At 61.1% G+C, this 57671-nt stretch carries 53 protein-coding genes (2 of these 53 running past the window's edge); 18 read left to right on the forward strand and 35 right to left on the reverse strand.

The window, feature by feature from the left end:
• From dprA to DBR44_RS16825, 4 genes are all read left to right on the forward strand, one after another.
• Nucleotides 1-243: the final stretch of a DNA-processing protein DprA gene (gene dprA / locus DBR44_RS16810; protein WP_124645160.1), read on the forward strand. 840 nt of this gene lie to the left of the window's left edge; 243 of the gene's 1083 nt are visible here — the last part of the coding sequence; its start codon lies off the left edge, out of view; the stop codon is at nucleotides 241-243.
• Between the two features lie 41 nt (nucleotides 244-284).
• Nucleotides 285-743, forward strand: a complete 459-nt coding sequence (locus DBR44_RS16815; protein WP_059287381.1) for a DUF494 family protein — start codon at nucleotides 285-287, stop codon at nucleotides 741-743.
• A gap of 148 nt (nucleotides 744-891) precedes the next feature.
• Nucleotides 892-3189, forward strand: coding sequence for a type I DNA topoisomerase (topA, locus tag DBR44_RS16820; RefSeq protein WP_124645161.1), 2298 nt, complete (start codon nucleotides 892-894; stop codon nucleotides 3187-3189).
• Between the two features lie 312 nt (nucleotides 3190-3501).
• Nucleotides 3502-3885: a hypothetical protein gene (locus DBR44_RS16825; protein ID WP_124645162.1), complete on the forward strand. Its 384-nt coding sequence runs from the start codon at nucleotides 3502-3504 to the stop codon at nucleotides 3883-3885.
• 38 nt (nucleotides 3886-3923) lie between these two features.
• Here DBR44_RS16825 and DBR44_RS16830 read toward each other — a convergent pair whose 3' ends face one another.
• Entirely contained in the window at nucleotides 3924-4295 is a 372-nt protein-coding gene (locus DBR44_RS16830; RefSeq protein ID WP_199731087.1) for a DUF1622 domain-containing protein, read from the reverse strand.
• Nucleotides 4296-4424: 129 nt separating this feature from the next.
• Between DBR44_RS16830 and DBR44_RS16835 the strand changes: the two genes are divergently transcribed.
• Nucleotides 4425-5174, forward strand: a complete 750-nt coding sequence (locus tag DBR44_RS16835; protein ID WP_124645164.1) for a hypothetical protein — start codon at nucleotides 4425-4427, stop codon at nucleotides 5172-5174.
• Here the strand turns inward: DBR44_RS16835 and DBR44_RS16840 are convergent.
• From DBR44_RS16840 to gshA, 4 genes are all read right to left on the reverse strand, one after another.
• Nucleotides 5171-5557 (reverse strand): diacylglycerol kinase, encoded by a 387-nt coding sequence (locus tag DBR44_RS16840; protein WP_124645165.1) that lies wholly within the window; start codon nucleotides 5555-5557, stop codon nucleotides 5171-5173. The genes DBR44_RS16835 and DBR44_RS16840 overlap by 4 nt on opposite strands.
• A 147-nt stretch (nucleotides 5558-5704) precedes the next feature.
• Nucleotides 5705-6661, reverse strand: coding sequence for a glutathione synthase (gshB, locus tag DBR44_RS16845; RefSeq protein WP_124645166.1), 957 nt, complete (start codon nucleotides 6659-6661; stop codon nucleotides 5705-5707).
• Between the two features lie 57 nt (nucleotides 6662-6718).
• Entirely contained in the window at nucleotides 6719-7651 is a 933-nt protein-coding gene (locus tag DBR44_RS16850; protein WP_124645167.1) for a lysozyme inhibitor LprI family protein, read from the reverse strand.
• Nucleotides 7652-7655: 4 nt separating this feature from the next.
• Nucleotides 7656-8939 carry a glutamate--cysteine ligase gene (gshA, locus tag DBR44_RS16855; protein WP_124645168.1) on the reverse strand — a complete coding sequence of 428 codons (1284 nt, stop codon included), beginning with the start codon at nucleotides 8937-8939 and terminating at the stop codon, nucleotides 7656-7658.
• 333 nt (nucleotides 8940-9272) lie between these two features.
• On the opposite strand from gshA, the gene DBR44_RS16860 reads away from it, so the two are divergent.
• The gene (locus tag DBR44_RS16860) at nucleotides 9273-9761 is read left to right on the forward strand and encodes a TlpA disulfide reductase family protein (protein WP_124645169.1); all 489 of its coding nucleotides are present in this window, start codon (nucleotides 9273-9275) and stop codon (nucleotides 9759-9761) included.
• 79 nt (nucleotides 9762-9840) lie between these two features.
• Here the strand turns inward: DBR44_RS16860 and DBR44_RS16865 are convergent, their stop codons facing one another.
• On the reverse strand, nucleotides 9841-11862 hold the full coding sequence (locus DBR44_RS16865) for an NADPH-dependent 2,4-dienoyl-CoA reductase (protein ID WP_124645170.1): 2022 nt from the start codon (nucleotides 11860-11862) through the stop codon (nucleotides 9841-9843).
• 314 nt (nucleotides 11863-12176) lie between these two features.
• Between DBR44_RS16865 and DBR44_RS16870 the strand changes: the two genes are divergently transcribed.
• Both DBR44_RS16870 and DBR44_RS16875 read left to right on the forward strand, forming a co-directional pair.
• Nucleotides 12177-13688 carry an amidase gene (locus tag DBR44_RS16870; protein WP_199731088.1) on the forward strand — a complete coding sequence of 504 codons (1512 nt, stop codon included), beginning with the start codon at nucleotides 12177-12179 and terminating at the stop codon, nucleotides 13686-13688.
• A 121-nt stretch (nucleotides 13689-13809) separates the two neighbouring features.
• Entirely contained in the window at nucleotides 13810-14178 is a 369-nt protein-coding gene (locus tag DBR44_RS16875; protein WP_124645171.1) for a DUF1294 domain-containing protein, read from the forward strand.
• 11 nt (nucleotides 14179-14189) lie between these two features.
• Here DBR44_RS16875 and DBR44_RS16880 read toward each other — a convergent pair whose 3' ends face one another.
• From DBR44_RS16880 to DBR44_RS16960, 17 genes are all read right to left on the reverse strand, one after another.
• Nucleotides 14190-15197 (reverse strand): alpha/beta hydrolase, encoded by a 1008-nt coding sequence (locus tag DBR44_RS16880; RefSeq protein ID WP_233578631.1) that lies wholly within the window; start codon nucleotides 15195-15197, stop codon nucleotides 14190-14192.
• Nucleotides 15198-15272: 75 nt separating this feature from the next.
• The gene (locus tag DBR44_RS16885; protein WP_124645172.1) at nucleotides 15273-15854 is read right to left on the reverse strand and encodes a GNAT family N-acetyltransferase; all 582 of its coding nucleotides are present in this window, start codon (nucleotides 15852-15854) and stop codon (nucleotides 15273-15275) included.
• Nucleotides 15855-16098: 244 nt separating this feature from the next.
• Nucleotides 16099-16980, reverse strand: a complete 882-nt coding sequence (locus tag DBR44_RS16890; RefSeq protein WP_124645173.1) for a phosphoribosylaminoimidazolesuccinocarboxamide synthase — start codon at nucleotides 16978-16980, stop codon at nucleotides 16099-16101.
• A gap of 108 nt (nucleotides 16981-17088) precedes the next feature.
• Nucleotides 17089-18219, reverse strand: coding sequence for a 5-(carboxyamino)imidazole ribonucleotide synthase (locus DBR44_RS16895; protein ID WP_124645174.1), 1131 nt, complete (start codon nucleotides 18217-18219; stop codon nucleotides 17089-17091).
• Entirely contained in the window at nucleotides 18220-18708 is a 489-nt protein-coding gene (gene purE / locus DBR44_RS16900; protein WP_103523042.1) for a 5-(carboxyamino)imidazole ribonucleotide mutase, read from the reverse strand.
• 121 nt (nucleotides 18709-18829) lie between these two features.
• Complete coding sequence (locus tag DBR44_RS16905) at nucleotides 18830-19651, reverse strand: CPBP family intramembrane glutamic endopeptidase (protein WP_124645175.1); 822 nt, start codon at nucleotides 19649-19651, stop codon at nucleotides 18830-18832.
• Between the two features lie 50 nt (nucleotides 19652-19701).
• Nucleotides 19702-20454: a tol-pal system protein YbgF gene (gene ybgF / locus DBR44_RS16910; RefSeq protein WP_124645176.1), complete on the reverse strand. Its 753-nt coding sequence runs from the start codon at nucleotides 20452-20454 to the stop codon at nucleotides 19702-19704.
• Nucleotides 20455-20588: 134 nt separating this feature from the next.
• Entirely contained in the window at nucleotides 20589-21122 is a 534-nt protein-coding gene (gene pal / locus DBR44_RS16915; protein WP_124645177.1) for a peptidoglycan-associated lipoprotein Pal, read from the reverse strand.
• A 31-nt stretch (nucleotides 21123-21153) separates the two neighbouring features.
• Nucleotides 21154-22419, reverse strand: a complete 1266-nt coding sequence (gene tolB / locus DBR44_RS16920) for a Tol-Pal system beta propeller repeat protein TolB (RefSeq protein WP_233578634.1) — start codon at nucleotides 22417-22419, stop codon at nucleotides 21154-21156.
• A gap of 101 nt (nucleotides 22420-22520) precedes the next feature.
• The gene (locus DBR44_RS16925) at nucleotides 22521-23468 is read right to left on the reverse strand and encodes a TonB C-terminal domain-containing protein (protein ID WP_124645179.1); all 948 of its coding nucleotides are present in this window, start codon (nucleotides 23466-23468) and stop codon (nucleotides 22521-22523) included.
• Between the two features lie 3 nt (nucleotides 23469-23471).
• Nucleotides 23472-23891 carry a biopolymer transporter ExbD gene (locus DBR44_RS16930; protein ID WP_124645180.1) on the reverse strand — a complete coding sequence of 140 codons (420 nt, stop codon included), beginning with the start codon at nucleotides 23889-23891 and terminating at the stop codon, nucleotides 23472-23474.
• A 140-nt stretch (nucleotides 23892-24031) separates the two neighbouring features.
• Nucleotides 24032-24697 (reverse strand): class I SAM-dependent methyltransferase, encoded by a 666-nt coding sequence (locus DBR44_RS16935; protein WP_124645181.1) that lies wholly within the window; start codon nucleotides 24695-24697, stop codon nucleotides 24032-24034.
• A 123-nt stretch (nucleotides 24698-24820) separates the two neighbouring features.
• Nucleotides 24821-25000: a DUF3460 family protein gene (locus tag DBR44_RS16940; RefSeq protein WP_124645182.1), complete on the reverse strand. Its 180-nt coding sequence runs from the start codon at nucleotides 24998-25000 to the stop codon at nucleotides 24821-24823.
• A 106-nt stretch (nucleotides 25001-25106) separates the two neighbouring features.
• Entirely contained in the window at nucleotides 25107-26612 is a 1506-nt protein-coding gene (locus DBR44_RS16945; protein WP_124645183.1) for a sensor domain-containing diguanylate cyclase, read from the reverse strand.
• Between the two features lie 145 nt (nucleotides 26613-26757).
• Nucleotides 26758-27492, reverse strand: coding sequence for a LytTR family DNA-binding domain-containing protein (locus DBR44_RS16950; protein WP_124645184.1), 735 nt, complete (start codon nucleotides 27490-27492; stop codon nucleotides 26758-26760).
• Nucleotides 27480-29192 carry a tetratricopeptide repeat-containing response regulator gene (locus tag DBR44_RS16955; protein WP_124645185.1) on the reverse strand — a complete coding sequence of 571 codons (1713 nt, stop codon included), beginning with the start codon at nucleotides 29190-29192 and terminating at the stop codon, nucleotides 27480-27482. The genes DBR44_RS16950 and DBR44_RS16955 overlap by 13 nt, the downstream gene beginning before the upstream one ends.
• 34 nt (nucleotides 29193-29226) lie before the next feature.
• Entirely contained in the window at nucleotides 29227-31380 is a 2154-nt protein-coding gene (locus DBR44_RS16960) for a UvrD-helicase domain-containing protein (RefSeq protein ID WP_124645186.1), read from the reverse strand.
• Between the two features lie 185 nt (nucleotides 31381-31565).
• On the opposite strand from DBR44_RS16960, the gene DBR44_RS16965 reads away from it, so the two are divergent.
• Nucleotides 31566-32342: an ABC transporter substrate-binding protein gene (locus DBR44_RS16965; protein ID WP_124645187.1), complete on the forward strand. Its 777-nt coding sequence runs from the start codon at nucleotides 31566-31568 to the stop codon at nucleotides 32340-32342.
• Nucleotides 32343-32375: 33 nt separating this feature from the next.
• Here DBR44_RS16965 and DBR44_RS16970 read toward each other — a convergent pair whose 3' ends face one another.
• The gene (locus DBR44_RS16970) at nucleotides 32376-32603 is read right to left on the reverse strand and encodes a hypothetical protein (RefSeq protein WP_124645188.1); all 228 of its coding nucleotides are present in this window, start codon (nucleotides 32601-32603) and stop codon (nucleotides 32376-32378) included.
• Nucleotides 32604-32805: 202 nt separating this feature from the next.
• On the opposite strand from DBR44_RS16970, the gene DBR44_RS16975 reads away from it, so the two are divergent.
• Nucleotides 32806-33486: a flagellar basal body L-ring protein FlgH gene (locus tag DBR44_RS16975; RefSeq protein ID WP_124645189.1), complete on the forward strand. Its 681-nt coding sequence runs from the start codon at nucleotides 32806-32808 to the stop codon at nucleotides 33484-33486.
• Here the strand turns inward: DBR44_RS16975 and DBR44_RS16980 are convergent.
• From DBR44_RS16980 to secA, 7 genes are all read right to left on the reverse strand, one after another.
• Nucleotides 33473-34093 (reverse strand): cell division protein FtsI, encoded by a 621-nt coding sequence (locus DBR44_RS16980; RefSeq protein ID WP_124645190.1) that lies wholly within the window; start codon nucleotides 34091-34093, stop codon nucleotides 33473-33475. The two genes, DBR44_RS16975 and DBR44_RS16980, sit on opposite strands and share 14 nt — an antisense overlap.
• A 117-nt stretch (nucleotides 34094-34210) precedes the next feature.
• Complete coding sequence (locus tag DBR44_RS16985) at nucleotides 34211-35053, reverse strand: isopenicillin N synthase family oxygenase (protein WP_124645191.1); 843 nt, start codon at nucleotides 35051-35053, stop codon at nucleotides 34211-34213.
• Between the two features lie 104 nt (nucleotides 35054-35157).
• Complete coding sequence (locus tag DBR44_RS16990; protein ID WP_124645192.1) at nucleotides 35158-35943, reverse strand: DUF3658 domain-containing protein; 786 nt, start codon at nucleotides 35941-35943, stop codon at nucleotides 35158-35160.
• Entirely contained in the window at nucleotides 35940-36722 is a 783-nt protein-coding gene (cysE, locus tag DBR44_RS16995; protein ID WP_124645193.1) for a serine O-acetyltransferase, read from the reverse strand. The genes DBR44_RS16990 and cysE overlap by 4 nt, the downstream gene beginning before the upstream one ends.
• Nucleotides 36723-36769: 47 nt before the next feature.
• On the reverse strand, nucleotides 36770-38266 hold the full coding sequence (gene rng, locus DBR44_RS17000; protein ID WP_124645194.1) for a ribonuclease G: 1497 nt from the start codon (nucleotides 38264-38266) through the stop codon (nucleotides 36770-36772).
• Nucleotides 38267-38277: 11 nt separating this feature from the next.
• The gene (locus DBR44_RS17005) at nucleotides 38278-38874 is read right to left on the reverse strand and encodes a nucleoside triphosphate pyrophosphatase (RefSeq protein WP_124645195.1); all 597 of its coding nucleotides are present in this window, start codon (nucleotides 38872-38874) and stop codon (nucleotides 38278-38280) included.
• 176 nt (nucleotides 38875-39050) lie between these two features.
• Complete coding sequence (gene secA, locus DBR44_RS17010) at nucleotides 39051-41768, reverse strand: preprotein translocase subunit SecA (protein WP_124645196.1); 2718 nt, start codon at nucleotides 41766-41768, stop codon at nucleotides 39051-39053.
• 475 nt (nucleotides 41769-42243) lie between these two features.
• Here secA and DBR44_RS17015 point away from each other — a divergent pair, with 475 nt between their 5' ends.
• From DBR44_RS17015 to DBR44_RS17040, 6 genes are all read left to right on the forward strand, one after another.
• A complete protein-coding gene (locus DBR44_RS17015) occupies nucleotides 42244-43983 on the forward strand; it encodes an ABC transporter permease subunit (protein WP_124645197.1) in 1740 nt (579 codons plus the stop codon).
• 13 nt (nucleotides 43984-43996) lie between these two features.
• Nucleotides 43997-45313, forward strand: a complete 1317-nt coding sequence (locus DBR44_RS17020) for an AAA-associated domain-containing protein (RefSeq protein ID WP_124645198.1) — start codon at nucleotides 43997-43999, stop codon at nucleotides 45311-45313.
• A gap of 202 nt (nucleotides 45314-45515) precedes the next feature.
• A complete protein-coding gene (locus DBR44_RS17025) occupies nucleotides 45516-46592 on the forward strand; it encodes a fimbrial protein (protein ID WP_124645199.1) in 1077 nt (358 codons plus the stop codon).
• Nucleotides 46593-46947: 355 nt separating this feature from the next.
• Nucleotides 46948-47823, forward strand: a complete 876-nt coding sequence (locus tag DBR44_RS17030) for a fimbrial protein (RefSeq protein ID WP_158613648.1) — start codon at nucleotides 46948-46950, stop codon at nucleotides 47821-47823.
• Between the two features lie 69 nt (nucleotides 47824-47892).
• Nucleotides 47893-48324, forward strand: a complete 432-nt coding sequence (locus DBR44_RS17035; RefSeq protein WP_124645201.1) for a DciA family protein — start codon at nucleotides 47893-47895, stop codon at nucleotides 48322-48324.
• 158 nt (nucleotides 48325-48482) lie between these two features.
• A complete protein-coding gene (locus DBR44_RS17040; protein WP_124645202.1) occupies nucleotides 48483-50093 on the forward strand; it encodes an inorganic phosphate transporter in 1611 nt (536 codons plus the stop codon).
• Nucleotides 50094-50188: 95 nt separating this feature from the next.
• On the opposite strand, the gene DBR44_RS17045 is transcribed toward DBR44_RS17040, so the two are convergent.
• The 4 genes from DBR44_RS17045 to DBR44_RS17060 are packed head-to-tail and all read right to left on the reverse strand — an operon-like array spanning nucleotide 50189 to nucleotide 54048.
• Nucleotides 50189-51271: a sulfate/molybdate ABC transporter ATP-binding protein gene (locus DBR44_RS17045; protein WP_124645203.1), complete on the reverse strand. Its 1083-nt coding sequence runs from the start codon at nucleotides 51269-51271 to the stop codon at nucleotides 50189-50191.
• Between the two features lie 45 nt (nucleotides 51272-51316).
• Nucleotides 51317-52189, reverse strand: a complete 873-nt coding sequence (gene cysW, locus DBR44_RS17050; protein ID WP_124645204.1) for a sulfate ABC transporter permease subunit CysW — start codon at nucleotides 52187-52189, stop codon at nucleotides 51317-51319.
• A gap of 12 nt (nucleotides 52190-52201) precedes the next feature.
• The gene (gene cysT, locus DBR44_RS17055; protein ID WP_124645371.1) at nucleotides 52202-53035 is read right to left on the reverse strand and encodes a sulfate ABC transporter permease subunit CysT; all 834 of its coding nucleotides are present in this window, start codon (nucleotides 53033-53035) and stop codon (nucleotides 52202-52204) included.
• 20 nt (nucleotides 53036-53055) lie between these two features.
• On the reverse strand, nucleotides 53056-54048 hold the full coding sequence (locus DBR44_RS17060; RefSeq protein WP_124645205.1) for a sulfate ABC transporter substrate-binding protein: 993 nt from the start codon (nucleotides 54046-54048) through the stop codon (nucleotides 53056-53058).
• Between the two features lie 454 nt (nucleotides 54049-54502).
• On the opposite strand from DBR44_RS17060, the gene DBR44_RS17065 reads away from it, so the two are divergent.
• Complete coding sequence (locus DBR44_RS17065) at nucleotides 54503-55816, forward strand: DUF3422 family protein (protein WP_124645206.1); 1314 nt, start codon at nucleotides 54503-54505, stop codon at nucleotides 55814-55816.
• Nucleotides 55817-56274: 458 nt separating this feature from the next.
• On the forward strand, nucleotides 56275-57671 hold the 5' portion of the coding sequence (locus DBR44_RS17070) for a methyl-accepting chemotaxis protein (protein WP_124645207.1). The gene runs 229 nt beyond the window's last position; the window shows 1397 of its 1626 coding nt (coding positions 1-1397); the start codon lies at nucleotides 56275-56277; its stop codon lies beyond the right edge, outside the window.

Here is a 57671-nt window from a genome sequence, read left to right on the forward strand (position 1 = left end):
GACGTGCTGGAAGAAGTGGGCCGGCTGAGCCGCAGCGCGCCGGCAGCCCCTGTTCGCGCAGCAGATCCGGCACCGGCGGCAGAGCAGATTCTCACCCTGATGGGCTTCGACCCGGTCAGCAGCGAGTGGCTGGCGCAGCAACTCGGGTTGACGCAAGGGGAGGTTTACGCGATGCTGCTCGAGCTGGAGCTTGCCGGCAAGCTCACCAGCCTGCCTGGCGGGCAGGTCCAGCGACTGGTCTGATTCAGACTGGATTCTGTAGCAGCTCATTTGAAGAAGACCTGATGTTTGACGTTCTCACTTATTTGTTCGAGCAATACCGTGACCCGGATGCCTTTGGTGACCGCGGCACACTGATGCGCCAGTTGGAAGCCGCCGGCTTCGAAGACGAGGAAATCAACGACGCGCTGGACTGGCTGGACAATGTCGCCAATATGGTGGAAGGCCTGTATGCCAGCGCGGACGACGCCTCGGGCATGCGCATTTATGCCGATGCCGAGCAGGAACGCCTGCCAACCGAGGTGCGCGGCCTGATCCAGTTTCTGGAAGACCACGGCGCGCTGTCGCCCTCGCAGCGCGAAATGGTGATTGACCGCCTGTTTGAATTGCCGGACGACGATATCAATGTCGGCTCGGCCAAACTGGTGGCACTGATGGTGTTGTGGGCGCAAAAGGCAGAACTGCCCATCCTGCTGGGCGAAGAATTGCTGGACGCCATTCATGGCGAACCCACCATGCAATGACTTGTCAGCGCCGGTGCGACGGGCTTAACATCCCGCCTCGCCTGACGAGACTGCACGGAATTTTGCACAAGAGCGCCACACGCGCTCTTGTTTGATAGATAGAACCGCTATCAGCCGGAGCTCCTCCGGTACACACTGAAACGAAAACATGCCCTCCAGCCTCTTGATCGTTGAGTCGCCATCCAAGGCAAAAACGCTGAAGAAATACCTGGGACCGGACTTCGAAGTCCTGGCTTCCTACGGTCACGTGCGCGATCTGGTACCGAAAAACGGTGCGGTAGACCCGGAAAAGGGGTTTGCCATGAAGTACCAGCTGATCGCCCGCAACAGCAAACATGTAGACGCCATCGTCAAGGCGGTGGCCGAGGTGGACCATGTCTACCTGGCCACTGACCCGGACCGCGAAGGTGAAGCCATTTCCTGGCATCTGGTGCAGATCCTCAACAGCAAAAAGCTGTTGAAGGGCAAAACCGCCCAGCGCGTGGTGTTCCACGAAATCACCAAGAACGCGGTACTGGAAGCCATCGGCAACCCGCGCGAAGTCGCCCAGGATCTGGTCGATGCCCAACAGGCACGCCGCGCCCTGGATTATCTGGTGGGTTTCAATCTGTCGCCGCTGCTGTGGAAGAAAATCCGCCGCGGCCTGTCGGCAGGTCGGGTACAAAGCCCGGCACTGCGCCTGATCTGCGAACGCGAGAACGAGATCAAGGCCTTTGTGCAGCAGGAATACTGGTCGGTGCATCTGGACAGCCACAAGGGCAGAACCAAGTTCTCGGCCAAGCTGACCACACTGGCCGGCCAGAAGCTGGATCAGTTCGCCATTCCGGGTGATGCCGAACACGCCGACATCCTGGCGCGTCTGCAAAACCAGCCAGCCACGGTCACCACCATCGAGAAGAAAAAGAAATCGCGCAGCCCGGCTGCCCCTTTCACGACCTCGACGCTGCAACAGGAAGCCGTACGCAAGCTGGGCATGACCACCGACCGCACCATGCGGACCGCGCAGCAGCTGTATGAAGGTATCGACATCGGCCAGGGCACGGTCGGTCTGATCACCTATATGCGTACCGACTCGGTGGCACTGGCCAATGAAGCCGTGGAAGAAATCCGCAGCTATATCAGTGACACCTTCAACAACGACTTTCTGCCCAAGAACGCCGTTGCCTACAAGAACAAGTCCAAGAATGCCCAGGAGGCGCATGAGGCGATTCGCCCCACCTCCATCCTGCGCACACCGGACTCGGTCAAGCCCTTCCTGACCACCGACCAGTTCAAGCTGTACGACATGGTGTGGAAGCGTACCCTGGCCTGCCAGATGGCACCGGCCAAGTTCGACACCACCAGCGTGGACATCACCATGGGCGAGGGCATCTTCCGTGCCAGCGGCCAGGTGCAGACCTTTGCCGGCTTCCTCGCCGTGTACGAGGAAGACGTGGATGATGCCGAGGACGAAGACAACGCCAAGCTGCCGCTACTGGAAGAAGGCGACAGCCTGCCGGTGGACAAGCTGTATGGCGAGCAGCACTTCACCCAGCCGCCGCCGCGCTTCTCCGAAGCCAGTCTGGTGAAGGCGCTGGAAGAATTCGGCATCGGCCGTCCTTCCACCTACGCCAGCATCATCTCCACGCTGAAAGACCGCGAATACGTCATCCTCGACAAGAAGCGCTTCCAGCCCACCGACACCGGCGACATCGTCAACAAATTCCTGACTGAGCATTTCAGTCAGTACGTGGACTACAACTTCACCGCCAAGCTGGAAAACCAGCTGGATGATATCGCCAGTGGCCAGCGTGAGTGGGTGCCGGTGATGGACAGCTTCTGGAAGGGTTTTTCCAAGCAGCTGGCGGAAAAGGAGAGCATTTCCCGCGCAGAAGTCACCACCGAAAGCCTGGACGAAGCCTGCCCGAAATGCAGCAAGCCCTTGTCCATCAAGTTTGGCAAGCGCGGCCGCTTCATCGCCTGCACCGGCTACCCGGACTGCGACTACACCCGCAATATGGGTGAAACCGCCGAACAGGCCGCCGAAGAGGCCGAAGCACCGACAGTGATCGAAGGCCGGGTCTGCCCGGACTGCGGTGGCGAACTGCACATCAAGAAGGGCCGTTACGGCAAGTTCATCGGTTGCGCCAATTACCCCAAGTGCAAACACATCGAGCCGCTGGAAAAGCCACGCGACACCGGTGTGGAATGCCCGGAATGCAAGACCGGCCACCTGATTGAGCGCAAGAGCCGCTACGGCAAGCTGTTCTACAGCTGCAATACCTATCCCAAGTGCAAGTACGCCACCTGGAACCCGCCGGTAGCCGAGCCCTGCCCCAAGTGCAACTGGCCTATCCTCACGATCAAGACCACCAAGCGTCGCGGTACCGAGAAAGTCTGCCCGCAGAAGGAATGTGGCTACAGTGAGGTGATTGCGCCGCCGGAAGCCAAGCCGGCAGAAGAGTAAAGCGCAGAGCGCTGCAGCACACCATGACGCCACCTTCGGGTGGCGTTGTTTTTTTGTCAGGCCGGTACAATACAGGTGGCTATTGCAGCTACGCCAGCAGCATTCACAACACTCTGTTTTTATTGCTTAATTTCAGGAAAATACTCATATAATTACAGACATGCGCTGCACCATCTTCCGACAAAACTGCCGGATTAATTGTGCCAGTGACGCAGCTTCCCGCGACGGAGCCATACCTACCCGCACAACGCCGCCTCCGGCCAGGCGGCGTTTGCCATTTGCAGGCCACAAGCCCAGGCAATGAACCCGATCATGAAAACACACAGCAGCTTCTTTTTTACCGGCTCCACCATTCTCACCCTGTTCGGCCTGCTCAGCGGCCACTGGCTGATGCTGCCGCTTGCCTTCCTGCTAGCCTTCTGCGGCATGGTGGCCGCCGACCGCGAACAACTGGCCGACATGGACGTGCAAACGGCGGCCATGCTGCTGGTGCTGCCCAGCCAGCACCCCCTGCTGCCGCTCGACCACTTCCATGGCAATGACTTGCTGTTTTATCAGGCCGGCAGCCCGGTCTACCGGATACTGCAAGCCAACGGGGCCAGCTGGGAGCTGGTGGGGGAATATGGCAAGGTCGAAGACGCCAGCGGCTGCATCCGGGTTTATCCCGGCTACCTGTACCGGCGCCAGGCACGCTGAAGACTGCTGAGCAAACTGGTAGTGCCAGCACAGAGCCGTCAGCTCTGCGGTGGCTGATCGGCCTGCTCGGTATCGCGAATTTCCTGGGCGAGGAAAAAATTGAGCGCTGTACGCAGTACGGCAATGGCGGCCAGCTTGCCGATCTGGTCCCAGCTAGGGGCTACTGCGGTAGACAGGATGTCGGCCGCCAGCTGCAATTCCAGCGCCAGCGCCAGAAAACGGGCAAAGCTCAGCCGCACCGCGTTGTATTGCATCATCCCCGGCTGGAAGCAGCGCTGCAGGTAACGCACGCCAGCAAACAGCACACCCACGCCTATCACCAGCGCACCACAGGCTTCGACCGCCAGTTTCAGCCACAGCACCAGATTGAGCACCAGTTCTTCCACGCCAGAATCTGCCGGTGACAGCATATGCATCCTCTCGATTGACATGACAGGGGCCGACCAGCATACACGCAAGCACGCCGGCAGGCAGCCCGACAAGGCGGGCCATGCCATTCACATGCTATGCTGAGCCGGCTGTTGTTACCGGTCCACTGCATGCTGCTGCTCAAACTGACCCTGATCCCCACCTTGTTGTACTTGCTGTCGCTGGTGGCACGTTACCGCGGCCCCGGCTTCGCCGGCTGGCTGTCCGGCCTGCCCATCGTCGCCGGCCCCATTCTGTGGCTGCTGGCGCACGAGCAGGGCAAGGCCTTTGCTGCCATGGCCGCCATGCAAGCCATCGCAGCCATTGCGGCATCCGAAGTGTTCAACCTGATCTATGCCCGCACCGCCAGTCGCCAACACTGGCCAGTGGCGCTGGCTGCGGCCCTGAGTGGCTGGCTGCTGGCCGCGCTGCTATTGCAGCAACTGACGCCCTCGCTCCTGCTGGCGTTGGGTATCGCGGCACTCAGCGTCAGTGGCAATTACGTCTTGCTGCCACGGCCACCCAAACCAGCGCTGGACAGCAGCAGCCCCGACCGGCTGTGGCTGCGCATGCTGGCCGCTGCCGTGCTGACGCTGGGGGTGAGTACGGCAGCGCACCGGCTGGGGCCTGCCTGGAGCGGCGTATTGGCGGTATTTCCACTGCTGGGGGTGGTGATGACGGCATCGATCCAGCAGGCACAGGGGCCTGCTGCGGTGCAGACCCTGCTACGCGGCATGCTGCTGGGGCGCTTTTCCTTTGCTGCATTCTGCCTGACGCTGGTACTGCTGCTGCCGCGACTGGAAAGCCATAGCGCCTTCCTGCTGGCCAGCCTGCTATCACTGCTGGCGCAGTCTCTGTCGCGCTGCGGCTTGCGGCGTTAGCGCCCGAACAACACCAGCAGCCATACCGCTGCCAGATTGATCAAGCCCAGCAGCTGGGCGGCGCTGCCCATGTCCTTGGCACGCTTGGCCAGCGGGTGGCGCTCCAGCGAGGTGTGATCGACCGCAGCTTCAATGGCGGAATTGAGCAATTCGATGATGAGGGTGGCCAGCGAGCTGGCCACCAGCATGGCCCGTGCCAGCGGACTGGCCGGCACCAGGAACAGCGCACAGGGAATCAGGATGCAGGCCAGCAAGGCCAGCTGGCGAAAGGCATCCTCGTGGCGACAGGCCGCCTTGATGCCGTCCAGCGAGTAACCGAAGGCGTTGATCAGCCGGCGGACGCCGGTCTTGCCCTTGAACGGGCTTTCCTCATGCTTGCTCATGTCAGATCCAGTGATTGCGCGGATGGCGGGTGGCATTGTGCCGGCCCGGCGAGCGGCATGTTAAGCGCTACCGGCCAGCCGGGCAAGCGAGCCAGCCCCTGCCAGCGGCGATGTTGCCGCCGGCAGATGACAGGCTGATGGCAAGGCTTAATGTGCGGTAGCGCGTTCCAGTGCGTCGATGTACAGGCCGGCGACATTGATATCGGTCTGGTCCATGATTTCGCGGAAGCAGGTGGGGCTGGTGACATTCACTTCGGTCAGGTAATTGCCGATGACATCCAGCCCGGCCAGCAGGATGCCGCGCTTTTTCAGCTCCGGGCCGACCGCTTCGGCGATTTCCCGGTCGCGCGCGCTCAGCGGACGGGCTTCGCCACGGCCACCGGCCGCCAGATTGCCCCGGGTCTCACCGGCCGCCGGAATGCGCGCCAGGCAGTAGTCCACCGGTACGCCGTCAATCACCAGCACGCGCTTGTCGCCATCACGGATTTCCGGGATATAGCGCTGCGCCATGATGGTGCGCTTGCCGCGCAGGGTAATGGTTTCCAGAATCACCGACAGATTGGGGTCGTTTGGCGTCACCCGGAAAATGCTGTCGCCACCCATGCTGTCCAGCGGCTTGAGAATCACATCCAGATGCTGGCGGATAAAGGCCTTCAGCCGTGGTGTTTCACCGGTGATCATGGTGGGGGCCGTCAGCTCCGGGAAATTGAGGATGGCCAGCTTTTCGTTGAAGTCACGCAGCGCCTGGCCGCTGGTAAACACCTTGACGCCTTGCGCCTCGGCCAGCGTGAACAGCTGGGAGGCGTACAGGTATTCCATGTCGAAGGGCGGGTCCTTGCGCATCACCACCGCATTGAAAGCGGTCAGCGGCTGGCGGTGTACATCGTCCAGCTTGTACCAGGCCGGATGGTCACCCTTGCGTTCGTCAGTGACAGTCAGACCACGGGCATCCACCAGCAGGCGGCCGCCTTCCACCGACAGCTGGTGCGCCTGGGCATAGCTGATGGCATGGCCGCGTCGCGCCGCCTCTTCCATCATGGCAAAGGTGGTGTCCTTGTAAATCTTGAACTGTTCCAGCGGGTCGGCGATGAACAGGATACGCATAGTGCTCTCCAGGGTTTCGCCAGCACGCACTGGCGGGCCGGCTGACGGCCATCGGATTCATTGATGATAGTAGGCATCCAGCGCATAGCGCCGGGTAGATGTTTTCCAGCGGCCGTTGACCAGGGTTTCGCGAGTCACCCGCACCTGTTTGCCTGCCGGGTCCTGCGCGTCTTCAATCAGCCGCTCCACGGCCTGCAGGCGGTGGCGGGCATCAAACTGGTAGTGGGTGGTTTCGTGGTAACAGCAGCCACTTTTAGCAAAGGTGCTCAGCCGCTTGCGTTTGGCATCCACCTGGAACATGCCCAGCGTTTCGGCGGTCAGCGTCGATAATTCATCGCTCAATACAAACTGCGTGCTGGTGCTGTCGTAGAGATAAACGCTGTAGGTGGGGCCGCCATAGGGGCCGTCATTGCCGTTCTGTACGGCGAAATCGGCATGGCCATCAAAGTTGAAGTCAGCCACATTGATCACGCCCTGCAAATCATACAGCCGCGCCGAATTGACCAGCGGCTTGCCATCGTCGCCATGCGCCATATACACATTGTCCAGCCGCAGCTGCTGCAGCTGGCGCTGGCTGCGCTTGTCGATGATGTTGATCAGCGCCGGGCCTTCCGCCGCCCAGTCGCGTTCGCCCCAGTTGAGCAAGCTGATGTCAAAGCGGTAAGCCGGCGCGGCATTGTCGATGCGCTGGCGGATCAGCGTTGCCCCCTGCAATTGCTCCAGCCGCTGCTGATAACGGCTTTGCAGGCAGGCAACATCGGCCTTGCACTCGGCGCGCGGTCCGGCCAGCCACTGGCGCTGATTGTCCTGCAGCAGGCCTTGCTGATTGTGCTGGCGATAGGCGGCGGCCAATTGCTCGTCCAGCGCCGACAGCGCCGGCTGGCTGCAAATGGCCTGCTCGGTGGCACTTGCCGCCTTGCTGCAATCAAAGCTGGCTGCTGCTGCCAGCATGGGCAACAGCAGTAGCAACAGGCCGCGCAGCTGCTTCATGGCCTCAGTCGCGCTCGGGGTCGGTGTTTTCCAGCTCCAGCGAAGCGGCCAGCAGCGCCAGACGGGCAATCACGCCGTAGGCGTAGAAGCGGTTGGGCGCACAGTCCGGCGAGCCGTGCTTGTCCGGCAGGCAAGGGGTTTCAAACGACAGCGGCACAAACTGCATGCCCGGTGCGTTGAGGTTTTCGTCAATGCCACGGCCGGTATGCACGCGGTAGAAACCACCGGTAACAAAGCGGTCCATCATGTACACCACCGGTTCGGCCACGGCGTCTTCTACCGTTTCGAAGGTGTAGACCCCTTCCTGCACGATGACTTCGGAGACTTCCAGCCCTTCTTTCACCACCGACATCTTGTTGCGCGCCTTGCGATTGAGGCCGATGACTTCTTCCGGGCTCTTCACGCTCATCACGCCCATGCCATAGGTGCCGGCATCGGCCTTGACGATGACAAAGGGGTCGTTCTTGATGCCGTATTCACGGTATTTGGCGGCGATCTTGTCCAGCGTGCTGGCCACGGATTCGGCCAGTGCGTCCTCGCCTTGGCGGGCATGGAAATCCAGCCCGTTACAGTTGACGAAGTAGGGGTTGATCATCCACGGGTCGATGGAAATAAGCTGCGCGAACTGATCGGCCACCTGGTCGTAGGCAGTGAAGTGGTTGCTCTTGCGGCGCACGGCCCAGCCGGCATGCAGCGGCGGCAGCAGGTTCTGCTCCAGATCCTTGAGGATATCGGGGATGCCGCCGGACAGGTCGTTGTTGAGCAGTACCACGCAGGGATTGAAACCGTCGGCCAGCTTCAGGCGGTTGCCCTGGCGCAGGATGGGTTCGAGCTTGACGATGTCGCCGCCGGCGCTGGTCAGCTCGGTGACTTCGGTGATTTCCGGGTTCAGCGTGCCCAGCCGTACCTTGAGGCCGGCCTGCTCGAAAATGTGCACCAGCGTGGCCACATTTTGCAGATAGAAGGTATTACGGGTGTGGTTTTCCGGAATCAGCAAGATGCTGCGCGCTTCCGGACAGACCTTTTCCACGGCGGCCTGCGCCGCCTGGATGGACAAGGGCAGGAAATCCGGATTGAGATTGTTGTGTCCGCCGGGGAACAAATTCATGTCCACCGGGGCCAGCTTGAAACCGCTGTTGCGCAAGTCGACCGAGCCGTAAAACGGTGCGGCGTGGTTATGCCACTGACTGCGGAACCAGTGCTCGATGTGGGGCTGGGCGGTAAGAATGCGACTTTCCAGTTCCAGCAGGGGGCCGGTCAGTGCAGTGGACAGATGTGGGACGGTCATGGGTTCCCCTAGACGGTGGATGACTTGCTGCGAATTGATCTATGGTGGGGGTTGGAGCCAGGGAATTCAAGCCTTCAGGATGAAGGAATGCTTCAGCTCATCCTGTTTGGCATAATGCCACACTGGCCAGCCTGGCTCGGCCGCATCGACCCTGCAGGATGAAGCGCGTATCGTTGCCATGCAAGTACCCTGCCGGCGCAATATACCAGCGGCGACCGGGGCAGCAGACCGCATTTTGCCCGCCAGACATGAAACTTGGCCGCAGGCCGCTGCTCCAAAACCATCCGGGTGAAATTCCCCTTACCACTTGCCACTCATCATGATGGAGGCCACATGAGCCCGACCACCCTGCGCGCCAGCCTGCTGGCCGCCCTGCTCTGCCTGCTGCCACTGAGCACGCTGGCCGCCCCCACGCTGGCGCAAACCCGCTTCACCGACCAGACCGGCAATTCCGTCTCGCTACGTGCTTACCAAGGCAAAGTGGTGCTGGTGAATTTCTGGGCGACCTGGTGCGGCCCCTGTCGCGAAGAAATGCCCATGCTCAATGCCCTGCGCGAACGACTGGCCCCCAAGGGGGTAGAGGTAGTGGGCATTGCGCTGGACAACAAGACCGAAACCTACAACTTCGCCCGCCAGCTGAAAATCAGCTACCCCATCGTACTGGGCGACAGCGATACCCTGAGCCTGCTGCGCACGCTGGGCAACCCGGCCGGTGCCCTGCCCTACAGCATTATCCTGGATCGCAATGGCAAGCAGGTGGGCAGCCTGCTGGGGCGGCTGAACGAGAGGAATCTGGAAGACACGCTGCGCCACTTTCTGTAAGCACACTACATAGCAGCAAGAAAAATCCCCGCAGCAGCTGGCGGGGATTTTTCATGATGAGGACCGGAGCACAGCCTGATCAGATGGCGGCCGCCAGGGTGGCCCCCTGATTGATGGCGCGCTTGGCATCCAGCTCGGCCGCCACATCGGCACCGCCGATCAGGTGCACGGTCTTGCCGGCATCCAGCAAGGGCTGCTGCAGTTCGCGCAGCGGATCTTGCCCGGCGCAAATGATGACGTTATCCACCGGCAGCACCTGCAGCTCGTCCTTGATGCTGACATGCAGGCCGGCATCGTCGATCTTGTGGTAGCTGACGCCGGACAGCATTTTCACCTTTTTCATCTGCAGGCTGGCGCGATGAATCCAGCCGGTGGTCTTGCCCAGGCCATCGCCCACCTTGCTTTGCTTGCGCTGCAAGAGATACACCTCGCGCGGGCTGGCATGTGGTTGCGGGCCTTGCGGGCTGAGGCCGCCAGGCTGTTCCACACTCATATCCACCCCCCACTCGCGCATGAAGGCGGCCACGTCCAGCGAAGTCGACTGCCCCTCGTGAGTGAGGAATTCCGCAGCATCAAAACCGATGCCACCCGCACCGATGATGGCCACGCGCTTACCCACCGGCTTGCCGTGCTTGAGCACGTCCAGATAATTCAGCACCTTGGGGTGGTCGATGCCGTCGATCTGCGGCAGGCGCGGTGCGATGCCGGTGGCCAGCACCACTTCATCGAAGTCTTTCAGCATGGCAGCATCAGCACGGGTGTTCAGCCGCAGCGTGACGCCGGTGGTGTCGATGCGCCGCGCGAAGTAACGCAGGGTTTCGAAAAACTCTTCCTTGCCAGGAATCTTCTTCGCCACATTGAACTGGCCGCCAATCTCGCTGGCGGAATCGAACAGCGTGACCAGATGGCCGCGCTCGGCAGCAATGGTGGCAAATGCCAGCCCGGCCGGGCCGGCCCCGACTACCGCCAGCTTCTTGGCCTGGGTCACCGGGGTGTAGTTGAGTTCGGTTTCGCGGCAGGCACGCGGATTCACCAGACAGCTGGTGAGCTTGCCCTGGAAGATATGGTCCAGACAGGCCTGATTACAGCCAATACAGGTATTGATTTCAGCGGCTTTGCCGGCAGCCGCCTTGTTGACGAAATCCGGGTCGGCCAGGAAGGGGCGCGCCATCGACACCATGTCGGCACAGCCGCTGGCGAGGATGTCTTCGGCCACTTCCGGAGTATTGATGCGATTGGTGGTGATCAGCGGAATGTTCACCTTGCCCATCAGCTTTTTGGTGACCCAGGCAAAGCCGCCACGCGGCACCATGGTGGCGATGGTGGGGACACGGGCTTCGTGCCAGCCGATACCGGTATTGATGATGGTGGCACCGGCGCGCTCGATCTCTTGCGCCAGTTGCACCACCTCGTCCCAGCTGCTGCCGTCCTGCACCAGGTCCAGCATGGACAGGCGATAGATGATGATGAAATCGCTGCCCACCGCGGCGCGTACCGCCTTGACGGTTTCAATGGCAAAGCGGATGCGGTTGGCAAAGCTGCCACCCCAGTCATCGGTACGCTTGTTGGTGGCACGGGCGATGAACTGGTTGATCAGATAGCCTTCCGAGCCCATCACCTCCACGCCGTCATAGCCGGCCTGCTGCGCCAGGCCGGCACAACGGGCGAAGTCGGCAATGGTCTGCCACACCTCGGCATCAGACAGCTCGCGCGGACGGTAGAAATTGATGGGCGCGATCAATGGCGAGGCCGACACGCATTTTTCCTGAAAGCTGTAGCGGCCGGAGTGCAGAATCTGCAGCGCAATCTTGCCGCCCGCCGCATGCACGGCGTCAGTCACCTTGCGGTGGTCCGGCACATGTTGCTCATCGGCCAGCATGGAGGCCCCCTCGGCCACACAGCCCTCGGCATTCGGCCCCACGCCGCCAGTCACGATCAGGCCGACGCCGCCACGGGCGCGCTCGGCATAAAAAGCCGCCATCTTGTCGAAGCCACCAGGCGCTTCTTCCAGCCCGGTGTGCATGGAGCCCATCAAGACGCGGTTTTTCAGCGTGGTAAAGCCCAGATCCAGCGGGGAGAGCAAATGCGGATAAGCAGTCATGTTTCGTCCTCGTCGACGTGGCGAGCAGGCGCTCGCCCTGATTATGGTTCAGCAGCCGGTCATTAGCCGGCATGGCATGGATTATTGTCGCTCGACAATACTTACTAGTAAGTAAGCTGTCAATTAACACGCAAGTACGCGTGTCGCAGCGCCGACCGCAAGGTCAGTCATCCATGACTGTTATACCCATGGTCTTGGCGGCACCATGCAACTGTTGGCTGTTTCTTGCATGGCAGCGGTTCAGCCTCTAGCACCATGCACTTAGCTACCGGCACGCCCAGAGCATTGCGCCTGCCCTCTCCCGGAGAAGTCCCATGCCAGACAAGCTAGCTGCCTCCGCCCTGCTGGACATGAGCAGGCTGACCGCCACCACCGCCCTGCAACAGCTACAGGATGGCCGCTTGACCACTTCGGCGCTGGTCGATGCCTGCCAGCAGCGCATTGACCAGTACAACCCCATGCTCAATGCGCTGATTACCCTCAACCGGGAGCCGGCACGCCAAGCAGCATCTGCCATGGATACGTACCGGGAGCGGGGTATGCGCTTGCCGCCGCTGCAGGGGCTGCCGGTCAGCATCAAGGATAGCTTCTGTACCCGTGATCTGCGCACCACCGCCAGTTTCCGGCCCTTGCAACACTATCAGCCCACGGCAGATGCCACCGTGGTAGCTCGATTGCGTGCTGCCGGTGCCATTCTGATGGGCAAAAGCAATCTGCCCGAACTGGCTGGAGCACCGCATTGCTGGAGCCCGCTATTCGGCCTCACACACAATCCGTGGGACTTGGCGCGGACACCCGGCGGCAGCTCCGGCGGGGCGGCTGCTGCCATTGCCGCCGGCTTTTCTCTGCTGGAAATCGGCAGTGATCTTGCCGGCTCCATCCGTATCCCTGCCGCTTACTGCGGCATTGCCGGGCTCAAAGCAAGCGAGGGCCGCATCCCTCGCACCGGACATATTCCTCACCTGCCGGCTCATCTGGGCAAAACCGGCCGCAGTGTGTGGCACATGCTGTCGATGGGAGTACTGGCGCGCAGCGTGGCCGACTTGCAGTTGGGCTATCGCCTGATTGCTGGTCCAGATGGCATGGATTCGACTGTTATTCCATTTACCCCGGCCGCGCTAACGCCAGACATCGCGCCGCCGACAGGACTCAGCCTTGCACTGTGGGATGATTTCGCCACGCCGTGCAGCCCGGCGATTGAGGCTGGGTTACATGCGGTGGAAACAAGGCTCCGGTCTGCCGGCCTGCACGTGGTGCGTTGCGCGCCAGCCGACTTCGATCTCCATACCGCTTGGGAAACATTCGGCCTATTGGCCGGCAGTGAGGTCGGCCTTGGCCTGCCCGGTTGGCAAGCCAAGCTGGGCAGCTGGCTACGACATGTCCTGCCAACCAGACATGCGATTTCCCACAGTCTCAGCAGGGGACTGGCGCTGGATCTGCACCTCTACAACCAGGCGCTGAACCAGCGCGAGCAACTGATCAGCGCGCTGGAAAACTTCCTGGATCAGTGGGATGCCGTGCTCTGCCCAGTAGCGCCGGTCCAGCCCTATCCCGGTCAGGCCATGCCACCGCACCGGCCTCCACCCAGAGTCAGGGTTGGCAGCAGCATGCTGCCTTATCTGGAAGCAACGCTGTCCATGACGGTTCCGTTCTCGGTCACCGGCAACCCGGTCGTGGTGCTGCCCAGCGGCTGCATCGATAGCCTGCCCTTCGGCGTGCAACTGATAGGCAAGCGCTGGCAAGACGATGCCTTGCTGCATGTCGCAGCCCAGTTGGAAAAAGTATTGGGTGGCTTTGTTGCACCACCCTGGTTATCTGCATCATGAGCCCTACCCTGCATGGTGCTCACCATCAGCAGCGCAGGCTGCTGGTCCAGCAGTAGGCGATGCTCCCTGCTTGGCGTGCGCTGGCAGGCTGCTTACACTGTGTTTTTTGCTCGGAAGCACCATGTCCCTACCCCGCCCACTCGCCAATCTGCTTGCCCTGCCGCCCTTGCTGGCGGCCGGTAGCTTTGCACTCACCCACAGTCTGTTCTGGCCGCTGCTGTTTTACCTCGGCATGAGTGTGCTGACCTTTGCCGTGTATGGCTGGGACAAGCGCCAGGCTATTCACCATGGTCGCCGCACGCCGGAAAAACTATTGCATTGGCTGGAGCTGCTGGGCGGCTGGCCGGGTGGTTTGCTGGGGCAACACTGGCTGCAGCACAAGTCGAGCAAGCGCAGCTACCAGCTGACATTCTGGCTGATCGTGCTGCTGCACTGGCTGGCCTGGGGCGGCTGGATAGCCTGGCTGTGGCATGTCGCCCACCCCGTCTGAAACCAGCTGCGTTAGCGCTTGATCACCCGGTCCAGCCACACCTGCATATTCTGTACGACCTCGGCGCGATTGCTCTCGTTGAGCATTTCGTGACGACCGCCCGGATAGACGTGGCTGTGGATGTCGATCAGCCCGGCATCGCGGTAACGGATTTCCAGCTGCCCCAGCGCCAGCCGGCCATGGCTGACCGGATCGCGGCTACCGGCCAGCAGATACACCGGACAATGCCGTGGCAAGCGCCCTGCGGCGGCGGCCTCTCCTTGCTCCAGCGCGATGATGCCGCCGAACAGGTCTACCCATAAGCCGGGAGTGGGATCAAAGCCGCACAGCGGATCAGCAATATAGGCATCCACCTGCGCACGATCGCGTGACAGCCAGTCCATGCTGGTGCGTGCGGGAATAAAAGCCAGATTGAAGCTGCCAAACACCAGCCTTGCCATGAAACGGCTGGGTGCATTCATGCCGCCCAAGCGTCCTGCCAGCCTGGCCACGGCACGCAGCACACGTGCCAGCGGGCGCTGGCGATAGCCGGTGGCGGACAACAGCAAGCCCGACAATTTGTCACCGTACTGCAGGAAATAACTGCGCGCGATAAAGGACCCCATGCTGTGGCCGAACAGCAGCAAGGGCTGGTCCGGATGCTGCGCCGCTGCGTGCCGGCGCACGCATTCCACATCGCCTACCACCTTGTCCCAGCCATGCTCGGCGGCAAACCAGCCCTGATGGGCGGCATGCGGGCCATGGCCGCGATGGTCATGGGCGTAGACCGCAATGCCTTGTGCCGCCAGTAGCTGTGCCACCGGCTGATAACGGGCGGCATATTCGCTCATGCCGTGGGCGATCAGCAGCACGGCGCGTAGCGCCTGCCCGGTGGGTGGCAGCCAGCGGCAGCCATGAATGCGGTGGCCATCGGCCGCCAGCAGATCGAAATGCTCCATGTTTTCCTCGCAGAAATAAGGCGTCTGGCTTGCCGGCGCGGTATAGCCGGGTGCCAGACTGCCGGGGTGTGGGGACTGCACCGCCGCCGCGCCCCATTGGCGGCATCAGTTAGCAGAAAACATGATTTTGCCGTGGCTGGCAACCGCCATGCGGTTTCAGGCCAGCATCTGTTGCGGATCGAAACCGGAATGGGTGAGCGAGGTGAGCACATGGTCGCGCCACTGGCCGTTGATATACAGGTAATCGCGCGCCAGCCCTTCTTCGACAAAGCCCAGTCGCTGCAATAATGCGGCGCTGCGGGCATTGGCCGGCTGGTAATTGGCCTGCAGGCGGTGCAGACGCAAGTCGGCAAAGGCAAAGCGGATGACTTCCGTTACCGCCTCATGCATCAGCCCCTGCCCTTGCAGGGTGTGGTCGATGCCATAGCCCAGGTGGGCGGCCTGAAACACACCGCGCACGATATTGCTGAGGCTGACCGTGCCAACGATCTGCTGTGGCTGCTCCGGCTGGGTCAGCAAAAAACGCGCTCCCCGGCCCTGCTCCCAGCTGAGCGCCTGCTGGCGCAGCTGCATGGTCCAGTACAGCTCGGTAAAGAACATGTCGCCGGGCTTGGGGTCCCAGGCGGCAAAGTGCTGGCGGTTGCGCACTTGATAATCCAGCATGGCACGCGCCAGGCCGATGTGCGCGGGCAGCAGCTGCAGGCGGGACGTGGCAAGAACTGGCTGGATGGTGGTCATGGCGGCGTCTGGCAAGGGAGGATGGCCTGTGAGTGTAAGCGCAGGCCATGAGTGACTCAAGCAGCATGCCAGACGTAACAACGCCCGGACAGGCCGGGCGTTTGCTCTAGCGATGATTCGGTGGATCACTTAAAGCGGCTAACAAAATAGCGCAGCGCCCCTGGGGCAAGGCGCGCCGACGCAGACAGTACACAAGGTACGGCAAGGTGGCGCAACGCCGCAGCAGGGTTTTTGTTAGCGGCTCTTAGTTGCCGGTCAGCCGTTCCAGCGCCTCGCGATACTTGGCCGCGGTCTTCTCGCGCACATCCAGCGGTACGGCCGGGGCCGGAGCCTGCTTGTTCCAGCCGGAAGCTTCCAGCCAGTCGCGCACGAACTGCTTGTCAAAGGACGGCGGATTGCTGCCGGCGGCATAGCTGTCGGCCGGCCAGAAGCGGCTGGAGTCCGGCGTCAGCGCTTCATCCATCAGCACCAGGGTGCCGTCTTCATCCAGACCAAACTCGAACTTGGTATCGCAGATGATGATGCCGCGCTTGGCCGCGAATTCGGCTGCGGTCTTGTACAGCAGGATGGCGGTGGCACTGACCTTGGCGGCCAGTTCGGCACCGACGATCTCCACGCACTGCTCGTAGCTGATGTTTTCGTCGTGATCGCCCACTGCCGCCTTGGTGGACGGGGTGAAGATGGGCTCGGGCAACTGGCTGGATTCCTGCAGACCGGCCGGCAGGGCGATGCCGCACACAGTGCCGGACTTCTGGTATTCCTTCCAGCCGGAGCCAGCCAGATAGCCGCGCACCACGGCTTCGATCGGCACAGCCTTCAGGCGCTTGGCCACCACGGCGCGGCCTTCCACTTGCGGCAGGTCTTCCGCGGATACCATGTCTTCCGGCTTGTCGCCAGTCAGGTGGTTGGGCACCACGTCCTTCAGGGTTTCAAACCAGAAATTGGAAATGGCGGTCAGAATCTGGCCCTTGGCCGGGATGGGATCATCCAGAATCACGTCAAAGGCGGACAGACGATCGGTGGCGATCATCAGCATGCGCTTGTCGTCGATCTCGTACAGATCGCGTACCTTGCCGGAGTAGATTTTCTTCAGGCTTTTCAGATTGGTGGTATTGAGTCCGGTCATGACACGTCCTTGCTTGCGAGCTGGGCCATCAGGCCATCGTGGGGCCATCGGCGATATTGAAAACTTGGCGGCACCGCTGGCAGCCATGCCAACAGTGCCGATTGCTGCTTACAGCGTATCCTTCAGCGCTTCAGCCTGTTCCAGCGCCTCGTCGGCAGTGGCGGCCATCACGTTGAAATGGCCCATCTTGCGGCCTGGGCGTGCCTGCTTCTTGCCGTACAGGTGCAGCTGGGCGTTGGGGGCTTCGGCCAGCACGTCCCAGTTGGGTTCGCGGCCGTCTTCCTTCCACACATCGCCCAGCAGGTTCACCATCACCACCGGGCTGAGCAGGTCGGTGCGGCCGGGCAGCAGGCCGCACATGGCACGCACTTGCTGCTGGAACTGGTCGGTGAGGCAGGCGGTCAGGGTGTAATGGCCGGAATTATGCGGGCGCGGGGCGATTTCATTCACCACCAGGCTGTCATCGGCCAGCACAAAGAATTCCACGGCCAGCACGCCAACGTAGTCTAGCGCTTCGGCCAGACTTTGCGCCATCTGCTGGGCCGATGCGGCCAGCGCCGGGGCAATGCGCGCCGGCACGATGGACACATCCAGAATGCCGTTTTCGTGGCTGTTTTCCGCCACCGGAAACACGGCGATCTGCGCGGTGCTGACGCGGGTGACAATGGCCGAGACTTCCAGCTTCAGCTCCAGCATCTTTTCCAGCACACAGGCCTGACCACCCAGATTGGCATAGGCGGCACGGGCTTCTTCTGCCGTGCTGACCCGTACCTGACCCTTGCCGTCGTAACCCAGACGGGCGGTTTTCAGGATGCCGGGCAGATAGGGCGCCAGCTCGACCTGGATGTCTTCGACGCTTTCGATGGCCAGATAAGGCGCAGTCGGCAGACCGGCCTTGTTGATCCACGATTTTTCGACGATGCGGTCCTGGGCGATGGCCACACAGTCGCCCGAGGGCGACACGCGGGTGGTACGGGCCAGTTCGCGCATGGCGTCGGCGTTGACGTTTTCGAATTCGGTGGTGACCGCGGCACAGGTCTGCGCCAGGGTCTTGAGTGCAGCAGCATCATTGAAGGGCGCACACAGGTGTACATCAGCAAACTGGGCAGCCGGCGCGTTGGCGTCCGGGTCCAGCACCGTTACCCGGTAGCCCATGGTCTTGGCGGCCACGGCGAACATGCGGCCCAGCTGGCCACCGCCGAGGATGCCCAGCATGGACGGCGGCAGGATGGCAGCCATTTACTCGACCTCCGGCAGCGACATCGCCAGCACGGTTTCTTCCTGGCGCTTGCGGAAGGCAATCAGCTTTTCCGCCAGTTCCGGCACGGCATTGGCCAGCATGGCCACGGCAAACAGCGCGGCATTGGCAGCACCCGCTTCACCGATGGCGAAGGTGGCCACCGGGATGCCCTTGGGCATTTGCACGATGGACAGCAGCGAATCCTCGCCACGCAGGTATTTGGACGGCACCGGCACGCCCAGCACCGGCAGGTGGGTCTTGGCCGCCAGCATGCCCGGCAGGTGGGCAGCACCGCCAGCACCGGCGATGATGGCTTTCAGACCGCGCGCGGCAGCGGTTTCGGCGTAGTTGAACAGCAGGTCCGGGGTACGGTGGGCGGAGACGACGCGGGTTTCAAAAGCAACGCCGAAGTCCTTCAGTACGCGAGCGGCGTTCTGCATGACTTCCCAGTCGCTGTTGCTACCCATCACGATGCCAACTTCAATCATGGCGGTGCAGCTCAGGGAGGAATAAAGACGTGATTTTACCTGAGAGCAGGGGTGGGCCGGAATGGTTTTTTATTTTGATATCAAGACATTTATCGCACTGTGCTGATTTGCCACCCACCCCTCAGCCCGGCCGTGGATAGGTGAACAACAACAGGTGGGCGGTATTGAAGGCCAGATGGGCCAGTGCAGCCAGCGCCACCTGGCGGGTGGCGGCATAGATCAGGCCATAGCCCAGCCCGGCCAGCGTGGCCAGCCCCACCCAGCCCCAGCCACCGGCCACATGTGCGGCACCAAACAGCAGCGAGGCGGCAATCAGCGCCGGCAGTGGTTCTACCCGGTTTTCCAGCCAGCGCTGCAGCCCGTGGCGAAACAGCGCTTCTTCCGGCAGGGCGGTAAGAAAGAAATTGGCAAACAGCCAGGGCAGCAGCCAGACCGGCAGCTTGGGCGCATAGGCAATCATGCCGCTTTCCTGCGCCAGCCCCAGTACCAGCAGCAGCAACAATGCACCCACGGCGGCGACGGTACTGCCCCAGGCCCGGCCATGGTGCGGCGCACCGTGCAGGCCCAGCAACAGCAGCCAGCCGGCCACGCCCTTGTCGAAACTCCAGAACAGCCGGTACACCTCGCTATTGGGTGTCACCCTGCCCTGCCACAGCAAGGGATTATCAAAGCCGGGCAAGGCATGCAGCGCCAGGGCCAGCAATAGGGCAATCCACAGCACCCGCAATTCGGCGCGGGGTCGTCGATAAACCGCATAGCTGAGCCCGCCGGCCAGCAGCACCGCCAACAAGCCCAGAGGCTGCAGCAGGCCGCTGCAGACGGCCAGTACAATGGCCGCCACACCGGCAAGCAGCGAGGAGCGCGGCAAGCTGAGGCTTTGCAGCAGCAAGGCCGTGGCCAGCAGGCCAAAGCTGGCCAGCTCAAGGGGGGCAGGTAGCATCATGGGATGAGCAGCCGCCCAGCCAGCGCAAAGCGCGGCCGGGCGGTAAGGGCTTACATTTTGGCGAGTTGCTCGCGCGCCTTCTGCGCGGCGGAGCTAGATGGATAGAGTTTGATCAGCCGCTTGAGCGTGGTCTTGGCGCTGTCGGCCTGTCCCAGGTCACGCTGGCAGTTGGCCACATTGCGCAGCGCATCCGGTGCCTTGGGATTGTCGGGAAACTGCTCGGCAAAGCGGCGGTGTATCTCGATGGCGGCATCGTACTGGCGCTGTGCGGTATGTGCCACACCCAGCCAGTACAAGGCATCCACCGCCTGCGGTGTGTTCGGGTTCTGCTGCACATACAGGCTGAGCGCGCTCGTGGCCTTGGGGAAGTCGCGGGCGCGTAGCAGGTTCAGTGCCTTGTCGTAATCGGGGCTGGTCTGGGTATCGGCTGCAGCGGCACTCGTGGCGGCGGGCTGGCTGGCAGCCTGCTGGGCTGCGGCCTCCTTGCCGGCGCTCTCCAGATGGGACAGCCGGCCATCCAGATCGTTATACAGATCGTTCTGCCGCTTCTGCGTGGTTTGCAGATTGTAATTGGCCACTTCCACTTCACCGCGCAGCTTGGCGACTTCTGCCTTGAGGCTGTCTACCTGATTGACCATTTCCAGCAGCTTCTCGTTGGACAGCTTGCTTTCCACTTCGGACAATCTGGCGCTGGCCTGGCGATTGACCTGATCGATCTGGTTGCGGGTTGCTTCGATGTCGCTGGTGGTGGCGCAGGCTGACAGGGTCAGCAGCAGCGCCGCGCTGAGGGCAAGCCGTTTCATGGGGCAGTTCTCGGTCCGTTGAATACAGGTTGGCCGAACATCATAGCAGCCCGCGGATGTCCATGGACTGATGTTCGGCCTGTTGCATGCGTGCCGGCGGCGGGCCGCCATGCGGGCAGCCCGTATCGCCCGCTTTACTCGCCGTTGTACAGAATGTCGGCGCGGCGGTTTTCGGCGAAGTCAGCTTCGGTATTGCCGGTTGCCTTCGGCTTTTCCTTGCCCAGGCTGACTGCTTCCAGCTGGCTGTCCTTCACGCCCAGCACTTCCAGCGAGCGCTTCACGCCCTCGGCACGGCGCTGACCCAGGCCCAGATTGTATTCACGGCTGCCCCGCGAGTCGGTATTGCCCTGAATGATCACCTTGCGGTCGGCATGATCCTTCAGGTAGCCGGCATGGGCTTCCACGGTGGGCTTGTCGCTGCTCTTCACGGTGGACGAGTCAAAGTCGAAATACACGCTGCGCTTGGCCAGCGGGCTGTTCGGATCGTGCAGCGGATCGCCCTGCACCGACTTCATGTCGCTGCTGCCGGTATCCACCGGGGCGGTGGTCTGGCTGCTGCTGGCAGCGCCATTATTGCTTGCCGGTGCCACGGGGGCCGGCTTGGTGCTGGCGCAGGCGGCCAGCAGGGTGACGGTGGCGGTGCCGAGTACGAGTTGCTTCCAGTTCATGCCTTCACTCCTTGGATTTGAATGCATTACATCATTGCGGATTATTGAAAGGGCCCCATGACGGGTCCTGCACTTCGCCATTGATTACTGCCAGTTTCACCTTGCTGCTGCCATCCAGCGTGGTGGCGTACAACACACTCTTGCCGCCGGCATCGCTGGCATACAGCACCATGCGGCCATTGGGGGCGAAACTGGGGCGTTCGTTAAAACCATTGTCCGACAGCGCACGCACATCGCCGGTGGCCAGATCCTGCGCCATCACGCGGAAGCGGCCGGCCTCGCGCCGGATAAAGGTCAGCGTGCGGCCATCCGGTGAAACACGCGGCGAAACGTTGTAGCTACCCTGCCAAGTAACGCGCTGGGCGGCCCCACCGCTGACAGCCATGCGATAAATTTGCGGCCCGCCGGTGCGGTCGGACACAAAGTAGATCTGGCTGCCATCCGGGGTAAACGCCGGCTCGGTATCAATCGCATCGCTATAGCTGAGGCGGCGCGGTGCACCGCCCAGGGTATTCACCAGATAAATCTGCGAGTTGCCGGTGGTGGTCAGCACCACTGCCAGCTTGCTGCCATCCGGGCTCCAGGCCGGGGCGGAATTGCTGCCCTTGAAATTGGCCACGGCGCGGCGCTGACCGGTGGCCAGATCCTGCACCCACACCACCGGCTTCTTGCTTTCAAACGAAACATAAGCCAGATAACGGCCATCCGGACTCCAGCTGGGCGAGATGATCGGCTCTTTCGAGCGCAGAATGGTTTGCGCCCGGTTGCTGTCCACATCGGTGATCAGCCCCACCTGCAACATATAGTTGCGGCCGTTTTTCAGCACATACACCACCCGGGTATTGAAAATGCCCTTCTGCCCGGTAATGGCCTGATAAATCATGTCGGCGATGGTATGCGCTACTTCGCGGCCACGGTCTGGCGTCACGGTGAACTCGCCGGAAGTCAGCTGCTTTTTCTGCGCCACATCCAGCAAGCGGAAGCTGATCTTCACCTGTCCGCCGGCCACTGCCTCGACCTTGCCGATGGCGATGGACTGCGCGCCAGCACCTTGCCACAGCGGGTAACGGACATCCGCCGGCTCCACCGGCACATTGGCAACGGCCGCGCCATCCACCATGCGAAACGCGCCGGACAGCTCCAGATCGCTGCGGATGATGGGTGTCAGCGCTTCGCGCAGGCGTGTGGTTTCATCCTTGAACGGCACCACGGCGATGGCGTGCTTGCTGGCGCCGCCGCCGACGATTTCGATGGTCATTTCAGCGCGGGCGCCGGTGCTGGCCAGCAAGGCAAACATTAGCAATGCCTTAAACAGAGTACGGATGCGCGGCATGAGTTCCCTCTTGATACGAAATTTCGTGAATAAGCAGTGATTCTTCGGCCATTACCCGCCCCACGCTAGGAGCGGGGGCGGAATTCCATCTTGAACTGGCGATAGCCATCGTTGAAATTGGCCCCGGCCGGCAGGCTGGGGAAGGTACGCGCCTCCCAGATGGCACGCTGCACTGCCTCGTCATAGGCATTGTTGCCACTGCGGCTGATCAGCTGCACCTTGCTCACTTCCAGCGTGGGCAGCAAGGTAACCAGCAGTACGACTTTGGGATTGCCGGACACATCCGGCGGAATCTGCACCAGCGGCGTCACCTTGGCCTTGACCTTGTCGATCCAGCCGCCTTTGGCTGCGGCCGAACCATTGATAGAGCCACCGGCCATGCCATTGGCGCTACCAGCCTGCGTGCTGCGAGCATTGGCCTTGTGGCCGGTATTCGGGCTGTCCAGCGTAGCCAGCGCGTCATCGACTTCGTTGCTATAGGTTTTCGACTGCTTGCTGCCCTTGCCCGCTTGCTCTGGCGGCGGGGTTTTGGCCGCTTTCTTGTCGGCGACAGCCGGTGTGGCCGGCTTGCTCACCGGTTTTTCTGCTGGCTTATCCTGCTTTTTCGGCGGCTCCGGCTTTTTCTCCGTTTCCACTTTCTTTACCAGTTCCGGCTTGGCTTTTTCCGGCAACAGCTTTTGCACCGGCGCAGGCTTGCTGACATGCTCTGCTGGTGGTTTTACTTGGTGCGGCGGCTTGGGTTCGGGCTTTTTCTTCGCCCCCAGATTGACCTCGGCCGGTGGTTCCGGCGGCGGGGTCAGCACGGGGGGCGCAGGCGCAGCTTTCACGGCGGGCACCGGCTCGGCCACTGCGGGCGGCGGCGGCGCGCTACTCCACAATTCCAGCGCCAGCGGCACTTCCTTGACCGGCTGCTGGCTGTTCAAGCCGGCCCATAGCAGCAGGCCACCCACCAGGGCGTGGAACAGCAGCGAGGCCAGTAATGAGCCGGAGAGGGAGGAGTCGGAGCGCTTCATGCCTTACTGATGATTCTGCTGCTTGACGGTGAGGGCCACGCGCTTGATGCCGGCCTTGTGCAAGGCATCGGCCACCGCCACGACTTCGGAATACTTGAGGTCTTTGTCGGCAGAGATGGCCACCGGGCGGTCGGCACCTGCCAATTGGGCGGCTACCTGCTTCGCCAGCGCATCTGGATCGTCGGCATTGGCAGCAATGCTCTTGTCACCATCCTTGATATGCACCTTATTGCCCATCTCCACGACCACCTCCAGTGGCGGCTGATCCAGTGCGGCGGCCTGCGATACGCTGGGCACCTGGATTACCCCTGGCGTGAACATGGGCGCAGTCACCATGAAGATGACCAGCAACACCAGCATGACGTCGATATACGGCACCACGTTCATCTGGTTCATTTGGCGGCGGGGGCGGCGATTCAGCATGGGGGTCCGGACGAAAGTTCAGTTTGCCATCATAGCACCGCACCCGAATGGGCCGGATGACAAACATCTTGCTTAACAAAAAAGGGGTCTGACCCGCCGCTGACCAGGAAAGTTCGCCACCAGCACGACCCGGGCGCGGCTTATAGCCGGGTGCACAGCGTCAGGCCGTCGCCTATCGGCAGCACGCAATGGCGGATGCGCGCATCCTGTTGCAGCCGGGCATTGAAATCGTGCATCAGTTGCACACCGGGCGGATCTTGCGGCCGTGGCGACACCACACGGCCGGACAAAAAGATATTGTCGATGGCGATGACCCCACCGGGACGCACCAGCTGCAGGCAGGTCTCGTAATAGTCCTGGTAGGACGGTTTGTCGGCATCGATGAATACCAGGTCGAACTGACCGGCCCGGCCCTCTGCCAGCAGTTGTTGCAGCGTCAGCAGTGCCGGCTGCAATACCAGCCGGATGCGCGACTCCACCCCGGCCTTGCGCCAGTATTCGCGCGCGATGGCGGTGAACTCCTCGCTGACATCACAGGCCACGGCCTCGCCATCGGCCGGCATGGCCAGCATGGCAGACAGCGTGCTGTACCCGGTGAACACGCCGATTTCCAGGTAGCGGCGCACGCCCGTCAGCTGTACCAGCCAGCCCATGAACTGCCCCTGTTCCGGGGCGATCTGCATCTTGGCCATGCGGTGGCCGGCGGTAAATTCGCGCAGTTCGCGCATCACCGGATGCTCGGTCAGGCCAATGGCCATCAGGTAATCATGCAGTGGGCCGTCCAGCGGCACGGTACGACTGGTCATGGGTGTTCTCGGCAAAATGACAAAACGCCCACTCGGGTTGCCAGTCCGGCACGGAGGCCGTGAGCGGGGCTGGCAGCGGGGGGCGTTCAGGGTGGACCCGGCATGGGCCGGGCCGGAAACTGCTTATTCGGGCTGGTAGACGTACGGCTTTTGCGCCACGCTCGATTCCTTCCAGCGGCGCTGATCGTCCAGGCTCACCTTGCGGTCCCACAGGGTAAGGCGCAGCTCGCGACGCTGCTGGTCTACTTCCGGATTCTTGTCCAGAAATTCGCTCATGAATTTGGTGAAGTCGGACTGGTACATGGTTTTCCCCTGTCGTTGATCGGCGGATTTTAATCGATACGCCGGACAGAGGCCATGGGATTGCCGGATATTTGCCGGGCCGGCGGCACAAACACCACAGCGCCGCTCAGCGGCGGGTGATCTCCGGCTGCTTGTCGCCGTACATCTTGCGGTCGGCCACATCCAGCAATTCCTCGATCAGCATGCCGTCTTCGGGATAGTAGGCAATGCCGATGCTCACCCCCAGCTGGATGCTGTGGCCATCCACCTCGTACGGCTGCTGGATGGCATGCTTGAGCCGCTCCAGAACCCGGTCGGCCTCGCGATTGGACTCGACATCTTCCATCAGCAGGACGAATTCGTCGCCACCCAGGCGGGCCACGGTGTCCTCGCTGCGCATGATGGCCAGGATGCGGGCTGCGATGAGCTGCAACACCTTGTCACCGGTCGCGTGGCCATAGCTGTCATTGACCGGCTTGAAGCGGTCCATGTCCAGAAACAGCACCGCCAGCCGCTTGCCACTGCGGTTCTGCCGCGAAATGGCGTGTTGCAGCCGGTCGTAAAACAGGTTGCGATTGGCCAGACCGGTCAGGCGGTCGTGATTGGCCAGATAGAACAGGTGGTTTTCGCGCCGTTGCTGCTTGGACAGCAAGCCGCGGTAAAAGCGTAGGCCGACCGCCAGCAGCAAGAACAGCAGCAGGGACTGGCAGAAAATCACGCTCAGTTCGAAACCACTGAGCAGGAACCAGCCCAGCTGCCAGTCCAGCCGCAAGTTCAGTACTTGTGCCTCACTGCCCAGCGCCCGTTCCAGCTGCAGCCGCGGAAAGCCCAGTGTGCTGAGCCAGCCATTCTGCTGGCCGGGGATCTGGACATAGGCAGCCGCAGCCGACGGCTGACCGCGCTGGCGGATACTCAGCTTCATGCCTGCCGGCAGCGTGGTGTCGGCCGGACGCAGGTAGTCGGAGCGCAGCACCAGCGCGACAAATTGTTCCGGCAGCCGGCCTTGCAACAGCAGGGCGCTGGCATTGAGCGGCTGCAGCAGCACATGACCGCGATAGCCTTCGCGCAGCAGGAAGGGGGCTGACATGGTGGTGCGACCGGTGCGCAGCGCGTGCTGCAAGGTCTGTTGCAGTTGCGGATCACGTGCGATGTCGGCACCCAGCAGCGGGCGTACTGCCTGGGTCAGCGGCTGGATGGACTCAATCGGGTAGTAGTCGGGGTGCGCCGGCAAGGGATAGAGCACAGCCAGGCTGCCGGCGGCATAGGCATGCAGGCGGAAATCGCCACCCCAGCGCTCGGCCATCTGCGTGCTCCAGACCGGTAATTGCTGCTGGGTGACCCGGCGGATGCGCTCCAGCGAGACCAGCTGCGGGTAACGTTCGGCCATCTGCCGGGCAAAGATCTGCTCCTGCGCGTCATGCTGATGGTCCAGCATGGCAAAGGCCGCATAGCTGTCGAGAATGGTGTCGTTGATCTGCAGCTTTTGCGTCAGTTGCTCGGACAGGCGAGTGGCCAGCAGATCGAATTCCTGCTCGGCGCTCAGCACTGCCCGGCTGAGGAAGGCCATGGCTATCAAGGCGCTCAACACGAACCAGAGCAGGGTACAAGCCAGAGTGGCCAGTTTGATCCGCATGGGCAGCTGCTGGTGGGATAAAAACGGTGATTCTATAGAAAGCGCCGCGGTCTGAGCGGAGCAAACCGCAGCAAAACGGCTGGCTAAGTAATTTCACCTAACCTAAATCGCCGCAAATGGCAAGGGATTGCGGCAACTGTCTAAACTAGCTGCTTATCTGGCGCAAGCTGGCGCGGATGGCCGGCAGCTGGCGGCGGCTGACCGCCAGTGGCTGGGCAATGCCGCGCAAGCGCACCGCCCATAGTTCTTCGTCGGCATTGCCGGTGCGCAGCAGCTCCTGCAGCGCATGGCGCATCACCAGACAATTGCGGTGGATGCGCAATACGCTGTCGCCCAGCCGCTGCTCCAGCGCCACCAGCGAATCATCCAGCAAGTATTCCTCATCGACGGTGACCAGGCTGACGTACTTCTGCTCGGCCTTGAGATAGCGTACCGCGCTGAAGGGGATGTTGAGCAGCCGGTCGCGATGGCGCACGCTGAAATGGGCCTCGATGGCAGGCTTGCCGCCACAGCGGCGTGCGGCCTTGTCCAGCGCCTGGCGCAGGCGCTCCAGCCTGACCGGTTTGAGCAGGTAATCGGCAGCATCCAGCTCGAAGGCATCGACCGCATAGTGCTCGTGCGCGGTGGTGAAGATCAGTTGCGGCGGCAGCGGATGCTGGCGCAGGCGGCGAGCCAGTTCCACGCCACTGATGCCGGGCATGGAGATGTCCAGCAGCAGCACATCGGCAGCATGTCGCTCCAGCCAGTCGCTGGCGGCCATGGCATCACCCAGCGCGGCCACGGCAGCCGCACCACACTGGGCCACCAGCGCCACCATGCGCTCACGCGCCAGTGGCTCATCGTCCACCACCAGCACGCGCAGCCGCTCTACAGCACCCATTGCGGCTTGCCCAGTTTTTCCACCAGTTGCCGCCAGGCGCGGAGGATTTTCTGAAACTTGTTATTGGCCGGTGCCAGCGTGCGCACCTGCACCAGCATGTCGTAAGCACGGCGCATATGGCTTTCATGCCAGCCATTGCCATGCACATAGGCCATGGTGGCGTTGGCCAGGTTAAGCATGACCTGCACATTGTGCGGCATTTCCTCGTGCGCCTTGACGAAGCGCTCGATGGCCTGGTCGAAGCGGCCGGCCTGGGCTTCGCGTACCGCCTGGTTATTCAGCTCCAGCACGGACTGCACATTGTCGGCAATCAGCTGGCGGCCCATTTCACCCAGCCCCATTTCATCGAACAGGCCACCGATGGTGGACAGCAGCTCTTCGTTGTCGTGGTTGTTGCGCACCAGGTCGCGCATGGCGGCATTGCCACTGTCCTGCTTGCCCTGGGCAAAACAGGCGCGGGCGAATTCCATTTGCGCATCGGCCGGCAGGTTTTCGCTCAGCTTCTGGTAGCCGGCTTCCGCCTCGGCCAGTAGCGTGCGCGCCTTGTCGCGATTGCCCAGCTTGCCTTGCAACTGGCTGTCGATGACGGTGCACATCCATTCGCCGGTTTCGTTGTAGCGGTAGTCACGGCGCAGATTGCCCAGGGTACGGGCGGCGGTGCCGGTTTCGCCACGCGCCATCTGCACCCGCGCCAGCATGGCGTAGTGGGTGGGGCTGCGATGCCAGGTGTACTTGGCGATATTGAGGGTTTCTTCGCTGGCGGCTTCGGCGGTTTCCAGATCCTTGTTCAGCAGCGCCACCTCGGCCAGCTGCTTTTGCCGGCGCAATACCACCGGCGACAGCGTGGTGGCCTTTTCCAGCGTGCTTTGCGCGCCGGGCAGGTTGTGATGGATGCGATGCAGCTTGGCCAGCCAGTCGTAGGCTTCCATCACCCTTTCGTTGTCGGTGAGTACTTCTTCGAACAGCAGGCGCGCTTCGTCGTAGGACTTCAGCCCGGTCAGCGACTTGGCCAGCCCCAGCTTGGCCCAGGCCAGCGGCTTGAGGCGCAGCACTTCCATATACAGATTGCGGGCGGTGTCGAAGTCGCCGATTTTTTGCGCCAGCGAGCCTTTGAGCTTCATGAAGTCGAGGGTGAACTCGCCGCGCTGGCTGATCTTGCGGCTACAGGCATCAATGGCGGCCAGGTATTCGTGGCGCATGATGGCTTCGTCCACCACGCGAAAAGCCTCGCGCCGGCGCATGGCTTTTTCCAGCCGCTGGCTGAGCACTTCGCCGGTGAAGGGCTTGAGCAGGTAGTCGTCCGGGGCCAGCTCGGCTGCGGAAATCACCCGCTGCGAGCGGCGCTCGCCAGTGACGATCATGAACACGCAGGACTGCTTGATCAGGTTGCGTTCCTTTACCTCTTCAAACAGGTAGAGGCCATCGTAACCATTGCCCAGGTCGTAGTCGCACAGCACCACGTCGAATTCGAACTTGGCCATCTTGGCCAGCGCATCACCGGCCTTGCTGGCGTATTCGACCTTGTCGGCACCAAACGAGGCCAGCGTCATGGCCAGCGCGCGCTGCATCTCCGGCAGGCTGTCGATGATCAGGAACAGGCGGCTGCCGTACGGGTCCTCGTAGGACTTGCGTGCCGGTTCGGCGCCACCCTGCCCTGCGGTCAGGCTCTGGTAGGTGGTGGAAGGGTGCTTGTCACTCATGGCGTCATCATCGGCCAACCCGGATGGAATGTCATTATTCGGCGGTCAGCTTGGCATAACGCAAATCCAGCCACTTCAGCCCGTGCTCGGCAAAATTGATCTGCAGCCGCAGATCACTGCCGCTGCCCTCGGCATTGATCACCACACCGGAACCGAACTTGGCATGGCCCACGCTCTGGCCAATGCGGAAACCCTGCAGCTGGGCGGCCGGCACCGCCGGCGCGGCCACTTCGTCCAGCCAGGGTGCGCGGCGATGCGTGTTTTGCGGCACAGGTTTTACTGTAGCAGACAGCACGCGTACCAGTTCGGGCGGAATTTCTTCGACAAAGCGCGAACGGACCGGATAGCGGCTCTGGCCATGCAGCATGCGGCTCTGGGCGCAGGACAGATACAGCCGCTTGCGGGCGCGGGTTACCGCCACATACATCAGCCGGCGTTCCTCTTCCAGGCCCTTGCTGTCGTTCATGCTGTTTTCGTGCGGGAACAGGCCTTCTTCCAGACCGGAAACAAACACGGCATCAAACTCCAGGCCCTTGGCCGCATGCACGGTCATCAGTTGCAGCGCATCCTCACCCGCTTCGGCCTGATGCTCGCCGGCTTCCAGGCTGGCAGCGCTGAGGAATTCGACAATGGCCTGCTCGGCCGCATCCGGGAAGAAACCGGCGGCGGCATTGATCAGCTCGTCCAGGTTGGCCAGCCGCTCCTCGCCCTCTTTCTTGTCTTGCTCGTACATGGCGCGCAGGCCGGAATGATCGATGATCAGGCTGACGGTTTCCGCCAGCGTCATGCCCTCGGCCTTGCTGCGCAAGGCTTCGATCAACAGCACGAACTCGCCCAGTTTGGCGGCGGTACGGCCACCGCCGGCTGCGCAGCAGGCCTGCCACAGGGTGACGCCCTGCTCACGGCTGACCGCCTGCAGGTTTTCCACCGTGCGGGCGCCGATGCCACGGGCCGGTACATTGATGACGCGCAGCAGGGCGTTGTCGTCGTCCGGATTGCTGACCAGACGCAAATAGGCCAGCGCGTGCTTCACTTCCAGCCGCTCGAAAAAGCGCAGGCCGCCATAGATGCGGTAGGCCAGCTGGGCGTTCACCAGCACATGCTCCAGCACCCGCGACTGGGCATTGGAGCGGTAGAGGATGGCCATGTCGGACAGATTCATGCCTTCGCGCTGCAGGCTCTTTACCTCGTCGATGATGAACTGGGCTTCGTCGCCATCGGAATAGGCTTCGTACAGGCGGATCTGCTCGCCCTCGCCGGCATCGGTCCACAGGTTCTTGCCCAGCCGGCCGTCATTGCGCTCGATCAGGGCATTGGCGGCCGTCAGGATGGTGCCGACCGAGCGGTAGTTCTGCTCCAGCCGCACCGGCTCCGCCACCTGGAAGTCGGACAGCAGCGCACGCATATTGCCCACTTCCGCGCCACGGAAGGCATAGATGGACTGGTCGTCATCGCCCACGGCAAACAGCACGTTGTGCTCGCCGGACAAAAGCTTGAGCCAGGCGTATTGCAGGCGGTTGGTATCCTGGAATTCGTCCACCAGGATATGGCGGAAACGGCCCTGGTAATGGGCGCGCAAGGCCGCATTGGCCTGCAACAGCTCGTAGCTGCGCAATAGCAGCTCGGCAAAATCCACCACGCCTTCGCGGCGGCACTGCGCGTCGTACGTGGCATATAGCTCGTGCAGCTTGGCCTCATACGGCGTCAGCGGCGGTGGCAGGCGCTCGGCACGCACGCCGGCTTCCTTGCTGCCATTGATAAAGCTCTGCACCGCACGCGGCGGGTATTTTTCGTCCGACAGCTCCATGCTTTTCAGCAGGCGTTTGATGGCAGCCTGCTGGTCGGCCGAGTCGAGAATCTGGAAAGTCTGCGGCAGGCCGGCATCGCGGTAATGCGCGCGCAGAAAGCGATTGCACAGGCCATGAAAGGTGCCAATCCACATGGTGCGTACATTCACCGGCACCATGGCCCCCAGCCGGGTATGCATTTCGCGCGCCGCCTTGTTGGTAAAGGTGACGGCCAGCACCCCGGCCGGATTCACCTGCCCGGTGGCAATCAGCCAGGCGATGCGGGTAGTCAGCACCCGGGTTTTGCCACTGCCGGCCCCGGCCAGCACCAGCGCACTCTTGGCAGGCCAGGTGACGGCACGCAGTTGTTCGTTGTTCAGTCCGGCTAACAGCTCACTCATGGCAGGCGTTTCTTCAAGGCGTGATGGAGGCGGCCATTTTACACCAGCTGGGCACGCAGTCGGGCTTGTCACACGCTTGTCGCGGCAAGCTGCTTGAATGAGCGGGGCTTGTTCATTGCCTGGACATGGCTTGCCCACCTGTTAATGCAGGGTTAAATTCAGTTAAACGACTCTTTTGATTGCCCATGTACCCACGCCTGCTGTTGCTGTTTGTGCTGTTGTGGTGGTATCCGGCCAGCGCCAGCCCGCTGATCGCCTACACCGAGGAATTGCCACCGCTGAACTTTCTGCAGCAGGACAAGGTGAGCGGTTTTTCCAGCGAATTACTGCAGGCCATGGCCGACAAGGCCGCCATCCCGCTCAGCCAGCAGTTGCTGCCCTGGGCACGCGGCTATGCCATGACACAGTCCACTCCCGGCAGCCTGCTGTTCAGCATGGTGCGTACGCCGGAGCGGGAAAACCTGTTTCGCTGGGTAGGCCCCATCGGCGCGCGCCGCATCTATCTGTACCGGCTGGCAAGGCGCAAGGACATCCAGCTGCGCAATATCGAGCAACTGAAACAACTGCGCACCAGCACCCTGTTCGAATCCGCCACGCAAAAGCGGCTGCTGGAGCTGGGCTTGCGCCTTGGCGAGCAGCAGGACAGCGGCCGCAGCGATGCAGTGAACCTGGGCAAGCTGCAGCTGGGACGCGTCGATCTGGTGGCCATGCTGGACTGGGCGATGGCCTGGCAACTGCAACAGGCCGGGCTGGATGCCCGCCAGGTGCAGGCGGTCGCCCTGCTGGACGGCCAGCACCAGTACTGGTATGCGCGGAACCGGCAAACGCCGGACGACACGGTCAGACGCTTGCAGGCTGCGCTGGATGCACTACAGAAAAGCGGCTTCACCGAACGGCTGCGCCAGAAATACATGGGCCGGGACAAAGTCCCGGCCGATATTGCCGACTTCACTCAGCGCTGAAGCAGTACCCAGGCCAGCGCAGCAGGCTAGATCCTAAACATAGGTGTTAATGGTATGCCCCAGCGCGCTGAGACTGTCACCCACCGCGCTAAGTCCATGCGCCACCGCCGAGCCGGTGGCACTACCGCCGGCCACCAGGCCGTGGCCGATTGCCTTGGCCACACCTTCCACATCGCTGACAACTGCTTGTGCATCGCGCCGTAACACCCCGTATGCCGACAGGGGCTGTGTCGATGCGGCTACGCCACTGATTGTGCTCATGTCCGTCTCCCCATAGCGTTTTTTACATTTTCTGATGCCAGACCGGCCGGCATGTAAATTTACGTTATGCAACGTTAAGGAAGATGGCCACGCGCTTTACATTTTCTTACTTTACTTTCTGATCGCTAACGGCAATTAACCATTCAGCCAAATAGAATTAAAGGAGTCATAGCAACTATTAGAGAGGGCCAAAGTGAAATCCATGCTTATTCATGCAAGGGCTTATCTTTTATTGACTGGCCTGATCACTGGCTGTGCCTCATCCCCACCTAATCTGGTGACTGCTCCGGTACATATCCGGCCGCAATACACCCCGGTAGCACTGGAAGACAGCCCCGGCTCGATTTATCAGCCAAACAAGGCCATGCTGTTATTTGAAGAACCCATTGCCAGCCATGTTGGCGATGCGCTGAAAATCAATATCGCCGAGAATCTTTCCTCCAGCAATAATGCCAACACCACCACCAACCGGACCTCGTCCATTTCCGAATCCGGCCCTGGTGCACTTTCGTCGATGGGTGGTTTGCTGAAAGAAATATTTGATTACAGCGGCAAGGCCAGTGGCAGTAACAGCCTGAAAGGTATTGGTCAGGTCAGCAATACCAACCAGATCAGCGGCAGCCTGATGGTATCGGTTACCGATGTATTGCCCAACGGCTATATGGCCATTGCCGGCGAAAAAGCCGTGGCCGCCAGTGGTAATACCACCGTGCTGCGTTTCTCTGGCGTGGTAAACAAGCGCGACATCAAGGTGGGCAATGTGGTGTCATCCACCGATGTGGGTGATGCACGCATCGAACAGCTAGTGAACGGTGTGGCCAGCGATGTGGCCTCGCGCACCGATGCGCAGCGCTTCTTCGCCGGACTGATCAATTTCTGGTAGCCGCGCTAGCCCGTCGGGCTACATCTTGTTCAAAGTGGCTGGCATCATCGCGGCTCGTGGCGCTGTTCTGCCACTGCGCCATATTGTCGGTGGTGAATATTTTCTGCAGCAGTGGCGTCAGCTTCCTGCCGGTGCTGCTCCACTTGTCATAGGCCATGCCATCCAGTCGGTAGGCGGCATTGGCCAATACCTTGCCATTTTTCTTCAGCAGCAAATTGATGTCGGTAATATAAGGACGTAATTCATCGCTGAACAGCGGTGAACCCCATTGCGTCAACACGGTGTAATAGAGCGTTGCCTCGCAATCAGACGGTATATTACCTGCAGCATAAATACGGATTTCTATTTCCCGCTCCCGCAGCTGCTTTTGTAGTTCCGGAATGAAATCAGCCACAATCACGCCTGAATTCAATTCAACACACACATTATGCAACTCGTCATGTGGGTGCGCGATGCCATTGGTGCTGGTATTGGGTGCCATATTGGCTACCGAAGTGACCGCCGTGCTGGCCAGTTGCACCCCGGCCACCAGGGGAGAAGTGATCAGGCTGCAAGCACTTAATGTCAGCGCAAGCGGCGCCATGAGCGCACGCAACAGATAATTCACCTTATTACTCGCCAGACGATAAAAACAAGGCCAACCCTAGCAGGTAAAAAAAATGCCCCGAAGGGCATTTACAGTCATTTACATACTATTAATTGATTTAACCCTGCGCGGGCCATTTCATTTTTTGACACCCAGTTCGCGCAATCTTTCATCCAGATAACTGCCCGCGGTATGTCGCGCCGACAGCACAACCTCCGGCCGTGGATGCAGGAACAGTGGCAGCGACACCCGGCTCTTGCCCGCACCCTCACCTTGCGGGTTGACCACCCGGTGCTGGGTGGACGGATAGTAGCCGCGCGAGGCCTCTTGCAGCATGTCGCCGATATTGATGATGAGCATGCCGAAATCACAGGGCACATCCACCCAGCTGCCCTGCTTGTCCTGCACTTGCAGGCCGGGTTCATTGGCGGCCGGCAGGATGGTCAGCAGGTTGATGTCGCCATGGGCGGCCGCACGCAGCGACCCGGCGGGCTCCTGACCGGTCAGCGGTGGATAACGCAGCACCCGCAGCAGGGTTTGCTGGCTGTCGGCAATCATCCCGGACAAGGGTTCGCTGTAGTGGGCGGCAATATCGGCCGGGGTGTATTGCTCTACCCAGCCCAGCAGTTCACGCGCCAGGGCATTGGTGCTGGCGTAGTAGCGCTGGACATCTTCGGCCAGCGTGGCCGGCACCCGTCCCCAGGGATAGCAATGGAAATATTCCTTGATGTCCTTGTGGCTGGCACCTTTGGCGGTTTCCGAAATGGCAGTGGAAAAATAGCCATCCTGCCGCTGCGGGTCGAAGGCAAAGTCGTGCTTGGCCGGGCTGTCGAAGAAGTCCAGCCAGTCGGCGTAGATTTTTTCCACCAGCGACTGCTGGAGAGGATGGTTGACCAGCACGCCAAAGCCGGTTTCGTGCAGCGAGCGGGTGAATTGGGCGGCAGCATCGGCTGCGCGGTAATCGACAACGCGGACGTTCATCGCATGGTTTCCTCGCAAGGAATGGCCGTCAGGCAAGATCGGGACGGACCACGGCGGCGGATTCTACCCGCCTGCCGCTTTCCTGCAAAGCTGGCGGTTCCGCTTCACACCGGGGAGACGATCGGCGGGCCGTCTGGCTGTGGCTTGAGCCCCAGCAGACCGGCTTCGGCCAAGGCGGCCAGGCGCCAGAACAGATAGCTATCGCCCACTAGTTCTGCTGTCAGCTGCCCCATCAGCATGCCAACCAGCCGGGCGGCGGGCTGTTCGCCCTGCTCGCGCAAAAAGGCCAGCAGGCGGGCATCGAAATGAGCGGCTGGATAGTCCTGCAACTGGCCATCGATCTGGCCACGCCAGCCATTGGCGTGCTGCTGCCAATGACGCCACAGGGCAATCCGTTGCGCGCGCTCGGAGGCGAGCAGCGTGCGCGGGCGGGCAAGCAGCGGCTGCAGCTCGGCGACACTACACATGGCCACGGCGTAGAAACCGTTGTGACGCGATGTCACCTGCCCTGCCAGCTCCTGTACCGTCAGCAGCTGATCGGGATGGGCATTGGCCGCCAGCATGGCCAGCATCAGCTGGTCGTGTACGGTATTACCCAGCCAGACACACAGCGGCTGCTGCTCGGACAGGGCGCGGAACAGGCGCTTGCGGCTTTGCCACCAGGCCAGCTGGAATTGCTGGTCGATGTCAGGCCACCAGCTATGCGACCACCAGATGCGGTTCCACCAGGCCATGCGCAGTTGCGGGTCGATGGTATCGGCATCGGCCAGCGGGCCGTGGCTGAAGTCCTCCTCGAAGGCCAGCACCTCATCATCCGCCAGCACCTGGCGCAGCAGCGCAGCGGCGTTGCCGCCCTGCACCACATGCAAGACCTGGCCGCGGGCCGTCACACCCGTTGATCCATGTCCAGCGAAGGCATGCCTTCATTTACCTGGGCCACGATGCGCGCCGGCACGCCGGCCACGGTGGTATGCGGCGGCACATCTTCCAGCACCACGCTGCCAGCACCCACCTTGGCACATTCGCCCACGCGGATATTGCCCAGCACGGCTGCGCCGGCCCCCAGCATCACGCCGTCGCCAATCTTGGGGTGACGGTCGCCGCGGTCCTTGCCGGAGCCACCCAGGGTGACGCCATGCAGGATGGAAACGTTATTACCGATGACTGCAGTTTCACCGACGACCAGGCCGGTGCCGTGGTCCAGCATCACGCCCTGGCCGATACGGGCCGCCGGATGGATGTCGGCACCGGTGACTTCGGAAATGCGGTTTTGCAGGAACAGCGCCAGCGTCTTGCGCTGCTGTTGCCACAGCCAGTGCGTGATGCGCTGGCTTTGCAGGGCATGAAAGCCCTTGAAATACAGCAAGGGCGTGGAATAGCTGTCACAGGCCGGGTCACGCTCGAAACAGGCGCGGATATCCGCCCGCGCCGAGGCGCTGATGGCCGGGTCCGACGCCAGCGCCTCGCGGAACAACTCCATCAACGCACGGGCATCCATCACCGGACTCGCCAGTTTGCTGGACAGGTGAAAGGCCAGCACGTCTTCCAGCGTGCTGTGGCGCAATACCGTCATGTGCAGGAAGCTGGCCAGCATGGGCTCGTCGCGCGCGGCCTGTTCCGCTTCCTGCAGGATGGCGAGCCACAGGGCATCGCCGCTTTGTTGCTTCATGCTTGCTACTCCATCACAAGCAGGCCGGCGCAGCACCGGGCCTGCAACTACAACAGCACCACGTCGAACTGTTCCTGGGTGTAGGTGGATTCCACCGACAGCGAAATCGGCTTGCCGATGAAGTCCACCAGCATGGCCAGGCTTTGCGACTCTTCGTCGAGGAACATGTCGATGACTGGCTGGGCCGCCAGAATGCGATAGCCCTTGGCATCAAACTGGCGCGCCTCGCGCACGATCTCGCGCTGGATCTCGTAACACACGGTCTGGGCGGTCTTGATCTCGCCACGGCCCTGGCAGGTGGGGCAGGGTTCACACAAGACGTGGGCCAGGCTCTCGCGGGTACGCTTGCGGGTGATTTCCACCAGGCCCAGGCTGGTAAAGCCATTCAGCGTGACACGGGTGCGGTCGCGCGCCAGTGCCTTGGCCAGCTCGGACAGTACGGCGGTCTGGTGCTCTTCGTTATCCATGTCGATGAAATCGACAATGATGATGCCGCCCAGATTGCGCAGCCGCAGCTGGCGGGCAATCGCCTGGGTGGCTTCCAGATTGGTCTTGAAGATGGTTTCGTCAAAATTGCGGTTGCCGACAAAGCCACCGGTATTGACGTCGATGGTGGTCATCGCCTCGGTCTGGTCGATGATCAGGTAACCGCCAAACTTCAGGTTCACCCGCCGCGACAGCGCCTTGTCGATTTCCGCTTCGATGGAAAACAGTTCGAACAGCGGGCGCTCACCGGAATAACGCTCGATCTTGCGCACGGCAGACTGCACGTATTGCTCGGCAAACTCCACCATGCGGCTGTAGTTTTCGGTGGAGTCGACAATCACATGCTCGGTGGTGTCGCTCACCATGTCACGCAGCACGCGCACGGCCAGCGGCAGGTCTTCGTACAGCAGGCTTTGCGCCGGCAGATGCTGCGACTTGTGGCGAATATCGGCCCACAGCTTGGACAGGTATTCGATATCGGCCTGCAATTCGTCATTGCTGGCGGTTTCTGCGCTGGTACGGATGATGTAGCCGCGCGGGGTATCCGGCGGCAGCAGCTTTTCCAGCCGTGCCTTCAGGCTGTGGCGCTCCGACTCGCTCTCGATCTTCTGCGAGATGCCGATGTGTTCTTCCTGCGGCAGGTGCACCAGAAAACGGCCGGCCAGCGACATTTGCGTGGACAGGCGGGCACCCTTGGTGCCAATGGGGTCCTTGATCACCTGCACCAGCACGGTCTGGCCTTCGAACAGCATCTTTTCGATGCGCTGCGGCTCGGTGGGATGCTGACGCTGTTCCAGCACATCGGCGATATGCAGGAAGGCCGCGCGTTCCAGGCCGATTTCGATAAAGGCGCTCTGCATGCCGGGCAGCACGCGCTTGACCTGGCCCAGATAGATATTGCCGACGATGCCGCGGCTGGCGGCGCGTTCCACGTGCAGCTCCTGCACGATGGAATCCTCCAGCACCGCCACCCGGGTTTCCTGCGGAGTGATGTTGACGAGGATTTGTTCCTTGGGGCGCTGGATGTCGCGCGGCAGAGGAATGGACTGATGCAGCATGGTCTTCCTCCTTAGGGGAATTGGTGTCCGAACAGGCCCAGCAAGGTGGCGGTTTCAAACACGGGCAGGCCCATCACCCCGGTATAACTGCCCTCGATACGCTCGATGAACACCGCCGCCAGACCCTGGATGCCGTAGCTACCTGCCTTGTCGAAGGGTTCGCCACTGTTGATGTAGCGCTGGATATCGTCCTCGCTCAGTGCACGGAAGTACACCTCGGTGATGGAGCTGCGCAGTTCGATGCGCTCGTCCTGGCGCACCGCCACGCTGGTCACCACCTGATGGCTGCGGCCGGCAAAGGCGCGCAACATGCGGGCGGCGTCGGCAGCGTCGGCCGGCTTGCCGTAGATTTCGCCATCCAGTACCACGGTGGTATCAGCCGACAGCAAGGGCCGCGACGGCAGGCCACAGTTTTGCACCACCGCCCAGCCGGCGGCCGCTTTTTCGCGCGCCAGGCGCTCGGTATAGGCCACGGCAGCTTCGCCGGGCAGCACGGATTCGTCGATGTCGGCGTGGATGCGTTCCAGATGTACGCCCAGTTGCTCCAGCAACTCGCGCCGGCGCGGGCTGCCGGATGCCAGGTAAATACGGGTATCGCTCGGGGTCATGATGTTGTCGCTGCCAGTGTTATCGATTATTAGCTGCAAGGGTAGCAGAGCGGCCGGTGGCCGACCATCTGCTGCACCGCAAAAGCTGCCCGGCTACGTAGCTGCACCTACGCAAAACGCCCTGCGAAAAGGCAGGGCGTTTGGTGCGTCAGGTCATGGTCAGACGGTGGTCAGACTCAGGCCAGACGGCCGTGGCACTGCTTGTACTTTTTACCGCTGCCACATGGACAAGGGTCATTGCGGCCCACGCGCAGGCCTTGCTCGGACAGGGCTTCCGGTGACAGCGGATTCTCCTCGCCATCGTCCTCACCCAGCGAGGAACCCGGCTCGGCATGCTGCATCTCGTACTCGCCCAGCTGGTGCGGTTCGACCGCGTCCACGTCTTCCTGGCCACGGATCTGCACGGTCATCAACACATTCACCACGCTGCGCTTGATGCGTTCCAGCATGTCGGCAAACAGCTCGAAGGCTTCGCGCTTGTATTCCTGCTTGGGGTTCTTCTGCGCATAACCGCGCAGATGAATACCCTGACGCAGGTGATCCATGGCGGCCAGATGTTCGCGCCAGTGGGTGTCCAGCATCTGCAGCACCAGGCTGCGTTCGAACTGGCGCATGACCTGCTCGCCGGCCAGCTCGACCTTGGCCTGATACACCTCGGCTGCCAGCGTGATGATGCGCTGCTTGATGTCCGGGATATCCAGCGTGGACTCGGCCTTGATCCACTCGGCCACCGGGGCGGCCAGCTGGAATTCGGCTTCCAGGGTCTTTTCCAGACCAACCAGATCCCACTGCTCTTCCATGGTTTCCGGCGGCAGGTGCAGATCGACCAGATCAGACAGCACGCCTTCGCGCATATTGACCACCACATCGCTGACATCCTCGTCCTGCAGAATGTCATTGCGTTGCTGGTAAATCACCTTGCGCTGGTCGTTGGCCACGTCATCGTATTCCAGCAATTGCTTGCGGATGTCGAAGTTGCGGCCTTCCACCTTGCGCTGGGCGTTTTCGATGGAACGGGAAACCCACGGGTGTTCGATGGCTTCGCCATCCGGCATTTTCAGACGGTCCATGATGGCCGCCACGCGGTCGGAGGCAAAAATGCGCAGCAGCGGGTCTTCCAGGCTCAGGTAGAAGCGGGAGGAGCCCGGGTCGCCCTGACGGCCGGAACGGCCACGCAGCTGGTTGTCGATACGGCGCGATTCATGGCGCTCGGTGCCGATGATGTGCAGGCCACCGGCCGCCAGTACGGCGTCGTGGCGCAGCTTCCATTCGGAGCGGATGGCTTCGACGCGGCTTTGCTGGTCGGCATCGCTCAGGCTGTCATCCTTCTCGACGGCCTTGATTTCCGGTTCCGGATTACCACCCAGCACGATGTCGGTACCACGGCCGGCCATATTGGTGGCCACGGTAATCACGCCGGGGCGGCCGGCCTGCACCACGATATCGGCTTCACGCGCATGTTCCTTGGCGTTCAGCACGTTATGCGGCAGCTTGGCTTTTTGCAGCAGATCGGCAATCAGCTCGGAGTTTTCGATGCTGGTCGTACCCACCAGCACCGGCTGTCCGCGCTCGTGGCAATCCTTGATGTCGGCCAGGATGGCTTCGTATTTTTCACGCGCAGAGCGATACACCTTGTCCTGCGAATCGATACGCACCATCGGGCGGTTCGTCGGGATCACCACGGTTTCCAAGCCGTAGATGCTCTGGAATTCGTAGGCTTCGGTGTCGGCGGTGCCGGTCATGCCGGACAGCTTGCCGTACAGGCGGAAGTAGTTCTGGAAGGTGATGGAGGCCAGGGTCTGGTTTTCGCGGTTGATCTCCACGCCTTCCTTGGCTTCAACAGCCTGGTGCAGGCCTTCGGACCAGCGGCGACCGGCCATCAGGCGGCCAGTGAATTCGTCCACGATCACCACTTCGTCGTCCTGCACCACATAGTGCTGGTCCAGATGGAAGAGCGAATGGGCGCGCAGGGCGGCCATCAGGTGGTGCATCAGGGTGATGTTGGTGGCCGAGTACAGGCTGTCGCCTTCTTTGAGCATGCCCAGCTCGACCAGGATTTCTTCGCAATGCTCGTGGCCGGCCTCGGACAGCAGCACACTGTGGGCCTTTTCATCCACCCAGTAGTCGCCCTCGCCCTCTTCGGTTTCCTGACGCTTGAGCAGCGGCGGTACCGCGTTCATGCGCTGGTACATGTCGATATTGTCTTCGGCCGGGCCGGAGATGATCAGCGGGGTACGCGCTTCGTCGATCAGGATGGAGTCCACTTCGTCGACCACGGCAAAGGCCAGCTTGCGCTGCACCTTTTCACCGGTGGTGAACACCATGTTGTCGCGCAGGTAGTCGAAACCGAATTCGTTATTGGTGCCGTAGGTGATGTCGCAGCCGTAGGCCGCCTGCTTGTCGTCATGTGCCATCTGCGACAGGTTCACCCCCACGGTCAGGCCGAGGAAGTTGTACAGCCGGCCCATGATGCCGGCGTCGCGGCTGGCCAGGTAGTCGTTGACGGTAATCACATGCACGCCGTTGCCGGTGAGTGCGTTCAGGTAGACCGGCAGGGTGCCGACCAGGGTCTTGCCCTCGCCGGTACGCATTTCGGCAATCTTGCCGTTATGCAGCACCATGCCGCCGATCAGCTGCACATCGAAGTGGCGCATGCCCAGCACGCGGCGCGAAGCTTCGCGGCAGACGGCAAATGCCTCCGGCAGGATACTGTCCAGCGAGGCGCCGTCCACGACGCGCTTTTTGAACTCGGCGGTCTTTCCCGCCAAAGCCTCGTCGGACAGCGCTTTCATGCCTTCTTCCAGGGCATTGATGCGCGCCACTTCCTGACGATACTGCTTCAGCAGGCGGTCATTGCGGCTGCCAAATACTTTCTTGAGTAGCGAGGAAATCATGTATTCCAATCCAGAGGCCCAGACGGGCCGACAAAACAAAATAGGCGAAAGTGTAGCACATCCCGTGCACAAGTTTATGGGGGCGAGCTTGCGCTGAATCAAGCCTGCTTGGTCAAACTTGTCGCGGCGGGCGCGGTGGTATGGCAGGCTGCGGGGCATGATTCGGCCCTGGCTCCTGCCGGGCTGGCAGCGGCCGATTCTGAAAATGTCCCAAGCCAATATAAAGGTTGAGGAAAACTGCACAGGACAGTATTTTTCGACAGAATTGTGTCGTTACATAATCCATACAAAAAAATGTCAATTTTCATCAAAATTTTATGTTCGCCTTGCTATTATTCGTGCGCGTTTGCAGAGCCAGTTTTATGTTTGCCCACGGCCAGCCGTGTCCTGACAAAAGATGGTGCTCATCTGATGAAGAAGCGGAACAGGGCCTGCACTGTTCCGCCAGGTTAACCACACCAATCGGAGAGGCCTGATGACTACCGTTATCCGTCCATTTATTCCCGCCACAGCCAAACGGCTGCTTCCCAATCGCTGGGACCTGATCGCCTTCCCCCTGATCCTGGGTTTTCTGCTGTTCGCCACCACCGGCATCCAGGGCACCTGGGCGCCAATCAGTGCCTTGCAGACCGAGCCCATTTCGCTGGACGCGGCCAATCTGCCCGAGTACGCACTGCGCACCACGCTGCGCATGCTGGCGGCCATGATCGCCTCCATCGTGTTCACACTGGTGTACGGTACGCTGGCGGCCAAGAGCCGCCGTGCCGGTCAGTTGCTGGTACCCATTCTGGACATCCTGCAATCGGTGCCGGTGCTGGGTTACATCTCGTTCACCGTGACCTTTTTCCTGGCGCTATTCCCCGGCCGGGTGCTGGGGGCTGAATTCGCGGCCATTTTTGCGATTTTCACCTCGCAGGCATGGAATATGACCTTCAGCTTTTATCAGTCCTTGCGCACCGTGCCCAACGATCTGAAAGAAGTGTCGCAAAACCTGCACCTGTCCGGCTGGCAGAAATTCTGGAAACTGGAAGTGCCCTTCTCCATGCCGGGCATGATCTGGAACATGATGATGTCCATGTCCGGCGGCTGGTTCTTCGTGGTGGCTTCCGAGGCGATCACCGTGGGCGACAAGACCGTCACCCTGCCCGGTGTGGGTTCCTATCTGGCCATGGCCATCAGCCACAAGGACCTGACAGCCGTGGGCTGGGTCATCCTCACCATGACCGTGGTCATCGTCATTTATGACCAGTTCCTGTTCCGTCCGCTGGTCGCCTGGGCCGACAAGTTCCGCCTGGAAGACACCATGTCGCAGGCCGCGCCGGAATCATGGGTGCTGAACCTGATCCAGCGCACCCGCATCATCCAGCAACTGCTGCGCCCCTTTGGCAAACTGCTGAAAAAACTGGCACGCATGCGGCTGAACATTACCCTGCCGCGTGCCATTCACAGCGAACCCCACTCCAGCGTCACGCGCGGGCTGGATATCGTGTGGGGTGGGCTCATGACCGTGCTGGTAGCCTATGTATGCTGGCGGCTGTACAGCTTCATCAGCAGTGAAGTGGGGCTGGGCGAAACCTTCAAGGTCATCGGCCTGGGCTTCATCACCCTGATCCGTGTCACCCTGCTGATTGCGCTGGCCTCCATCGTCTGGGTGCCGCTAGGCGTGCTGATCGGCCTGCGACCACGCCTGGCCGAGATGATCCAGCCGGTGGCGCAGTTCCTGGCGGCCTTTCCGGCCAATCTGCTGTTTCCGGTATTCGTGGTGTTCATCGTGCACTTCAAGCTGAACCCGGACATCTGGCTGTCGCCGCTGATCGTGCTGGGCACGCAGTGGTACATCCTGTTCAACGTGGTGGCCGGTGCCAGCGCCTTCCCCAATGATTTTCGCGAGGCCGCGGCCAACTTCCACATCAAGGGCTGGCAATGGTGGAAGCAGGTCATGCTGCCGGGCATTTTCCCTTACTACATCACCGGTGCCATCACCGCGTCCGGTGGAGCCTGGAATGCCAGCATCGTGTCGGAAATGGTGTCGTGGGGGGATGACAAACTGGCGGCACACGGCCTGGGTGCCTATATCGCCCAGATGACCGCAGCCGGTGACTTTCCCAAGATTCTGCTGGGCATCTGCGTGATGTCGCTGTTTGTCGTGCTGTTCAACCGTTTGCTGTGGCGTCCGCTGTACGCCATTGCCGAAAACAAACTCCGTCTCAACTAAAAGGGGGAAACTCATGCCACAAGAAACCGTAACCCTGAGACAGGAAATCTTCTCCCTCAAGCATGTCGACAAGGGCTATCACAAGGGCGGTGAGGAAGACATCCAGGTGCTGGACGATGTCAATCTCACCCTGCACGAAGGTGAAATCGTCGGCCTGTTGGGCCGCTCCGGCTCGGGCAAATCCACCCTACTGCGCATCATTGCCGGCCTGATCCAGGCCAGCGCCGGTGAGGTGAACTACTGTGGTCAGCCGCTGAATGGCCCGGCCGAAGGCGTGGCCATGGTGTTCCAGACCTTCGCCCTGTTCCCCTGGCTGACCGTACTGCAAAACGTGGAAGCCGGGCTGGAAGCGCTGGGCGTGGAGCCGAAAGAGCGCCGCCGCCGCGCCTTGGCCGCCATCGACCTGATCGGCCTGGACGGCTTTGAAAACGCCTATCCGCGCGAACTGTCCGGCGGCATGCGCCAGCGCGTGGGTTTCGCCCGCGGCCTGGTGGTCAACCCCACCCTGCTGCTGATGGACGAGCCCTTCTCCGCGCTGGACGTGCTGACCGCGGAAACCCTGCGTACCGACCTGCTCGACCTGTGGAACCAGAAGCAGCTGCCGATCAAGTCCATCCTGATCGTCACCCATAACATCGAAGAAGCGGTGTTCATGTGCGACCGCATCATGGTGCTGTCGTCCAACCCCGGCCGCGTGGTGGCCGAGATCAAGGTACCGTTCGCCCATCCGCGCAACCGGCTGGACCCGGTTTTCCGCAAGATGGTGGACGACATCTATGCGCTGATGACCCAGCGCCGCAGCGCCGACACCCTGCACAAGGTACAACTGGAAATCGGCAGCCCGCTGACCGAAGTGTCCACCAACCTGATGGCCGGCCTGATGGAGGCGCTGGCCGCCGCACCGTACAACGGCCGCGCCGACTTGCCGGAAATCGGCAGCAAGCTGCTGCTGGAGGTGGATGACCTGTTCCCGGTAACGGAAACGCTGGAACATCTGGGCTTTGTCGAACTGCGTGATGGCGATATCGAGCTGACCGCTGCCGGCAAACTGTTTGCCGACTACGGCACGCAGGAACGCAAGGTGATGTTTGCCGAGCACCTGCTGCGCCACATCCCGCTGGCGGCACGCATCCGCCGCGTGCTGCAGGAACGCCCCGGCCAGCGTGCGCCGCGCCTGCGTTTCGAGCAGGAACTGGAAGACTCGCTCAGCGACAGCGCCGCCGAGGAAACACTGGATACGGTGATCAGCTGGGGCCGTTACGCGGAAATTTTCTCCTACAACGACCACACTGAAACCTTCAGCATGGAAGACGTGGAAGGCGCACAGTAAAGCGCTGCCGCGACGACGCAGCACAATAATGGCAAGGCCGGCCTGGCAACAGGTCGGCCTTTATCTATGGGACGCAGAACACCGTCATTACGATACATGCGTACGGAATCGCAGCCATCTTTAAGAAAACGCCTACTGCAAAGCCGCATCAAAAACTTATATTTTTGAAATTATCATCAACACTTGTAATGGTAATTTTAAAATGTCAAGATCAACCCACGGTCACATATATAAAATATTTGCGCTTGTTTTCCTGCCGCTCATTACCCTACTGCTTTCAGCCAACACCTACGCCACCTGCACGGTCGCAGGATCAAACAGTATTACGCTACCCTCATTCAATCAAAACCTGAATGCCCTGCCGATTAACAGCCCAATTGGTAGCCAGGTGATGTCGGCCAAGATCAGGCAGTTTGATTGCACCAGTCTGCCCGCTGGCAATGCCCATGTGTACGGTATCTACACCACCGGCAGCTACGTCACCACCATCGATGGCCGCCGCGTGTTTAGTAGCAATATCCCGGGCATTGGCTACGCCCTTGGCGTTGATGGCTCTTTATCCGCTGGCTCAAGCACTTTTTCGTGTAATTTCCACACTCCGCCCAGCTGGATTGGCGACACTGATAGCAATTACCCTAACCAGCCTTATGAGCCGAACAATTTTTATTCCTGCAGCTCCTCGCTCGTATCGAATTATTCCGCCACTTTCTATCTACAGTTTTATAAAATATCCAACCCGGTTGGCAGTGGCACACTGGATCTGAGCAATCAAATCTATTCAGCCGCTTATTTCTTGCCTGGCCCTGGCACCACCTATGGCAAGCTACCATTAATCACCACCCCGTCCAATGTGATAAATAGCAGCTGCACCAGCTCCGTTTCTCCCAACCCCGTCAATCTGCCCACTATTAGTGCGGGTCAGCTGCCCTTTCTAAACAGCACCGCGGGCAACACTACTTTTAATATCAATACCAGCTGCCCGAATACTACCAATTTATATATTACCTTTACTGACAAAAACAATTTAGGCCAGGTTGGCAATATCTTGACACCAGACAATAGCTCCACATCCAGCGGTGTTGGTACACAGCTGAGCTACAACAGCAATATCATTTACTACGGGCCAGACTCTGAAAATAGTGGCAATACCAATCAATTTTTCCTGAACACCTTCTCCGGGCAACAAAGCTTTCCATTTTCAGCCTCTTACATTCGCACTGGGGCCATATCACCAGGCACCGTATCAACGACAGCCACCTTTACTTTTTCTTATCAATAAATGCGGAAATCGCCTTACTCATCACAACGCCCTCACTGCGGCACAAAGATAAGCAATCGCTAACAAATAGCGCATTAATATACAGCAAAGATTTAAATAGGATATTTCCCTAACAACTGCGGAATTATCATTATCTTTTATATCATTTTCACAGCAATCCAGGGGGATATTTGCGCAATGCTAGGTGAATTCATACCTGACAAGGAACACTGCCATGTGTTATTCACTATTGCGCCTACTTGCCATCATCGCAGCATTGCTACAGCTGAACAGTCCTGCCATATGGGCGGCCAGTGGCTGCACCGCAAAACAAAGCAGCGTAATCACATTTCCCGACCTCAGTACCAACCGGGACATGCGCATCGGTACCAGTTATCCACCGTATTTCGTCCAGAGCACCAATGCCCTGCAGTTCAGCTGCAGCTACGTCAGCCAGTCGATGTTTGGCCTGAGAACCAAGAGCCCCTATCTCACCAGTTTCAACGGCATGCGAATCTATGCCACCAATGTAGCCGGCATTGGCTATGCGGTAGGTCTGGCAACGCAATATCCGGGCTGTGGCTCTTATTCGAAAGATGACCCCAGCGCTCCGGACAAGCAAAAATACTATGTCTGCGTCAACATGGGCAGCGGTTACAACATGCCCTGGCAAGGTGCTTTTTACTTCACTTTCTACAAGACAGCCAACGTGGCCGAGAGCGGCACGGTTGATCTCAGTGGCATGATCTACGGCATTGTGGTGAACGACGGTGTCGCCATTCCGGTAGAAATACCGCTACTCACCAATAGCTTCAAGGTGACAGCCAACACCTGCAATGTAGTCAGCATCAGCCCCAATCCCGTCACTCTGCCGGACATCGGCACACAATCCAGTCTGCCCACAATCAACAGCGTGTACGGCAGCACGCCATTCAATATCAGCGTCAACTGCTCGACGCCTACCCAGCTCTACATCACGTTTACCGACAAAAGTGATATCGGCCAGACCGGGCGCATTCTCTTCCCGGACGCCAACTCAAGCGCTCAGGGTTTGGGCGTAGAGCTGCGTTACAACGGCGATGTCGTCGGCTTCGGCCCGGACACCCCCACCCCCGGCAACATCAACCAGATTTATCTGGACAATGTCTCTGGATTGCAAAGCATTCCCTTCAGTGCGTCGTATATACGCATCGGCACGATCACGCCCGGCGTGTTTTCCGCCGCGGCCACCTTTACCCTGTCTTATCAATGATGGGCAAGGCTTGTGCTGGGGAGGAAGTTAATCGGCTACAATGGCCGATTCATCCCAGTCAGAGCCACCATGTCGGAACGCCAGTTTCAGGATATCGCCCGCACCGACAGCACGCTGTCGCAGCTGACGCGCGAAGCCAATGCGCTGATGGCGCTGGACCAGGCTTTTCGCAGCCAGTTGCCGCCGCAGCTGGCCGAGGCCTGCCGTGCCGTGCGCATTCGCGATGGCGAGCTGGTGGTGTTTGCCCATAACGGCATCGTGGCCGCCCGGCTACGCATGATGGGCAACAGCCTGTTGCTGCCGCTGGAGTCGCGCGGCTATAGCGCCAGCAAGATCCGCATCAAGGTGGACATTCATCTGAATCCGCCGCCGCCGCCGCCCAAGCGCATCGGCATCAGCCAGCAGGCGCTGGAAGAGATCGAAGCCGGCGCACAGCAGGTCAGCAATCCGCTGGTAAGCGCAGCGCTGGCACGGCTGATCGCCCACCACCGCCGGCGCTGAACATACGCTAGCCGCACCCCATCAGCGCATAGGCGGACAGCCAGCGGCGTGGGCCGCATGTTAAATTTTGTTTTAAATCAATCAACAACAGCTTACTGTCACTACCTTGCAATCTGGTACGCGTATTAATGCTTCTTGAATATTTTCAAGGAGCTTTCATGGACCAGTCTTCCGAGGTGGCGCTCAGTCGCAGCACCGCCGCAACGGCAGTGCACCGCCCCACCAACAGCAGCACCGTATTATTGTTCGTTGCCTTGCTGATCGGTGGCTTGCTGTTTGCCGGACTCAACCTGTTTCACGATGTCAATGACACCATCGCCCGCCATGGCAGCTGGATTTCCATCCTGCTGCTGATTCTGGCGCTGCTGATTGCCCTGGGTTTCGAGTTCGTCAATGGCTTCCATGACACGGCCAATGCCGTGGCTACCGTGATTTACACCCACTCCCTGCCGCCGCATGTGGCCGTGGTGTGGTCTGGCCTGTTCAATTTCCTCGGCGTACTCACCTCCAGCGGCGCGGTGGCCTTTGGCATCATTTCGCTGCTGCCGGTAGAACTGATTCTGCAGGTAGGCTCCAGCGCCGGCTTCGCCATGGTGTTTGCCCTGCTGATTGCCGCCATCCTGTGGAATCTGGGCACCTGGTGGCTGGGCTTGCCCGCCTCCTCCTCGCATACGCTGATCGGCTCCATCATCGGTGTGGGCATTGCCAATGCGCTGATGCATGGCCGCGACGGCACCAGCGGCGTGGACTGGACCCAGGTAAGCAAGGTGGGCTATTCGCTGCTGCTGTCGCCGCTGGTGGGATTTTTCTGCGCCGCCCTGCTGCTGGTGCTGCTCAAGCGTCTGGTCAGACAGCCGCAGCTGTTTGAAGCCCCCAAGAACAAAGAAGCACCGCCGTGGTGGATTCGCAGCCTGCTGGTACTCACCTGTTCCGGGGTGTCGTTTGCCCACGGTTCCAACGACGGCCAGAAAGGCATGGGCCTGATCATGCTGATTCTGGTCGGCACCGTGCCGCTGTCCTATGGCCTGAACCGCGCCTTGCCTGCCAGCGAAATGGGCAAGTTCGTACTGGTGGCCCAGGCCACCCAGCAGTCGCTACAACGCGCCGTACCGGCTGCTGCCCCGCAACAGCCGCGTGCCGTGCTCACCCGTTATATCCGCAGCCAGCACTGGCAGCCCGATGTGGTGCCGGCGCTGGCCGCAGTAACCGGCCAGATCGGCCAGCAGATCGAAGCGCATGGCAGCCTGGCTGCCGTACCGGAAGAATCGGTCGGCAATGTGCGTAATGACATGTATCTGGCTTCCGAATCCATCCGCCTGTTGCAGCAGAGCAAGGAGGCGCATCTGGATCAGGCCACGCTGGCCAATTTGAAAACCTTCAAGGGCGAGCTGGATGCCTCCACCAAATTCATCCCTACCTGGGTGAAAGTGACTGTCGCCATTGCGCTGGGGCTGGGCACCATGGTGGGCTGGCGCCGTATCGTGGTGACCGTGGGCGAGAAGATAGGCAAAACCCATCTGACCTATGCCCAGGGTGCTTCAGCCGAGCTGGTGGCCATGACCACCATTGGCGCTGCCGACGCCTTCGGCCTGCCGGTTTCCACCACCCATGTGCTGTCTTCCGGCGTGGCCGGCACCATGGCAGCCAACCGCTCCGGCCTGCAAATCGATACCATCCGCAATCTGCTGATGGCCTGGGTACTGACCCTGCCAGTCGCCATTGTGCTGTCGGCCAGCCTGTACTGGGTGTTCAGCAAGCTGTTTGTCTGACTACCAACCAGAGCCTGTGCCACACGCAGCGTGTTCGCAGGCACTAATGGCAAAAGCCGCCCACGGGCGGCTTTTGTCTTGGGCTGGCTTGGCGCTCAGATCACATAATCCTGCTGCCCGGCGGCATCTTTCAGGAAGACCGCCAGCTTGCGCGGGGTGACATAGACGGTGTCGCCCGGCACGATGCCCAGCGCACGGAAGCGCTCCTTGCTGACCGCCGCCTCGATGGTCTGGCCATCGGCCTGTTGCAGTTCGACCCGCACCACCGGGCCCACGGCATGGATATGCTCGACCCGGCCTTGCGCCAGCGCACCTTCCGGCTGTTGCGACAGGTCCAGATCATGCGGCCGCACATAGGCCACCGCGGCATCGCCGCTGGCATCCTGATGCTGGCTCAGCGCCTGTTCGTAATTGCCGATGGTGAGCTGGCCAGCATCCACGCGGCCATGGAACAGGTTCACATCGCCGAGGAACTGGGTGACAAACGGTGTGGCCGGATGTTCGTAGATATCATCCGGACGGCCCACCTGCTCGATATGGCCGTGATCCATCACCACCACGCGGTCGGACACTTCCAGCGCCTCTTCCTGATCGTGGGTCACGAACACGCTGGTGATGTGCATATCGTTGTGCAGCTCGCGCAGCCAGCGGCGCAAGTCCTTGCGCACCTTGGCATCCAGCGCGCCGAAGGGCTCATCCAGCAGCAGCACCTTGGGTTCCACCGCCAGCGAACGGGCCAGGGCGATACGCTGGCGCTGGCCACCGGAGAGCTGGCCGGGATAGGCATCGGCCAGCCAGTCCAGCTGTACCATTTTCAGCAGCTTCATCACCCGTTCGCGAATCTCTTCGGCCGAGGGGCGTTCACGGCGCGGCTTCACCGACAGGCCAAAGGCCACGTTGTCGAACACCGTCATGTGACGGAACAGCGCATAGTGCTGGAACACAAAGCCTACCTGGCGCTCGGCCACATGGGTGTGGGTGGCGTCGGCACCGCCGAACAGCACCTGGCCGGCGTCCGGTTTTTCCAGACCGGCAATGATGCGCAGCAAGGTGGTCTTGCCGCAGCCGGATGGCCCCAGCAAGGCCAGCAGCTCGCCGGAAGCGATATCGAGACTGACATTGTCCAGCGCGGTGAATTGGCCAAACTGCTTGCGGATATTGCGGATTTCGATGCTCATGCTTGTTCTCCGACCGCCGCCAACGGCAGCGGTCCACCAGATCGTTTACGGTTGCGCGGCTTGCAGACGGGCTTCGGCGGTACGCAGGGTAGAGGCGTATTGCTGACGATGCAGATGCCACTCCACCAGCGATTTGACCAGCAGGGTCACCAGCGCCAGCAAGGCCAGCAGCGAGGCGCAGGCAAAAGCGCCGACAAAGTTGTACTCGTTGTACAAAATCTCCACATGCAGCGGGATGGTGTTGGTTTCGCCACGGATATGGCCGGACACCACGCTGACCGCGCCAAATTCACCCATGGCACGGGCATTGGTCAGGATCACCCCGTACAGCAGGCCCCATTTGATATTGGGCAGCGTCACCTTGCGGAAGGTCTGCCAGCCGCTGGCCCCCAGCACGATAGCCGCTTGTTCTTCATCCGCACCTTGCGACTGCATCAGCGGAATCAGCTCGCGGGCGACAAAGGGGAAGGTGACGAATACCGTGGCCAGCACGATGCCCGGCACGGCAAAGATCACCTGCAGGCCGTGGTCTTGCAACCAGCCGCCAACGGCGGTATTGGCGCCGAACAGCAGGATGAACATCAGCCCGGCCACTACCGGCGACACCGCGAAGGGCAGGTCGATCAAGGTGGTGAGCAGGCTTTTGCCGCGAAAATCAAAACGGGCAATCGCCCAGGCGGCGGACACGCCAAACACCAGGTTGAGCGGTACGGCGATGGCGGCGGAAATCAGCGTCAGCTTGATGGCCGACCAGGCTTCCGGCTCCACCAGCGCGGTCAGGTACAGCTGCCAGCCCTTGTGCAGCGCTTCCCAGAACACCCCGATCAGCGGCAGCAACAGAAACAGGAACAAAAACACCAGCGCCACGGCAGTCAGCGCATAACGCACCGGGCGGCTTTCGGTAGTCAGATTAGCCATGCAGCGCTCCGCTTAGCGCCCGGCCCCGTGGCGGCGTGCAGCCCACCACTGGATCAGGTTGATCAACAACAGGAAGACAAAGGAAATGCCCAGCATCACCAGCGCCACCGCCGTGGCACCCTGCTGGTCGAACTGATCCAGCTTGGAGACGATGATCAGCGGGGCGATTTCCGACACCAGCGGAATATTGCCGGCAATGAAGATGACCGAGCCGTATTCGCCGGTGGCACGGGCGAAGGCCATGGTGCCGCCGGTAATCAGCGAAGGCAGCGTGGCCGGAAAGATCACCCGGCGGAAAATGTCCCAGCGGCTGGCACCCAGGCAGGTGGCGGCTTCTTCCAGCTCTTTTTCCAGGTCTTCCAGCACCGGCTGTACGGTACGCACCACAAAGGGCAGACCGATAAAGGTGAGCGCCACGATGATGCCCAGCGGCGTGAACGCCACCTTGAGGCCCAGCGGCGCCAGAAACTGGCCAATCCAGCCATTGGGTGCATACAGCGTGGTCAGCGCGATGCCGGCCACCGCCGTGGGCAGGGCAAAGGGCAGATCCACCAGCGCATCCACCAGCCGTTTGCCCGGGAAGGGATAACGCACCAGCACCCAGGCCACCAGAAAGCCGAACACCAGATTGATCAGAGCCGACAGGCCGGCAGTGGCGAAGGACAGCCGGATGGAGGCCATGACGCGCTCGCTACCCACCGCTGCCAGGAAACCGTGCCAGCCCATGCCCACCGTGGAATACACCAGCGCAGCAAACGGCAACAGCACGATCAGCGCCAGCCAGAACAGGGTGATGCCAAAGCTGAGCCGGAAACCGGGCAGCACGCTATGGCGCAGATTCAGGATATTGCTCACGTGCTCTCCGCTTAATGCTTGCTATAGATCTGGTCGAACACGCCGCCATCGGCGAAGTGCTTCTGATTGACCGCCGCCCACGAGCCGAACACGCTCTGCACGGTGAAGGTCTTCACATAGGGGAACTGGGCATCGAATTTCTGCGCCACGGCCTTGTCCTGCGGACGCAGGTAGTTTTGTGCGGCAATGGTCTGGCCTTCGGCACTCCACAGGAAGCGCAGATAATCCTCGGCCTGTTTGCGTGTGCCTTTCTTGTCCACCACCTTGTCGACAATGGCCACCGGGTTTTCCGCCAGCACCGACAGCGGCGGATAGACGATTTCAAAGCTGCCACGGCCAAACTCGCGGGCGATCAGCTCGGCTTCGTTTTCAAAAGTCACCAGCACATCGCCGATCTGGCGCTGCATGAAGGTGGTGGTGGCAGCACGGCCACCGCCATCCAGCACCGGTACGTTCTTGAAGATGCCCGCCACCAGCGCACGCGCCTTGGCTTCGCTGCCACCCGGCTGTTTCAGGCCGGAACCCCAGGCGGCCAGATAGGTGTAGCGGCCGTTGCCCGAGGTTTTCGGATTGGGGATGATCACCTGCACACCTGGCTTGGCCAGGTCATTCCAGTCGCGTACCTTGTGCGGGTTGCCCTTGCGCACCAGGAACACCGTGGTCGAGGTAAACGGCACCGAGGCATTGGGCAGGCGGCTGGCCCAGTTGGCCGGAATCAGGCCACGGGTGGCCAGCAGGTCGATGTCGGACGCCTGGTTCATGGTGATCACGTCTGCCGCCAGGCCATTGGCCACTGACAGCGCCTGCTTGCTGGAGCCGCCATGCGACTGCTGGATGCTGATGGTTTCGCCGGTTTTGGCCTTGTAGGCTTTCTGGAAGGCCGGGTTGTAGTCCTTGTAGAAATCGCGCATCACGTCGTAAGAAACATTCAGCAACGTGGCATCTGCCAGCACATGGGCGGACAGCACCGCGGCCACCAGGCCGAACAAAGCGCGCAATTTCATGATGGACTCCGGGAAGATTGAACTGACATCATGCTAACCCAGCCTCTTTATTCCCATTAATAATATTGTGAGATACATTTATATCAAAAAAGACTATTAATCGCACTGTGCCAGCGGCAGCCAACAAAGCCTCGGAGAGAGCCGGGACGAGACGCATCGATAAAGACCGTACCAATCAATTCGGCAAGCAGGCGCAACATCGGAGCGGTGATTTTGCCAGCCGGTCCGGCAAGCGACTTTCCACTGCGGGCACGCCCACCCACCCACTGCTGACAGCAAGGTAGACCGCTTGCCACAGCTGAATGGTGTTCAGCAAGCTGTCGTCTGGCTGGCTCGGTAATTGCATGGTGTGGCCAATGGCGTATCGGGTATGCTGTTGCGCTCGAGCGGTTTGAGTCCTGATGAGTGTGCCGGCTCCTCAGCACTGAAACCGTTTACCTTTCAGGACCCACCGATGACCACTCTCACTCCGCACCACCTGCGCCGTGAACTGAACGAGGAAGCCCATGCGCGGCCTTATGCCGCCATTCCCTCCCCGGCAAGGCTGACCTCGCTCAGCCTGTATTACGATTTCGACGATGCACCACAGCGGGCGGCACTGGCCGACCTGGCCGAGCGCATCGGCCTGCCCGCGCCGCTGGCGGAGCAGGCGTATTACTCGGCCAGCGCCGGCGACCTGACAGTACGCTGGTCGCTGCATACCGAATTTGCCCGCTACACCTTTATTGTTGGTGGCGACTGTGCCGACCCCTTTGAGCGCACCGCGCTCGACCGCATTCCCGCCGCCTGGCTACGCGACCTGCCCGGCGTGGTGCTGGTGGCGCTGCACGGCGTGCTGCTGCCTTCCGAGCGCGAAACCGAACTGGCCGAGATGGCGAGCCGCTGGTTTGGCGGCCGCGAGCTGATCGGTGCGGAGATAGGCGATGGCAATGGCGCGGCGTATACCGACTTGCGCCTGCATCCGGATGCCCGGCTGGCCGAAGGCTTCTCGCGTTATGTGGTGGTGGACCGCGCCATGGGTGCCAGCCAGTCCGGCCGCATGCTGCAGCGCCTGTTCGAACTGGAAACCTATCGCATGCTGACCCTGCTGGCACTACCCATTGCCAAGAAGCAGATGCGCGATCTGGACAATCTGGGCATTGAGCTACGCGCCATCACCGAACGCATGGCGGCCACCGAGGGCAATGGCTCGGATGCACAGTTGCTGTCGCAACTGACCGCACTGGCCACGCGGGTGGAACAGCTGATCGCGGAAAGCCAGTACCGCTTCTCCGCCGCCCACGCCTATTACCGGCTGGTGGAAGCGCGCATCAGCGAATTGCGTGAACAGCGCATCTCCGGCATGCAGCCCTTCCGCGAGTTCATGGAACGCCGGCTGTCCCCGGCGATGAATACCTGCGAAACCGTGGCGCGCCGCCAGGACCGCATCACCACCCGCCTGCAACGCACCACCGCCCTGCTGCGCACCCGGGTAGAAGTGCTGCACGAAGAACAGAACCGCGCCTTGCTGGCCAGCATGGATCGCCGGGCCGCCTTGCAGCTGCGGCTGCAGGAAACCGTGGAAGGCTTGTCGGTTGGCGTGCTGACCTACTATATGGTGAGCCTCTTGCACCACCTGCTGGCGGCAGTGGAAGCCGCAGGCCTGCATCTGAATGTGGAGCTGCTGACCGGCCTGGCCATTCCGCTGGTGGCACTGACCGTGTGGTTCAGCATGCGCCGGCTGAAGGCATCGCTGAACAAGGGTCACGATACCGATCTGTTGCGCTAACAGCCGCAGCCAATACCCCGCTCCGGCCTTGCGCCGCCGTCGCCGCACTATTTGCACAGTCGGCGTCAGTGCGCCTTGGTCCGGGTGCTTTGCGGGGTATGGTTAACCGTCCTCCACCACCGCCAGACTGATACTCGTGCCAGCCGCCCTCGGCGCGTCTGTGCTATGCGATGCCCGCCAGGCCTTCAGGCATGCAAACCGGCATATCCAGTGTGGTGAACACTTGCTTTTCAAGCGACTACAGAAAATAAGACTCGCATTTGATGGAAATCATCAAAACAAAAACAATTCTTATTGTCAGACAATTTGGTTTCCGCCAAAATCAACCCTTTCCGTATCGGGGTTGCCATTGCAGCAGCATCCGGCATGGGCATCCGCACCCCAGCGGTCTGGACCATCCCCATCACCCATACGGCACCATCCCGGCCTGGCCACCTTACTCACAGCAAGTCACCCTCATGTCGCGCAAAACACAAAAACTCAAACCCATCCTGGTCGGTTTCATTGCCATTGTCGTGGCGCTGCTGCTCACGCTAGGTCTGGTCACGCTGTTCAGCCTGCAGCGCATCGACGAAACCGCCCATTACGAACAGGACGTCACCAACGCCCTGGTGCAGAACATGACGGATGTGCGCTACCACGTGGTGCAGATCCAGCAATTCCTGACCGATGTCAGCGCCACCGGCGATGCCGATGGCTACAAGGATGCCGAGGAACATTACCAGGCACTGCAAAAAAACCTGCCCACCATCAGCCGGCTTGACCCGGAGCTGGCCGGCAAGGTGAGCGCCATGCAGCAAGCGGCAGACCAGTTCTACAGCGTGGGCAAGCGCATGGCCAAAGCCTATATCGAGGGTGGCCGCGAAGCAGGCAATGTACTGATGAAGGAAAAGGGTGGCGGTTTTGACGAACGTGCCGAAGAGCTGACCAAGCAGGTCGAGGCGCTGAATACCCTCATCCACCAGCAGGACAGCACAGCCTATGCCGCGATGAACCACACCACGGCCCAGTTGCGCAATATGACGCTGGGTCTGGCGGCACTGCTGGTCATCGTGGTGAGCCTGGGCGGGGTGTTGCTGTATCGCCGGGTGTTCGGCGTACTGGGTGGCGAACCGGCGCTGGCCATGGAAGTGGCCAACCGCATCGCCAGCGGCGATCTGGGGCAGCGCATCGTACTGCCGGCGGACAGCGAAGGCAGCCTGCTGCACAGCCTGGCCGACATGCAAGGCCAGCTGCGCAACATCACCAGCAATATCCGCAACCTGTCCGGCGAACTGGACAGCAGCGCCGACAGCATGAGCGGCGCGGCGCACCAGTTGCAGAAATCCAGTACGGTACAGAGCGAATCGACCCGCTCGATGAGTGTGTCGGTGGAAGAAGTGCTGCAAAGCATCCAGCAACTGGGCAGCCAGAGCCAGGATGTAGGCGGCGAGGCACAGGGTGCCGGGCAGATGGTCAGCGATTGCGAGCAACTGATTCACGCCACCGCCAACGACATCAGCCATATTGCCGAGCGCATCAGCAGCGCCGCCAGCGCCATCGACGACCTGAACAAGCAGACCGATGCCATTGCCTCCATCACCCGCACCATTCACGACATCGCCGACCAGACCAATCTCTTGGCGCTGAATGCCGCCATCGAGGCCGCGCGGGCCGGGGAAATGGGCCGTGGTTTTGCCGTAGTGGCCGATGAAGTACGCAAGCTGGCAGAACGCACGGGGGTGGCCACGGTGGAGATTTCCGGGCAGATCGAAACCATCCGCCAGGGCATGACCGGGGTGGTCGGAGTGATGCAAAGCAGTGTGGATGCCTCCAACCACGGCGTGGACCAGACCCACAAGGCGCGCGAGGCCAT

It is taken from the genome of Aquitalea sp. FJL05 (assembly GCF_003852595.1).
Lineage (GTDB): Bacteria > Pseudomonadota > Gammaproteobacteria > Burkholderiales > Chromobacteriaceae > Aquitalea > Aquitalea aquatilis.

Coding starts and splice junctions, on each gene's coding strand:
- DBR44_RS16830 (WP_199731087.1), bottom strand. CDS start 4,295: ATGCTGTCACCGGCAGATTCTGGCGTGGAAGAACTGGTGCTCAATCTG.
- DBR44_RS17030 (WP_158613648.1), top strand. CDS start 46,948: ATGCGCATCGGTACCAGTTATCCACCGTATTTCGTCCAGAGCACCAAT.
- gshA (WP_124645168.1), bottom strand. CDS start 8,939: ATGACCGTCCCACATCTGTCCACTGCACTGACCGGCCCCCTGCTGGAA.
- DBR44_RS16870 (WP_199731088.1), top strand. CDS start 12,177: ATGCCAGACAAGCTAGCTGCCTCCGCCCTGCTGGACATGAGCAGGCTG.
- DBR44_RS16930 (WP_124645180.1), bottom strand. CDS start 23,891: ATGCTGAATCGCCGCCCCCGCCGCCAAATGAACCAGATGAACGTGGTG.
- DBR44_RS16865 (WP_124645170.1), bottom strand. CDS start 11,862: ATGACTGCTTATCCGCATTTGCTCTCCCCGCTGGATCTGGGCTTTACC.
- tolB (WP_233578634.1), bottom strand. CDS start 22,419: ATGTTTGCCTTGCTGGCCAGCACCGGCGCCCGCGCTGAAATGACCATC.
- DBR44_RS16875 (WP_124645171.1), top strand. CDS start 13,810: ATGTCCCTACCCCGCCCACTCGCCAATCTGCTTGCCCTGCCGCCCTTG.
- DBR44_RS17065 (WP_124645206.1), top strand. CDS start 54,503: ATGACCACTCTCACTCCGCACCACCTGCGCCGTGAACTGAACGAGGAA.
- DBR44_RS16850 (WP_124645167.1), bottom strand. CDS start 7,651: ATGAAGCAGCTGCGCGGCCTGTTGCTACTGCTGTTGCCCATGCTGGCA.
- DBR44_RS16945 (WP_124645183.1), bottom strand. CDS start 26,612: ATGCGGATCAAACTGGCCACTCTGGCTTGTACCCTGCTCTGGTTCGTG.
- DBR44_RS17045 (WP_124645203.1), bottom strand. CDS start 51,271: ATGAGCATCGAAATCCGCAATATCCGCAAGCAGTTTGGCCAATTCACC.
- DBR44_RS16950 (WP_124645184.1), bottom strand. CDS start 27,492: ATGGGTGCTGTAGAGCGGCTGCGCGTGCTGGTGGTGGACGATGAGCCA.
- DBR44_RS16825 (WP_124645162.1), top strand. CDS start 3,502: ATGAAAACACACAGCAGCTTCTTTTTTACCGGCTCCACCATTCTCACC.
- gshB (WP_124645166.1), bottom strand. CDS start 6,661: ATGCGTATCCTGTTCATCGCCGACCCGCTGGAACAGTTCAAGATTTAC.
- secA (WP_124645196.1), bottom strand. CDS start 41,768: ATGATTTCCTCGCTACTCAAGAAAGTATTTGGCAGCCGCAATGACCGC.
- DBR44_RS16890 (WP_124645173.1), bottom strand. CDS start 16,980: ATGACCGGACTCAATACCACCAATCTGAAAAGCCTGAAGAAAATCTAC.
- rng (WP_124645194.1), bottom strand. CDS start 38,266: ATGCTGCATCAGTCCATTCCTCTGCCGCGCGACATCCAGCGCCCCAAG.
- pal (WP_124645177.1), bottom strand. CDS start 21,122: ATGAACTGGAAGCAACTCGTACTCGGCACCGCCACCGTCACCCTGCTG.
- DBR44_RS16940 (WP_124645182.1), bottom strand. CDS start 25,000: ATGTACCAGTCCGACTTCACCAAATTCATGAGCGAATTTCTGGACAAG.
- ybgF (WP_124645176.1), bottom strand. CDS start 20,454: ATGAAACGGCTTGCCCTCAGCGCGGCGCTGCTGCTGACCCTGTCAGCC.
- DBR44_RS16985 (WP_124645191.1), bottom strand. CDS start 35,053: ATGAACGTCCGCGTTGTCGATTACCGCGCAGCCGATGCTGCCGCCCAA.
- DBR44_RS16885 (WP_124645172.1), bottom strand. CDS start 15,854: ATGACCACCATCCAGCCAGTTCTTGCCACGTCCCGCCTGCAGCTGCTG.
- DBR44_RS16965 (WP_124645187.1), top strand. CDS start 31,566: ATGTACCCACGCCTGCTGTTGCTGTTTGTGCTGTTGTGGTGGTATCCG.
- DBR44_RS16935 (WP_124645181.1), bottom strand. CDS start 24,697: ATGACCAGTCGTACCGTGCCGCTGGACGGCCCACTGCATGATTACCTG.
- DBR44_RS17060 (WP_124645205.1), bottom strand. CDS start 54,048: ATGAAATTGCGCGCTTTGTTCGGCCTGGTGGCCGCGGTGCTGTCCGCC.
- topA (WP_124645161.1), top strand. CDS start 892: ATGCCCTCCAGCCTCTTGATCGTTGAGTCGCCATCCAAGGCAAAAACG.
- DBR44_RS16955 (WP_124645185.1), bottom strand. CDS start 29,192: ATGAGTGACAAGCACCCTTCCACCACCTACCAGAGCCTGACCGCAGGG.
- DBR44_RS16970 (WP_124645188.1), bottom strand. CDS start 32,603: ATGAGCACAATCAGTGGCGTAGCCGCATCGACACAGCCCCTGTCGGCA.
- DBR44_RS16960 (WP_124645186.1), bottom strand. CDS start 31,380: ATGAGTGAGCTGTTAGCCGGACTGAACAACGAACAACTGCGTGCCGTC.
- DBR44_RS17040 (WP_124645202.1), top strand. CDS start 48,483: ATGGACCAGTCTTCCGAGGTGGCGCTCAGTCGCAGCACCGCCGCAACG.
- DBR44_RS17015 (WP_124645197.1), top strand. CDS start 42,244: ATGACTACCGTTATCCGTCCATTTATTCCCGCCACAGCCAAACGGCTG.
- cysE (WP_124645193.1), bottom strand. CDS start 36,722: ATGAAGCAACAAAGCGGCGATGCCCTGTGGCTCGCCATCCTGCAGGAA.
- DBR44_RS17020 (WP_124645198.1), top strand. CDS start 43,997: ATGCCACAAGAAACCGTAACCCTGAGACAGGAAATCTTCTCCCTCAAG.
- DBR44_RS16835 (WP_124645164.1), top strand. CDS start 4,425: ATGCTGCTGCTCAAACTGACCCTGATCCCCACCTTGTTGTACTTGCTG.
- DBR44_RS17005 (WP_124645195.1), bottom strand. CDS start 38,874: ATGACCCCGAGCGATACCCGTATTTACCTGGCATCCGGCAGCCCGCGC.
- DBR44_RS16975 (WP_124645189.1), top strand. CDS start 32,806: ATGCTTATTCATGCAAGGGCTTATCTTTTATTGACTGGCCTGATCACT.
- purE (WP_103523042.1), bottom strand. CDS start 18,708: ATGATTGAAGTTGGCATCGTGATGGGTAGCAACAGCGACTGGGAAGTC.
- DBR44_RS17035 (WP_124645201.1), top strand. CDS start 47,893: ATGTCGGAACGCCAGTTTCAGGATATCGCCCGCACCGACAGCACGCTG.
- DBR44_RS16905 (WP_124645175.1), bottom strand. CDS start 19,651: ATGATGCTACCTGCCCCCCTTGAGCTGGCCAGCTTTGGCCTGCTGGCC.
- DBR44_RS16895 (WP_124645174.1), bottom strand. CDS start 18,219: ATGGCTGCCATCCTGCCGCCGTCCATGCTGGGCATCCTCGGCGGTGGC.
- DBR44_RS16815 (WP_059287381.1), top strand. CDS start 285: ATGTTTGACGTTCTCACTTATTTGTTCGAGCAATACCGTGACCCGGAT.
- DBR44_RS16860 (WP_124645169.1), top strand. CDS start 9,273: ATGAGCCCGACCACCCTGCGCGCCAGCCTGCTGGCCGCCCTGCTCTGC.
- DBR44_RS16925 (WP_124645179.1), bottom strand. CDS start 23,468: ATGAAGCGCTCCGACTCCTCCCTCTCCGGCTCATTACTGGCCTCGCTG.
- cysW (WP_124645204.1), bottom strand. CDS start 52,189: ATGGCTAATCTGACTACCGAAAGCCGCCCGGTGCGTTATGCGCTGACT.
- DBR44_RS16840 (WP_124645165.1), bottom strand. CDS start 5,557: ATGAGCAAGCATGAGGAAAGCCCGTTCAAGGGCAAGACCGGCGTCCGC.
- DBR44_RS17025 (WP_124645199.1), top strand. CDS start 45,516: ATGTCAAGATCAACCCACGGTCACATATATAAAATATTTGCGCTTGTT.